Annotated in this window: 53 protein-coding genes, 2 tRNA genes and 3 rRNA genes; 1 reads left to right on the forward strand and 57 read right to left on the reverse strand. The window is 41.8% G+C overall.

Annotated elements, in window-relative coordinates; all coding sequences use genetic code 11:
• The 46 genes from H540_RS0112430 to metG all read right to left on the reverse strand — a co-directional run.
• Window positions 1–270 (reverse strand): 16S ribosomal RNA (locus H540_RS0112430); the annotation flags it as partial.
• Between the two features lie 310 nt (window positions 271–580).
• Complete coding sequence (gene lysS / locus H540_RS0112435) at window positions 581–2,071, reverse strand: lysine--tRNA ligase (protein ID WP_028400943.1); 1,491 nt, start codon at window positions 2,069–2,071, stop codon at window positions 581–583.
• 140 nt (window positions 2,072–2,211) lie between these two features.
• The gene (gene dusB / locus H540_RS0112440; RefSeq protein ID WP_028400944.1) at window positions 2,212–3,210 is read right to left on the reverse strand and encodes a tRNA dihydrouridine synthase DusB; all 999 of its coding nucleotides are present in this window, start codon (window positions 3,208–3,210) and stop codon (window positions 2,212–2,214) included.
• Between the two features lie 16 nt (window positions 3,211–3,226).
• Window positions 3,227–3,436, reverse strand: coding sequence for a helix-turn-helix domain-containing protein (locus tag H540_RS0112445; RefSeq protein ID WP_028400945.1), 210 nt, complete (start codon window positions 3,434–3,436; stop codon window positions 3,227–3,229).
• Complete coding sequence (folK, locus tag H540_RS0112450) at window positions 3,388–3,903, reverse strand: 2-amino-4-hydroxy-6-hydroxymethyldihydropteridine diphosphokinase (protein ID WP_028400946.1); 516 nt, start codon at window positions 3,901–3,903, stop codon at window positions 3,388–3,390. Before folK ends, H540_RS0112445 begins: the two co-directional genes overlap by 49 nt.
• Window positions 3,900–4,262 (reverse strand): dihydroneopterin aldolase, encoded by a 363-nt coding sequence (gene folB / locus H540_RS0112455; RefSeq protein WP_028400947.1) that lies wholly within the window; start codon window positions 4,260–4,262, stop codon window positions 3,900–3,902. The genes folK and folB overlap by 4 nt, the downstream gene beginning before the upstream one ends.
• Complete coding sequence (gene folP, locus H540_RS0112460) at window positions 4,255–5,097, reverse strand: dihydropteroate synthase (protein ID WP_028400948.1); 843 nt, start codon at window positions 5,095–5,097, stop codon at window positions 4,255–4,257. Before folP ends, folB begins: the two co-directional genes overlap by 8 nt.
• Before the next feature lie 5 nt (window positions 5,098–5,102).
• Window positions 5,103–5,972: an aminodeoxychorismate lyase gene (gene pabC / locus H540_RS0112465; protein WP_028400949.1), complete on the reverse strand. Its 870-nt coding sequence runs from the start codon at window positions 5,970–5,972 to the stop codon at window positions 5,103–5,105.
• The gene (pabA, locus tag H540_RS0112470; RefSeq protein WP_028400950.1) at window positions 5,966–6,553 is read right to left on the reverse strand and encodes an aminodeoxychorismate/anthranilate synthase component II; all 588 of its coding nucleotides are present in this window, start codon (window positions 6,551–6,553) and stop codon (window positions 5,966–5,968) included. The genes pabC and pabA overlap by 7 nt, the downstream gene beginning before the upstream one ends.
• Before the next feature lie 5 nt (window positions 6,554–6,558).
• Window positions 6,559–7,956: an anthranilate synthase component I gene (trpE, locus tag H540_RS0112475; protein WP_028400951.1), complete on the reverse strand. Its 1,398-nt coding sequence runs from the start codon at window positions 7,954–7,956 to the stop codon at window positions 6,559–6,561.
• Between the two features lie 430 nt (window positions 7,957–8,386).
• On the reverse strand, window positions 8,387–9,310 hold the full coding sequence (cysK, locus tag H540_RS0112480) for a cysteine synthase A (protein WP_028400952.1): 924 nt from the start codon (window positions 9,308–9,310) through the stop codon (window positions 8,387–8,389).
• A gap of 126 nt (window positions 9,311–9,436) precedes the next feature.
• Window positions 9,437–10,312 carry an Hsp33 family molecular chaperone HslO gene (gene hslO / locus H540_RS0112485; protein ID WP_028400953.1) on the reverse strand — a complete coding sequence of 292 codons (876 nt, stop codon included), beginning with the start codon at window positions 10,310–10,312 and terminating at the stop codon, window positions 9,437–9,439.
• 5 nt (window positions 10,313–10,317) lie between these two features.
• On the reverse strand, window positions 10,318–11,103 hold the full coding sequence (locus H540_RS0112490; RefSeq protein ID WP_028400954.1) for a type III pantothenate kinase: 786 nt from the start codon (window positions 11,101–11,103) through the stop codon (window positions 10,318–10,320).
• A gap of 310 nt (window positions 11,104–11,413) precedes the next feature.
• Window positions 11,414–13,324: an ATP-dependent zinc metalloprotease FtsH gene (ftsH, locus tag H540_RS0112495; protein ID WP_028400955.1), complete on the reverse strand. Its 1,911-nt coding sequence runs from the start codon at window positions 13,322–13,324 to the stop codon at window positions 11,414–11,416.
• Between the two features lie 85 nt (window positions 13,325–13,409).
• Window positions 13,410–13,952, reverse strand: coding sequence for a hypoxanthine phosphoribosyltransferase (hpt, locus tag H540_RS0112500; protein WP_028400956.1), 543 nt, complete (start codon window positions 13,950–13,952; stop codon window positions 13,410–13,412).
• Window positions 13,949–15,379 carry a tRNA lysidine(34) synthetase TilS gene (gene tilS, locus H540_RS0112505; RefSeq protein WP_028400957.1) on the reverse strand — a complete coding sequence of 477 codons (1,431 nt, stop codon included), beginning with the start codon at window positions 15,377–15,379 and terminating at the stop codon, window positions 13,949–13,951. Before tilS ends, hpt begins: the two co-directional genes overlap by 4 nt.
• A gap of 91 nt (window positions 15,380–15,470) precedes the next feature.
• Window positions 15,471–16,415 carry a protein kinase domain-containing protein gene (locus tag H540_RS0112510; RefSeq protein ID WP_028400958.1) on the reverse strand — a complete coding sequence of 315 codons (945 nt, stop codon included), beginning with the start codon at window positions 16,413–16,415 and terminating at the stop codon, window positions 15,471–15,473.
• A complete protein-coding gene (locus tag H540_RS0112515; RefSeq protein ID WP_281172500.1) occupies window positions 16,390–17,184 on the reverse strand; it encodes a vWA domain-containing protein in 795 nt (264 codons plus the stop codon). Before H540_RS0112515 ends, H540_RS0112510 begins: the two co-directional genes overlap by 26 nt.
• Before the next feature lies 1 nt (window position 17,185).
• The gene (gene spoIIE, locus H540_RS0112520; protein WP_425388117.1) at window positions 17,186–19,630 is read right to left on the reverse strand and encodes a stage II sporulation protein E; all 2,445 of its coding nucleotides are present in this window, start codon (window positions 19,628–19,630) and stop codon (window positions 17,186–17,188) included.
• A 351-nt stretch (window positions 19,631–19,981) separates the two neighbouring features.
• A tRNA-Glu gene (locus H540_RS0112525) sits at window positions 19,982–20,053 on the reverse strand.
• Window positions 20,054–20,059: 6 nt separating this feature from the next.
• Window positions 20,060–20,133 (reverse strand) — tRNA-Met (locus H540_RS0112530).
• Window positions 20,134–20,267: 134 nt separating this feature from the next.
• Window positions 20,268–20,744 carry a S1 domain-containing RNA-binding protein gene (locus tag H540_RS0112535; RefSeq protein ID WP_028400961.1) on the reverse strand — a complete coding sequence of 159 codons (477 nt, stop codon included), beginning with the start codon at window positions 20,742–20,744 and terminating at the stop codon, window positions 20,268–20,270.
• Window positions 20,745–20,830: 86 nt separating this feature from the next.
• Window positions 20,831–21,187 (reverse strand): FtsB family cell division protein, encoded by a 357-nt coding sequence (locus H540_RS32080; RefSeq protein ID WP_028400962.1) that lies wholly within the window; start codon window positions 21,185–21,187, stop codon window positions 20,831–20,833.
• Window positions 21,184–21,837, reverse strand: coding sequence for a spore cortex biosynthesis protein YabQ (yabQ, locus tag H540_RS0112545; protein ID WP_028400963.1), 654 nt, complete (start codon window positions 21,835–21,837; stop codon window positions 21,184–21,186). The genes H540_RS32080 and yabQ overlap by 4 nt, the downstream gene beginning before the upstream one ends.
• Window positions 21,834–22,142, reverse strand: a complete 309-nt coding sequence (gene yabP, locus H540_RS0112550; protein WP_028400964.1) for a sporulation protein YabP — start codon at window positions 22,140–22,142, stop codon at window positions 21,834–21,836. The genes yabQ and yabP overlap by 4 nt, the downstream gene beginning before the upstream one ends.
• A 53-nt stretch (window positions 22,143–22,195) precedes the next feature.
• Window positions 22,196–22,468, reverse strand: coding sequence for an RNA-binding S4 domain-containing protein (locus tag H540_RS0112555; RefSeq protein WP_028400965.1), 273 nt, complete (start codon window positions 22,466–22,468; stop codon window positions 22,196–22,198).
• Between the two features lie 11 nt (window positions 22,469–22,479).
• Window positions 22,480–23,943: a bifunctional methyltransferase/pyrophosphohydrolase YabN gene (gene yabN, locus H540_RS0112560; RefSeq protein WP_028400966.1), complete on the reverse strand. Its 1,464-nt coding sequence runs from the start codon at window positions 23,941–23,943 to the stop codon at window positions 22,480–22,482.
• A gap of 231 nt (window positions 23,944–24,174) precedes the next feature.
• Entirely contained in the window at window positions 24,175–25,779 is a 1,605-nt protein-coding gene (locus H540_RS0112565) for a putative polysaccharide biosynthesis protein (RefSeq protein WP_028400967.1), read from the reverse strand.
• 121 nt (window positions 25,780–25,900) lie between these two features.
• A complete protein-coding gene (spoVT, locus tag H540_RS0112570) occupies window positions 25,901–26,437 on the reverse strand; it encodes a stage V sporulation protein T (protein ID WP_028400968.1) in 537 nt (178 codons plus the stop codon).
• Between the two features lie 144 nt (window positions 26,438–26,581).
• Window positions 26,582–30,112, reverse strand: coding sequence for a transcription-repair coupling factor (mfd, locus tag H540_RS0112575; protein ID WP_028400969.1), 3,531 nt, complete (start codon window positions 30,110–30,112; stop codon window positions 26,582–26,584).
• A gap of 96 nt (window positions 30,113–30,208) precedes the next feature.
• A complete protein-coding gene (gene fin, locus H540_RS0112580) occupies window positions 30,209–30,433 on the reverse strand; it encodes an anti-sigma-F factor Fin (protein WP_028400970.1) in 225 nt (74 codons plus the stop codon).
• Window positions 30,434–30,525: 92 nt separating this feature from the next.
• Window positions 30,526–31,086: an aminoacyl-tRNA hydrolase gene (gene pth, locus H540_RS0112585; protein WP_028400971.1), complete on the reverse strand. Its 561-nt coding sequence runs from the start codon at window positions 31,084–31,086 to the stop codon at window positions 30,526–30,528.
• 71 nt (window positions 31,087–31,157) lie between these two features.
• Window positions 31,158–32,111 carry a ribose-phosphate diphosphokinase gene (locus H540_RS0112590; protein WP_028400972.1) on the reverse strand — a complete coding sequence of 318 codons (954 nt, stop codon included), beginning with the start codon at window positions 32,109–32,111 and terminating at the stop codon, window positions 31,158–31,160.
• Window positions 32,112–32,128: 17 nt separating this feature from the next.
• Window positions 32,129–33,508: a bifunctional UDP-N-acetylglucosamine diphosphorylase/glucosamine-1-phosphate N-acetyltransferase GlmU gene (glmU, locus tag H540_RS0112595; protein ID WP_028400973.1), complete on the reverse strand. Its 1,380-nt coding sequence runs from the start codon at window positions 33,506–33,508 to the stop codon at window positions 32,129–32,131.
• A gap of 275 nt (window positions 33,509–33,783) precedes the next feature.
• On the reverse strand, window positions 33,784–34,077 hold the full coding sequence (gene spoVG / locus H540_RS0112600) for a septation regulator SpoVG (protein ID WP_020062152.1): 294 nt from the start codon (window positions 34,075–34,077) through the stop codon (window positions 33,784–33,786).
• A 122-nt stretch (window positions 34,078–34,199) separates the two neighbouring features.
• Window positions 34,200–34,577, reverse strand: coding sequence for a RidA family protein (locus H540_RS0112605; RefSeq protein ID WP_028400974.1), 378 nt, complete (start codon window positions 34,575–34,577; stop codon window positions 34,200–34,202).
• An 85-nt stretch (window positions 34,578–34,662) separates the two neighbouring features.
• Entirely contained in the window at window positions 34,663–35,514 is an 852-nt protein-coding gene (purR, locus tag H540_RS0112610) for a pur operon repressor (RefSeq protein WP_028400975.1), read from the reverse strand.
• A 55-nt stretch (window positions 35,515–35,569) separates the two neighbouring features.
• Window positions 35,570–36,439 carry a 4-(cytidine 5'-diphospho)-2-C-methyl-D-erythritol kinase gene (gene ispE, locus H540_RS0112615; RefSeq protein WP_034670919.1) on the reverse strand — a complete coding sequence of 290 codons (870 nt, stop codon included), beginning with the start codon at window positions 36,437–36,439 and terminating at the stop codon, window positions 35,570–35,572.
• Window positions 36,440–36,586: 147 nt separating this feature from the next.
• Window positions 36,587–36,769 (reverse strand): acid-soluble spore protein SspF, encoded by a 183-nt coding sequence (gene sspF, locus H540_RS0112620; protein ID WP_028400977.1) that lies wholly within the window; start codon window positions 36,767–36,769, stop codon window positions 36,587–36,589.
• A 120-nt stretch (window positions 36,770–36,889) separates the two neighbouring features.
• Window positions 36,890–37,159 (reverse strand): biofilm formation stimulator Veg, encoded by a 270-nt coding sequence (gene veg / locus H540_RS0112625; RefSeq protein ID WP_028400978.1) that lies wholly within the window; start codon window positions 37,157–37,159, stop codon window positions 36,890–36,892.
• 140 nt (window positions 37,160–37,299) lie between these two features.
• The gene (yabG, locus tag H540_RS0112630; protein ID WP_028400979.1) at window positions 37,300–38,175 is read right to left on the reverse strand and encodes a sporulation peptidase YabG; all 876 of its coding nucleotides are present in this window, start codon (window positions 38,173–38,175) and stop codon (window positions 37,300–37,302) included.
• A 106-nt stretch (window positions 38,176–38,281) separates the two neighbouring features.
• Window positions 38,282–39,163, reverse strand: a complete 882-nt coding sequence (gene rsmA / locus H540_RS0112635; protein WP_028400980.1) for a 16S rRNA (adenine(1518)-N(6)/adenine(1519)-N(6))-dimethyltransferase RsmA — start codon at window positions 39,161–39,163, stop codon at window positions 38,282–38,284.
• On the reverse strand, window positions 39,160–39,717 hold the full coding sequence (gene rnmV, locus H540_RS0112640) for a ribonuclease M5 (RefSeq protein WP_028400981.1): 558 nt from the start codon (window positions 39,715–39,717) through the stop codon (window positions 39,160–39,162). The genes rsmA and rnmV overlap by 4 nt, the downstream gene beginning before the upstream one ends.
• A gap of 592 nt (window positions 39,718–40,309) precedes the next feature.
• Window positions 40,310–41,524: a resuscitation-promoting factor gene (locus H540_RS35190; protein ID WP_028400982.1), complete on the reverse strand. Its 1,215-nt coding sequence runs from the start codon at window positions 41,522–41,524 to the stop codon at window positions 40,310–40,312.
• A 163-nt stretch (window positions 41,525–41,687) separates the two neighbouring features.
• Window positions 41,688–42,455 (reverse strand): TatD family hydrolase, encoded by a 768-nt coding sequence (locus H540_RS0112650; RefSeq protein WP_028400983.1) that lies wholly within the window; start codon window positions 42,453–42,455, stop codon window positions 41,688–41,690.
• 198 nt (window positions 42,456–42,653) lie between these two features.
• Complete coding sequence (gene metG, locus H540_RS0112655; protein WP_028400984.1) at window positions 42,654–44,639, reverse strand: methionine--tRNA ligase; 1,986 nt, start codon at window positions 44,637–44,639, stop codon at window positions 42,654–42,656.
• An 825-nt stretch (window positions 44,640–45,464) separates the two neighbouring features.
• Between metG and H540_RS0112660 the strand changes: the two genes are divergently transcribed.
• Window positions 45,465–45,749, forward strand: coding sequence for a transition state genes transcriptional regulator AbrB (locus H540_RS0112660; protein WP_028400985.1), 285 nt, complete (start codon window positions 45,465–45,467; stop codon window positions 45,747–45,749).
• A 49-nt stretch (window positions 45,750–45,798) separates the two neighbouring features.
• Here H540_RS0112660 and rsmI read toward each other — a convergent pair whose 3' ends face one another.
• From rsmI to H540_RS0112715, 11 genes are all read right to left on the reverse strand, one after another.
• Window positions 45,799–46,671 carry a 16S rRNA (cytidine(1402)-2'-O)-methyltransferase gene (gene rsmI / locus H540_RS0112665; protein ID WP_028400986.1) on the reverse strand — a complete coding sequence of 291 codons (873 nt, stop codon included), beginning with the start codon at window positions 46,669–46,671 and terminating at the stop codon, window positions 45,799–45,801.
• 3 nt (window positions 46,672–46,674) lie between these two features.
• Complete coding sequence (locus H540_RS34590; protein ID WP_028400987.1) at window positions 46,675–46,932, reverse strand: GIY-YIG nuclease family protein; 258 nt, start codon at window positions 46,930–46,932, stop codon at window positions 46,675–46,677.
• On the reverse strand, window positions 46,919–47,659 hold the full coding sequence (locus H540_RS0112675) for a tRNA1(Val) (adenine(37)-N6)-methyltransferase (RefSeq protein WP_028400988.1): 741 nt from the start codon (window positions 47,657–47,659) through the stop codon (window positions 46,919–46,921). The genes H540_RS34590 and H540_RS0112675 overlap by 14 nt, the downstream gene beginning before the upstream one ends.
• An 88-nt stretch (window positions 47,660–47,747) precedes the next feature.
• Complete coding sequence (gene yabA / locus H540_RS0112680; protein ID WP_028400989.1) at window positions 47,748–48,095, reverse strand: DNA replication initiation control protein YabA; 348 nt, start codon at window positions 48,093–48,095, stop codon at window positions 47,748–47,750.
• 14 nt (window positions 48,096–48,109) lie between these two features.
• Window positions 48,110–48,937, reverse strand: coding sequence for a PSP1 domain-containing protein (locus H540_RS0112685; protein WP_028400990.1), 828 nt, complete (start codon window positions 48,935–48,937; stop codon window positions 48,110–48,112).
• 4 nt (window positions 48,938–48,941) lie between these two features.
• Window positions 48,942–49,925, reverse strand: a complete 984-nt coding sequence (gene holB / locus H540_RS0112690; RefSeq protein ID WP_028400991.1) for a DNA polymerase III subunit delta' — start codon at window positions 49,923–49,925, stop codon at window positions 48,942–48,944.
• 377 nt (window positions 49,926–50,302) lie between these two features.
• Complete coding sequence (tmk, locus tag H540_RS0112695) at window positions 50,303–50,929, reverse strand: dTMP kinase (RefSeq protein WP_028400992.1); 627 nt, start codon at window positions 50,927–50,929, stop codon at window positions 50,303–50,305.
• Entirely contained in the window at window positions 50,926–52,356 is a 1,431-nt protein-coding gene (locus H540_RS0112700) for an aminotransferase class I/II-fold pyridoxal phosphate-dependent enzyme (protein WP_028400993.1), read from the reverse strand. Before H540_RS0112700 ends, tmk begins: the two co-directional genes overlap by 4 nt.
• A 77-nt stretch (window positions 52,357–52,433) precedes the next feature.
• On the reverse strand, window positions 52,434–52,628 hold the full coding sequence (locus tag H540_RS0112705; RefSeq protein ID WP_028400994.1) for a sigma factor G inhibitor Gin: 195 nt from the start codon (window positions 52,626–52,628) through the stop codon (window positions 52,434–52,436).
• 232 nt (window positions 52,629–52,860) lie between these two features.
• A 5S ribosomal RNA gene (gene rrf / locus H540_RS0112710) occupies window positions 52,861–52,976 on the reverse strand.
• Between the two features lie 50 nt (window positions 52,977–53,026).
• Window positions 53,027–53,174: ribosomal RNA gene (locus H540_RS0112715) — 23S ribosomal RNA — on the reverse strand; the annotation flags it as partial.

Genomic DNA, 53,174 nt, shown 5'->3' on the forward strand with positions numbered 1-53,174 from the left:
CCTTGGTGAGCCGTTACCTCACCAACTAGCTAATGCGACGCGGGTCCATCTGTAAGTGACAGCCGAAGCCGCCTTTCCATTTCGAGTCATGCGACTCAAAAAAGTATCCGGTATTAGCTTCGGTTTCCCGAAGTTATCCCAGTCTTACAGGCAGGTTACCCACGTGTTACTCACCCGTCCGCCGCTAACCTCCGAAGAGGTTCGCTCGACTTGCATGTATTAGGCACGCCGCCAGCGTTCATCCTGAGCCAGGATCAAACTCTCCATAAAAGTGTTTGTCTAGCTTTAAAAATAAAAATTGACGTTTCGCATTTTGTTTAGTTTTCAAAGAACTATTCATCGCTCAAGGCGACTTTTATAATATACCATTTCGTCATCTCTACGTCAACAACTTTTTTCTTTCAAGCTGTTTCGTTCGTGACAACGTTTATAAATATATCAGTTACAAATAAGAAATGCAATAGTTTTTTTAATAAAATTTTTCACAAAGTAAAATAGCTTTAAATAGGCTTTATTACTGCATTTTCTATCCTAACAAAATAATAAAAAGCTTTGGAGATTCTCCAAAGCTTTTTCTACATTAGTCCTGTTTATGTCTCATAAGAGGGAATAACAAAACGTCACGAATAGATGGCGAGTTTGTTAATAACATGACAAGGCGATCGATTCCAATACCCAGCCCGCCTGTAGGAGGCATACCGTATTCAAGGGCTTCGATGTAGTCATCATCCATCATATGCGCTTCATCGTTCCCTTGCTCACGTTCTTTTAACTGTGCTTCAAAGCGTTCTTTTTGATCAATCGGGTCATTCAGCTCTGTAAACGCGTTCGCATGCTCACGCGCTACAATGAATAGCTCGAAACGATCTGTAAAACGAGGGTCTTCGTCGTTTTTCTTCGCAAGAGGCGAAATTTCTACTGGATGACCGTAAATGAATGTAGGCTGAATCAGCTGCTCTTCTACTTTTTGTTCGAAGAATTCATTGATGATATGTCCGACTTCCATGTTCTCGTTCACTTCTACGTTGTGTTCTTTTGCAAGCGCACGTGCTTCTTCTACACTCATAGGGCTCCAGAAATCTGCTCCTGTTTGCTCTTTAATAGCATCTACCATATGAAGTCGTTTCCATTCTGGCTCTAGATCTACTTCATATTCGCCGTATTGCACCTTCGTTGTACCTAATACTTCTTTTGCAATGTGAGCAATCATATTTTCTGTAAGCTTCATAATATCCTTGTAATCTGCATACGCTTCATACAGTTCAATCATTGTAAATTCCGGATTATGACGAGTAGAGATTCCCTCATTGCGGAATACGCGTCCGATTTCATATACTTTTTCTAAACCGCCGACAATTAGACGCTTTAAGTGAAGCTCAATCGCGATACGCATGTAAAGCTGCATATCCAATGCATTATGATGCGTGATAAACGGACGGGCAGAAGCACCTCCGGCAATTGCATGCATCATTGGAGTTTCTACTTCTAAGTAGCCGTTGTCATCCAAATATCTTCTCATAGCTTGGATGATTTTGCTGCGTGCGATAAATGTTTCACGGCTCTCCATGCTTGTGATTAAATCCAAGTAACGCTGACGGTAGCGCTGTTCTACGTCTTTTAAGCCATGATATTTGTCCGGAAGCGGACGAAGGGATTTTGTTAATAAAGTAAAACCTGTTACTTTAATAGATAGTTCTCCGACCTTCGTTTTAAAGATTGTTCCTTCAATTCCTACAAGATCGCCTAAGTCTGCTGTATTGAACATTTCATATTGCTCTTCTCCGACAGCATCTTGCCGAACATAAATTTGAATTTGGTTATGCAAGTCTTGGATATGGGCAAAACCTGCTTTTCCCTTACCGCGCTTCGTCATAATGCGCCCTGCAATAGAAACGGAAACGCCCTTCTCTTCTAGCTCTTCTTTAGAAAGCTCTCCGTATAATTCAAGTAGTTGTTTTGTGGAATGCGTACGCTCAAAACGTTTTCCGAACGGGTCCATTCCTTTTTCCAGCAGCTTGTGCAGCTTTTCTCTGCGCACCTGCAACTGGTCATTTAACTCTTCGTGACTCATGAAATCAACTCCAGCTCTATGAAATTTTGCAATATATACAGTATAACACTTTCTGTCCAACTAGAAAAACTGCCAGCTAAATGCTGGCAGTTCTCATTTCTTTGACGTAATTATAGGCAGTACTGCCTTGAATGTCAACGTTATCCTACTTGAATTGCGCTTTGCTTTTGCTCAATTTCATCTACAAATGTTGTTAATAGCGTTACAAGTTCTGCTCTTGTATTGCATTCATTCACAGCATTTCTTACTCTCGCATTGCCGCGCACGCCTTTTAAATACCAAGCAGCATGCTTTCTCATTTCTTTTACGGCAATATTTTCATTCTTCAAATCGATTAAACGGTCCAAATGAAGAATACATACATCAATCTTTTCACGTACTCCTGGCTCTTCCATCAGCTCGCCTGTTTCTAAGTATTTTACAGTGCGATAAATCATCCATGGGTTGCCAAGTGCTGCACGGCCAATCATAACACCATCTACACCGATTTCATCAAGCATGCGCTTTGCATCCTGCGGCGTCTCTACATCACCGTTTCCGATAACCGGAATGTTTACCGCTTGCTTCACTTGCTTAATGTAATTCCAGTCCGCTTTTCCTTCATACATCTGTGAACGCGTACGTCCATGCACCGCTACAGCCTGACCGCCTGCTCGCTCTACGGCCATTGCGTTTTCCACTACATAAATGTGATCTTCATCCCAGCCAAGGCGCATTTTTACAGTAACAGGCTTTTGTACTGCATCTACAACAGCTGCGACCATCTCATATACTTTATTTGGATCTAAGAGCCATTTTGCCCCTGCGTCGCACTTTGTAATCTTCGGCACAGGGCAGCCCATATTAATATCAATAATGTCTGCTGTTGTATTTTTTTCTACAAATTTTGCAGCTTCCACAAGCGTTTCTTTTTCTCCACCGAAAATCTGCAAGCTGAGCGGCTTCTCGCGCTCATCAATATACAGCATATCCATCGTTTTTTGGTTATTGAACAGAATGGCTTTGTCACTCACCATCTCTGCACATACCAATCCTGCCCCGAATTCTTTAACAGTCAAACGGAACGCCGAGTTACATACGCCTGCCATCGGCGCTAATACAACCGGGTTTTTCATTTCGATGTTTCCTATTTTCAACATCTGAATTCCTCCCTTCTTATTGTTGCTTCGGTTTAAGCTCTTCTATTGAAACATTCAGCGCTTTTGCAGCTTGTGTAAGAAAATCTTCGGAAGGAAGCCGATTGCCTCGTTCGATTTCCCCTAGAATTGACACAGATATTCCTAATTGCTTCGCAAAACTCTCTTGCGTATAGCCTTTTAGCTTTCGAAAAGCACGAATGCGCCTTCCCCATTTCTCTGCTTCCATACCGTAACTCCTTCTAGCCTTTTCATTTCTTCTAGCTGTATATGCGAAATTTGTTCCTCTATCGCTCGATTTATTTCAGACAAAGGCGCTAATACAAACGCTCGTTCGTACATACGAGGATGAGGAATAATAAGGCTCTCTGTTACAATATTTTCGTGATTATACAGCAAAATGTCAAGGTCAATTGTACGCGGCCCCCAGCGAACTTCCCTTTTTCTTCCTAATTCATACTCAATACTTTGCATAATCTGCAAGAGTTCTTCAGGTTGTAAATTGGTAGAAATTTTTACTGCTATATTAAGAAATCGGTCTTGGTCTGTATATCCAACCGGATCTGTTTCATAAATAGAAGATACTTTTTCTACTTTAATCGCCGTTTGCTCATTCAGCAAGGAAACCGCCTGATGTAGATAAGCCGAACGGTCTCCCATATTAGATCCAAGCCCTAGATACGCGATATTTTTCATGCACAATCCCTCTTGATCTCTACAGCCACCTCACGATAATGCCCGCGTATTGGCGGATCAGGCTTAATGACTTTTACCGTGCAGCTTTGAATCAACGGATACTCGTTCAAGATAGCAGAGGCAATTTTCTCCGCCACAGATTCTAGAAGCTTATATGGCTTCCCTTCTACAATACGCTCACATAAGTGATACAGCTCTCCGTAGTTGACGGATTGGTCCAAATCATCTGTTTCCCCAGCTTTGCGCAAATCAAGCTCTACTGTCAAATCCACTTTAAAACGCTGTCCAAGCTTATTTTCCTCTGGAAACACACCGTGATAACCATAGAACTCCATATCATGCACGAAGATTTTATCCAAGACGAACGCCCCCTTTTCCGAGCATCGCATCCATCATTTTTGCCATTCTGGCCGTTTCTAACACATCATGCACACGCACGATATCACAGCCCTTTTGAATACCTAAACAGACTGTGGCTCCTGTTCCCTCCGCTCTTTCATCGACCGGAAGCTCCAAAACATGCCCAATAAAGGATTTGCGGGATGTTCCAAGCAAAATAGGGTAACCAAGAACAGTCAGCTGCTCTAAATGTCTCATCACTTCCAAGTTTTGCTCCTGTGTTTTCGCAAAGCCGATGCCAGGATCTAAAATAATATTCTCATCGCGAACGCCCGCTGCCTTTACGAGCTTTACGCTTTCATATAAGTCTGCAATCATATCCGCCATAAGACTGCGGTAATTACGATTGTCGCGATTATGCATTAAAACAATCGGAACCTCATAATAAGCGGCTACTTCCGCCATTTGCGGATCCGCCTTTGCACCCCAAATATCATTAATAATATGAGCCCCTGCTTCAATAGCTTGACGCGCCACCTCAGCTTTATATGTATCAATAGAAATCGGCGCCTGTACAGCACGAGACACAGCTTGAATTATAGGAACAACGCGTTGTAATTCCTCTTCTTGCGTAACCTTTGCAGCACCGGGACGAGTAGACTCGCCTCCAATATCTATAATATGCGCCCCTTGCTGTACCATCTCCTTAGCACGCGATACCGCTGCTTGCACTTCATCATAATTGCCGCCGTCTGAAAAGGAATCGGGCGTTACATTCAAAATACCCATAATGGCGGTTTCTTCTGCAATATGCAGCTCGTATGGTCCGCATTGAATATTATATTTCATTCCCATACTGCTCAATCTCCTTTTGTAATCTCATTTTTGCTCCACAATATATGTCGATAAATACGATATGCATGGATAAGTTTTGCCGTAACCTCTCCTTCTTTCCCTGGAAATGAAGCGGAACCAACACCATGCATCGGCACGATTTCTTGAATGGAATTTGTTACGAACACTTCATCGCTCTTTAGAAGCTCTTCTTTTGCAAAAAATCCTATGCGCGTCTGAACGCCTATGCTCTTTGCCAACCGTAAAACAAACGCTCTTGTAATGCCGTTTAAAATGCCCGTCTCTACTGAAGGTGTATATAATACACCTTGTTTTACAAAAAAGATATTCGATACAATTCCTTCTGCCACATATCCCTCTTTAGTTAAGAAAATGCCTTCTTTTTTCGGGTCATTCCCGACTTCTCTTTTCCCGAGGATATTGTTTAAGTAATGATGTGATTTTAAACGAAAGGGGCCTTCCGGTGTATTGCGCGGCACTTGTAAAATAATGCCCTTTTTCTCTGGAGTACTGTCGGTAACCGGCAACGGCTTCATAAACATAATAACGGACGGAGCATAATACGGATCTGTTTGCAAGCCAACCTCTGCGGTCCCTGCTGATACATTCAGGCGCACATATGCATCTTCAATACCGTTGCGCTCCAATAATTCGTGTAAAATCTGGAGCAATTCTTTCTTCTCCATATGCCACTCAATATGCAAGAAAGAGAGAGCGGTCAACAGCCGCTCATAATGATCATCAAATAAAAACGGGTGACCGCTATAAACGCGGAATGTTTCAAATACACCTAATCCATACAAAAAGCCATGATCATAAGGAGAAATAACCGCTTCTTTATCGCTTACATATTCTCCGTTCACATAAATCAGCATGTTGCAGCTCTCCGGCTGTAATGCGTAATAAAGTTTTTCAGCAGTTCTTTGCCGTGAGATGTCATAATGGACTCCGGATGGAATTGCACTCCTTCTATCGGAAGCGTTTTATGACGAAGCCCCATAATTTCTCCCTCTTCTGTCCAAGAAGAAATTTCAAGGCAATCCGGCAAAGTTTCCTTTTTCACGATAAGGGAATGATAACGAGTTGCCGTAAACGGATTTGGAATATCCGTGAAAATAGTTTTACCGTCATGATACATTTGTGACGTTTTCCCATGCATCAGACGTTCTGAACGCACTACGTCTCCCCCGAATACTTGCGCGATCGACTGATGTCCAAGGCATACGCCGAAAATTGGGATTTTACCAGCAAAATGCTCAATTACCTTCATGCTGATGCCCGCTTCATTCGGGCTGCAAGGACCGGGTGAAATCATTAAAAACGACGGAGCAAGCTCTTCAATTTCTTCAATGTTTACTTCATCATTTCGTTTTACGAAAAGCTCTTGTCCGAGCTCACCTAAAAATTGTACAAGATTAAACGTGAATGAATCGTAATTATCAATCATCAATATCATATCTCTCACCTAACCGTTTCTTCGCTGCTTTCTTTTGCACGCCATAATGCAATGGCTTTTTTCAGTGATTCTTTATATTCATTTTTTGGATTTGAGTCAATGACTATACCTGCTCCCGCTTGTACATGTGCCTGTCCATTTTTCGCCAGCAATGTACGAATTACGATATTTAATTCCATTTCGCCTGAAAATCCGATCCAGCCGATTGATCCTGTGTATATGCCTCTTCTTACCGGCTCCAACTCTTCAATAATTTCCATTGTCCGAATTTTAGGGGCCCCTGTAATTGTACCGCCTGGGAAGACCGCTTTTACAATATCAAAAGCATCTTTTCCCTCTTCCAACTCCCCCTTTACATTGGAAACGATATGCATCACGTGGGAGTATTTTTCAATTGCCATAAATTCATTCACTTCTACTGTTCCGTAGCGGCACACACGCCCTAAATCGTTGCGTTCCAAATCAACAAGCATAACGTGCTCTGCGCGCTCTTTTTCATTTTCGATCAATTCCTTTGCCAACGCTTCATCCTCAGCCTCATCTTTGCCGCGCGAGCGTGTGCCGGCAATCGGACGCGTACTTACCTCATTTCCCTTTTTCTTGATAAGCAGCTCAGGAGAACCGCTCACGATTTGAAAATCAGACAGCTCCAGGTAGCCCATATAAGGAGATGGATTAATTTCGCGAAGCTTCGTGTAGACCTCAATCGGATGAGAGCGAAGCGGCTGCGATTGACGGACAGACAGGTTCACTTGGAATACGTCGCCCGCCGTGATGTATTCTTGTATACGCTCTACTGCGTCCACAAAGCCTTCCTCTGTAAACGATACACTCGATTCAGCAGAGGAAATATCCTGCGGGGGAACGTAGACCGGCGGCACTTCCTTCATCCAGAGCACCTTCATTTCTTCTAGGCGAGTCATAGCTTTTTCTTCATCACCTTCATGCTGTATGATAAACCAAAGCTCCTTCTCTTCCTGGTCGAATACGAATACTTCATCAAACACCATAAAGAACACATCCGGCAGTTCCAAATCGTCTTTCGATAAAGTATCAAGTTTTTCGATATATCGAATGCAATCATAGCTGAAGTAACCGACAGCGCCGCCTTGGAATGGCGGGTACACATCGTTGTGCTCCGCATGCCGCTCTTCCATATAGTGCTTCATCAAGTCAAGGGGATTCCCTTTCAGCACGAGCTCTTGCTCGTTCTCTTGGATGCGCAGCTCATCCTCTTTCCCGCGCAGAACCGCAGTCGAGTCCAATCCTGCGATGCTGTATCGGCCTCCTCTGCCGCTCTCGAGAATGAAATGATACGGTTTTTGCTGCGACAAAAATTTATATTGAAGAAAAAAATTCTTTTCATATGGCACAGAAACAGCTAATACCTTTCGTTGCTGCATATTCACACCTCACATCGTTTTGTTAGTACGGTTTCATTCTACACGATGTTGTCTGTCTCTTCACTCTTTTTTAAGAAAAGCGAAACCGGCTCGCTCAGGCGCAGAATCAGAGGTTCTCAGCCCTAAAAGGCGTTTTTTTGCCTTTTTGCGGCTGAGGTTCTCTGGTGGCAGCGCCTAGCCGGTGGAGCTGGACACCACAGAAAAGCGAAACCGGCTCGTTCAGGCGCAGAACCTAAGGTTCTTACCCCTCAAAGGCGCTTTTTGCCTTTGTGTGGGTAAGGTTCTTAGGTGGCAGCGCCTAGCCGGTGGAGCTGGACACCACCAAAAGCGAAACCGGCTCGTTCAGGCGCAGAACTAGAGCTCCCCAAAAACATTATACCTTCCCAGCAAACAAAAAAGGGCATCCCTACTATTAGGAATGCCCTGAAACTTAAGATTCAAATTGATAAAGTGGTGTGCTTAAATAGCGTTCGCCGTTACTTGGAATAATTGCCAATACTTTTTTACCTTTGCCCAACTGTTTCGCCACTTCCAATGCCGCGTAAATCGCTGCGCCGGAGGAAATACCAACAAGGATTCCTTCCTCGCGTCCCGCTCTTCTCGCATATTCAAATGCCTGCTCATTTTTCACTTGGATAATTTCATCATAAATTTCTGTATCTAATGTGTCCGGCACAAACCCTGCACCGATACCTTGAATTTTATGAGGTCCTGGCTTTCCGCCTGATAATACAGGGGAATCCGTCGGTTCAACAGCAACAATTTTTACGTTTGGATACTTTTCTTTTAATACTGCACCTGCACCTGAGATTGTACCGCCTGTTCCGATACCTGAAACGAATGCATCCAATTGGTCGCCCATTTGCTCAATAATCTCGGGGCCGGTTGTTAAGCGGTGAATTTCCGGATTCGCTTCGTTTTTAAATTGCTGTGGTAGGAAGTAGCCATACTCTTTCGACAACTCTTCCGCTTTGCGAATCGCTCCACCCATTCCTTCAGGTCCTGGCGTCAATACAAGCTCAGCTCCGTATGCACGCAATAAGTTGCGGCGTTCTATACTCATCGTCTCCGGCATAACAAGGATTGATTTATATCCTTTCGCAGAAGCCACCATTGCTAACCCGATACCTGTGTTTCCACTTGTCGGTTCAATGATTGTATCCCCTTCTTTTAGAAGCCCTTTTTTCTCAGCATCTTCAATCATAGCTAACGCAATACGGTCCTTTACGCTGCTTCCAGGATTCATGAACTCTAATTTCAAGTAAATATCAGCACTGTTTTCATCTGCAATACGATTCAGCTTTACAATCGGTGTTTTTCCAATCAATTCTGAAACAGATTGTGCAACCTTCATCTCCGTCACTCCCATTACCAAGTAATTTTATTGATTTTATAAACATTTTCACAGACAAAGGACTATTTGTCAATTCATATTACTCGATATTGTATATAATTTTTCAATAAATCAAAATTATCTCTTTTATAAGTTTTCTATTAACTTTGTCAGATCTTCTCGCGAAAATATATATCGTTCGTTGCAAAAATGACAATGTACCTCTGTTTCCTCTTCTTCTTCACGCACTGTTTCGAGTTCTGCCTTACCTAAACTCATAAGTACACCCTCAATGCGTTCTCGAGAACATGTACATTGAAATTTTATATCCATTGTTTCAAGAATCTTGAGATTTTCTTTTCCTACAACCTCATACAAAATTTCCTCCGGAGAGAGCCCTTGCTCTACCAGCTTGGAGATAGGAGGGATAGCTTGCAGACGCTTCTCAATAAAAGCAATCGTTTCTTCCTCTGCCCCTGGCATAATTTGCAGGATAAATCCGCCGGCAGCCAAAATGCTGTCATCTCCGTTTACAAGCACACCTACCCCTACAGAAGCCGGTGTTTGCTCAGAAACAGCAAAGTAGTACGTAAAATCCTCTCCAAGCTCTCCGGAAACGAGAGGCACTTGTCCAATAAACGGTTCACGCAAACCAATATCTTTAATGATTGTTAGGAATCCTTCTGTCCCTACTGCTTGATACACACGAAGCTTTCCTTGTTCCGTCGCTTCAAAGTCTACATGCGGATTGGATACATAGCCGCGCACTTCTCCATTTGCGTTCGCATCCACTAAAATATGTCCAAGAGGGCCATTTCCTTCTACTTTGATCGTCAGCTTTTGATCTCCCTTTAACATGGCTCCCATCATTGCACCCGCCGTTAAAGATCTCCCTAACGCAGCAGAAGCTGTTCTCCACGTATCATGACGGCGCTGCGCTTCACGTACTGTTTCGGTCGTAAGCGTACTGTACGCACGCACCTCGCCGTTAAATGCCAATGCTTTCACTAAATAATCTTTCATGCTGTTTATTCACCCTTTTCTTGTTGTAGCGCATTGCGCTCATATAGCATATATAAACCTTTTAATGTTAAAAATGGCTCTACAATATCAATCACATCGGATTCCTCTGCAATTAATTTTGCCAAGCCGCCTGTTGCAATAACAGTCGGCTCTTTTTTCGCTTGCGCTTTCATACGCTTTACAATGCCCTCGACTTGTCCTACATAACCATATAGGATGCCTGATTGCATTGCACTAACTGTATTTTTCCCAACAACTTCATTTGGACGCGTAATTTCAATTCTTGGCAATTTTGCGGCACGGCTGTATAAAGCTTCTGCAGAAATCATAATGCCTGGCGTAATGGCGCCCCCCATATAATGCTTCTCTTCATTGATATAGCAATATGTAGTAGCCGTTCCAAAATCCACTATAATAAGCGGACTGCCGTACAATTGGATTGCTGCTACTGCATTGACGATCCGATCCGCACCGACCTCACGCGGATTTTCATATTTGATATTTAAACCTGTTTTAATGCCCGGCCCTACTACAAGCGGCTTTAGCCTGAAATATTTTTCACACATTCTTTCCAGCGCGAACATAATGGGCGGCACCACAGATGAGATAATAATGCCAGTCACATCACTAAAAGTAATACCTTCATAAGCAAGAAGCTCCTTTACAAGCATCCCGTATTCATCTTCTGTTTTATTGCGGCTCGTTTCAACGCGCCAATGCTGACACAAATGCCCTTTTTCAAATACTCCCAGAACAGTGTTTGTATTCCCCACATCCAATACAAAAATCATACTTTCACTCCTCATGTTTAATACAATTATCATATCATACCGACATATGATTATTCTTTCAGGAGAATTGTTATCAAGGAAAAAACAGCACGGGAGAAACCCGTGCTGAATTCTTTTTTAGATGGGCATAGCGCGCCTGCTGAGTATGGTAACGGTCAAATCCTTTTAGACGCCCTCTTTGACTGAGCATGCAGGTTTGTTCTTTTGTATGGCACATACTGCGCAAGCAGCATGGGCTGCAAACAGAGAAAAGTAATGGAAAGCATTGCCGCGGAATTTTATAATCATTGAAAAAAGGAGTGACTTAAAGTCACTCCTTCGGCTCTTGCTTCGTTTCATCTTTTTTAGCGGATATGTTTATCTTTACATCTTCTGTACTGAACGTATTTTGCTTTCGCTCCGGCAATATGCCGTTTTCGTAAAGACCCTTGATTTGTTCCGCATCCAAAGTTTCCACTTCGAGCAACGTCTTAGCGATAATTTCAAGCTTATCGCGATTCTCAGTCAGAATTTCCTTAGCACGAGCATAACTCTCTTTCATGATGCGCTGCATTTCCATGTCAATGTCATGTGCAATCGCATCACTGTAGTTCTGCTCAGAATGGAAATCTCTTCCTAAGAATACTTGACCCTGCGAACTCCCAAACTGCATTGGACCAAGCTTATCACTCATACCAAACTCAGTTACCATACGTCTTGCGATGCCTGTTGCACGCTGGAAGTCATTATGAGCGCCTGTGCTGACTTCACCGAAGATGATTTCTTCTGCTACGCGTCCGCCAAGCAATCCTGTAATTTTGTCGAGCAACTCCGGCTTTGTCATGAGATAACGGTCTTCTTTCGGAAGCATGACTGCATATCCGCCAGCTTGACCGCGAGGTACGATTGTTACTTTGTGAACCATGTCCGCTTCATCAAGCACCATTCCAATTACTGTATGACCAGCTTCATGATAGGCAACAATGTTGCGTTCTTTTTCAGAAACCACACGGCTCTTCTTCGCAGGACCTGCAATTACGCGGTCGGTTGCCTCATCAATATCAACCATTTCGATTTTCTTTTTGTCTTGACGCGCTGCTACAAGAGCAGCTTCGTTTAATAGGTTCTCTAAATCTGCACCAGAGAACCCTGGTGTACGCATCGCAATCGCTCTTAAGTTAATGCTTTCATCAAGCGGTTTGTTGCGAGCATGTACTTTCAATACTGCTTCACGTCCATTTACATCTGGACGGTCAACCGTAATTTGACGGTCAAAGCGTCCTGGACGCAATAGCGCAGGGTCTAGAATATCTGGGCGGTTTGTTGCTGCAACGATAATGATACCTTCGTTTGCACCGAAGCCGTCCATTTCTACAAGCAATTGGTTCAGCGTTTGCTCGCGCTCGTCATGACCGCCGCCAAGACCTGCGCCGCGCTGACGTCCTACTGCATCGATTTCATCGATAAAGATGATACAAGGCGCGTTCTTTTTCGCATTTTCAAACAAATCGCGGACACGGGAAGCACCGACACCGACGAACATTTCTACGAAATCAGAACCGCTGATAGAGAAGAATGGCACGCCAGCTTCTCCTGCTACCGCTCTTGCAAGCAATGTTTTACCCGTTCCCGGAGGACCTACTAACAGAACCCCTTTCGGAATGCGGGCACCGAGCTCAGCGAACTTGCGAGGGTCTTTTAAGAATTCCACTACCTCCACAAGCTCTTGCTTTTCTTCATCTGCACCTGCTACATCTCGGAAACGAACCTTTTTCTTATCGTCGTTGTAGAGCTTCGCTTTGCTTTTCCCGAAATTCATCACACGGCTTCCGCCGCCCTGTGCCTGATTTAAAAGGAAAAAGAACAGAATGAAAATGATTACAAACGGAATGATGGAAGTGAAGAACGTCACCCAAGCACTTGTTTCTTCTGCCGGCTGATAGTCAACCTTTGTGTTCTTTGCTTTATCATTTACCTTCTTTTGTAATTCTTCAGTATTTGGCGCATAGGTTACAAAGTAATCCTCTTTGCCGGCATTCGTGAATTGCCCCTTCACTTCGAATACGCCATTTTTAGGCTGCAGTGTGACTGAGCTTACCTCTCCCTTATCCAATCGATCAAGGAATGTATCATAGCGAACCGGTTTTGTCTGCTGGGTAGAACCGTTAAAATAGCTGACAACCCCGATTACAACTAAAAATATTAGTAAATAAAAGATGGTATTACGGAAGATGCGATTCATTCCTAACCTCCTCTCACAGCATAAACATTATAGTAAATAGTAACATAGAAAAACTTTCCTATCCAACTGTAAAACCTATGTATTATTAGTTTGAATAAACGCTTGGTTTTAATACCCCTATGTAAGGAAGATTTCGATATTGCTCTTTATAATCCAAGCCATATCCAACAACAAACTCATTCGGTACAGTAAAACCTACATAATCCGCTTGGATGTCTACTTTTCTGCCTGTCGGCTTATCAAGCAATGTAACGATTTTTACGGATTTCGCTTTACGATATTTAAATAAGTCTACCAAGTAGCTTAATGTAAGACCGCTGTCAATAATATCTTCTACAATTAAAATGTCTCGCCCTTCTACAGAAGTGTCCAAATCCTTTAAAATTTTCACTTCTCCTGTAGAAATTGTAGAATGACCATAGCTCGAAACTGCCATGAAGTCCATTTCAATGTACGTATCTGTACGTTTTAGAAGATCCGCCATAAACGGCATAGCGCCCTTTAATACGCCTATCGTTAAAGGAATCGTATCCTTATAATCCTGTGCGATAATCGCACCGAGCTCTCTTACCTTTTCTTGAATTTGTTCTTCTGATACAAGTACTTGTTCAATATCTTGATTCATCATTTGTTTATCCTCCTAGAAGAATCCTTGCTTTTGTAATGAATGAGCAGATAACTATCCTCGCTTTCCTCCGGCACTGAAACAGCTAAAGCAGACTGCTTCAACAATGGAAGCCAAACGATATTTCCTTGTGCATCACAAACAATCGGCCATTCTTCTCTTTGAAGCTTTGGCACTTTTTCTTCAATAAAGATAGCTTTTATCTTTTTCGTGCCGTTCATACCCTTTATCGTCATTCGATCTCCACCTTCACGCGATCGAACAATGAGCGGAACAGAAATGCTTTTGCTTAATCCGATAAATGTAAAAGAATCATGAGAAGAAGGAAATTTCTTGCTCACTTCTGCCGTCAATTCATCTCCATTCGGCAAAACAACCGTTCCCGGAACCGATAGCATATAAGAAAAAGGAAGGGCTTTCTCTTGTTTGAAACTAAAGCTACACTCCTCATACGTCCGTATTACCTTAAGTCCAGCTGGAAAATCAAGCGAACCAGAAGGATGAGAACGTCTTAAAAAAGCCAGTGCTTGCTCAATATGTATAGAAGAAAGTGATGAAGGTAGTTTGTATTCGTAAAGATAGTTTAATATTAGTTGAATCCCTCTCCTTTGTAAAGGCATAGGCAGGGATTCGAAAGCAGGAATTGAAAGAACTATATTATTTTTGTCCTTTTTCTTAACTACTTTATTCATCTTTTCAAAAGCTAATTCCTGCAAATAGGCTTCATCCTCTTGGATAAACTTGCTAAAGAATTGGAAACGCTCATGAACATTTGGATTTTCCTGCTTCAGGTATGGAAGCACATGCTTGCGGAATCTGTTTCGCGTATATGCTTCCTTTTCATTGCTTGGATCGATGCGCGGCTCGATATAATGTTCGCAGCAATACTCTTCAATTTCCGTTTTAGTGACAGCCAAAAGCGGACGAATAATCATCCCGGAAGCAAATGCCCGCTTTGCTGGAATTCCTGCATATCCTTTTGAAGTGCTTCCTCTCACAAGACGCATCAGGATAGTTTCGATTTGGTCATCACCGTGATGGCCAAGCGCTAAATAATCCGCGTTATATGTTTTCATGACAGATTCTAAATAAGCATATCGACACTCTCTTGCTGCTGCCTGCGCTCCAAGCCCATACTGCTCTTGATATTTCTTTACATCGATCCGCGCTGCCTCGCATGCAATTCCAAGTTCCTTACACAAGCTTTCCACATATCGCATATCCTGCTCCGATTCTTCACCGCGAAACATATGGTCTACATGAGCTGCTATAAGACGGAGCCGGTCTTTTTCTTTTCTTTGCAGCAAATAATGAAGCAAGGCAAGGGAATCAGGTCCTCCCGACACACCAACTACCACGATTGCACCAGGATGCAGCAATTGATGCTCTGCTGTAAAGTCATCTATTTTAGAAGCAAATGATTTTTTCAATATCTTATCACCTTTCATACGCTGCTCCATTCTACTTCCTGATACAATCGTACCACTTTTTATCATTTATCTGCAAAAAAAACACCTATAATTATAGTAAGTTTGTGTATATGTACACAAAATATCCAATTAATACGGCAATAAGCAGAAGAATGGTTTCCCATATCCCCTTCTTTTTTTTCTGAGAAGGAGCTCTTTGTCTATGCACCTGCTTTGGCACATTTCTTTTGTCTGATCTCATTCGCAGCTGCACGAGGTCGTTCTTCATTTGCACGGCGTCTGCGTATTTACCTTCAAATGCTTTTAAAAGGATCGGCTTATATTTCATCAGGAGAGACTTTTGCTCAATCATTCGAATTAGCTGGGTATGTCCATCGCCCTTTTTAATAAATCTGTGTGGATAGGCAACATTCATAATCATCATTGCCACGCAAAATAAATCATACGATGGTTCAGCCTTCCTTGACCCCAAGCCCCAATATCCGCGGTCAAAGAACTCGGTATATTCCTTGATTGCTCTTCCTTGCAGTGTTGTTCCTCCAACATCGAGCCAGCGGATTTTCGGGGGAGACGGTATAATAATCACATTATCAGGTTTTAAATCTCCAAATACCCATCCGGTTTCGTGCAGATTCTGCAAATCACCAAGAAGCTGGAGCAAAAATACCTCCAGCCACTCCTCACCGCGCTTGTTGATGAACTGAAATAAATTTTCTCCGTCTAAATATTCCATAGCATAGAAGTGCATGAGCTGACTTGAAGAAGGAGAAAACCAATCATCTACATCCAACAAAGAAGGCCCGAGGATAGAACCTTGGACCTTCCCGAACTTCTTTAAAACATTGACCTCTGAGATAATTGCCGTACTATTATTGCTCATTTTTAAAGCGACGCGTCCCTTTGGACATTCTGCTAAATATACTATACCTGTCGCTCCGCAGCCGAGAGATTTAATGATTCGGTATCGAGAGTGATTCCACTTTCCTTGTACGATTGTTCCTTGCTTTAGATTATAAGCCTGATGAACCGATATCATATCCGTCTCCCAGCTCCTTGCTTCTTTCCTTCCGTTTCTCGCGGAAATATTCCAATGCCTGCTTCAATGCAGGTCCTGTCGGCGTTAAGCCGCCTGTCACAAGCTTTGGAAACACACTTGTTAATTTCTTTAAATTTGGCGTCCAGTCGAGCACTCTGTCAACATTTTCATGATGCCCTGGAAATACGAAAACGCCAAATTCATTATCTCCCATTCTCGCATTCAGGCTTAAAGAAAGATCCAGCAAAGCTTCTTTTACAGTAGGGAGCTTCTTCTCCATGCTTGCGCTCGTATCTATCAAAATTAACACTTGCAGATGAATGGTTTCCCCGAGATCATCCACTACCTCTATAACTTCGCCGCGCTTATCCGGCGGAAGATCCTCAAGCGTTTTCTCTTTTCCGAGAATATGCTGCAATTCTTTATTGATGAGCCCTTGCAGCGTTTGTGTCATCGCTTTTCTTGTTACCATTTGCACCGTCTGCGACAGCTGCTTTGCATATACGATTTGACTCATTCCGCCGCCCGCTGCAGAAATCTCTTGAATTTCCCGCTGCGCATTTTCATCTAAATGATCTTCATCCAAAATTCCGATTACGTTTACTGTTATCCCATACTCTTTTGCTAAAGATGCCATCGCAATGGGATCTTCTCCATGATTCGAATAACCATCCGTCAGCAGTAAGATTTGCCTTAAAGTGCCTTTCACCCTTATCCCTCTTCTCTTCTGTAACGTATTACCATCTTTGACGGGATCAAGGGGTTTTATACTACTGTGCCTGCTTACTTATAATTGGAATAGTGGCCCATTTCGGCATATTTTTTTCTATCTTTGCCACTACAACTGTCATATCGTCCTCAATGAAGCCGCCGCGGGAGCGGATAACCTCTTCAATGAGAATATCTGCAATCTCCTGCGGATCTTCTGTTTGCAGCTCTTTTATTTTTCGTTTCATCCAAGCCTCATGATTTTCTACATGCTTCGGCCCTTCAAAAATACCATCGCTCATCATGATGAGCAGATCTCCGCTCTTGAGCTGTTCACTCACAACATCCACTTCAAAATCTTCAATAATGCCCATCGGCAAATTGCTGCCCTCTACTTTAATAATACGTTCTCCCCGCTTTACAAAACTTGGCGTAGAACCGACTTTTAAAAATTTTGCACTTGCATCGCGCAAATCAATCATTGCTAAATCAAGCGTTGTAAACATTTCTTCTGTTGTCCGCAATGATAGAATCGAATTAATGGCTTTAATAGCAATTGTCTCCTGAATACCGGATTGCAAAATCTTTTGCAGCAGCTTAAGAGTCTCTTTACTTTCCATATGCGCACGCTCGCCATTTCCCATGCCATCACTAATCGCAAGAGCATACTTTCCTATGCTCAACTCCATGGTAGAATACGAATCTCCTGATACAAGGCCGCCGCCCATTGCAGCCGTGGCGATGCCTGTATCTACAGAAAACGTTTTTGCCGACCCGAAGCACACCGTACTCACCCCATGGGGATATGGTGATTTCTCCTCTCGCACCACTAAAATCGTTTCGCTTAAAATATCAGACAACATCGGCGCAATGAGTTTCTCGCACTCCCCCCTTTGATTGCTTGCATTTGGAATTGTCATTTCTATATCAACATTGCCTTGGTCGAGGCAGTAAATATCAACATGTCCAATTTCAACACCAAAGTTGCGGAAGGCTTCTAAAATCTGCTCTTCCTGCACTTGATGATTTTCCTTTTCACGCTGGATTTCCTTCGCGAAATCTTCCATGACCTTAGAAACACCAAGGAGCTGCTCTGCTACAAGTCTGCGATTCTCACGTATTTGCTTTCTTAACTGCTGATTTGCATAGAAATGGAATAGCTCTTGCTCAATGACTTCGGTGACTTTCGTTCCTCTTATACAATATTTGCCCCACTCCTTGAGAAATTTCGTATTGCGTCCAAGCGTACCTTCCTCCGTTTCCGTCATAATCTGCCTCAGATAATCGTACGTCCGCTCCGGATTTACTGCCCAACATTGCTCTCTTTTAAAGCACGATTGACAAGTTTTCCCCGTCACGCCGCCCAAAAATAAATCTGCTTCTTCTTCTTCATCTGCCTCATGCACATAACCATAGACAGAAAAGCTATTAGAAAGAGCTTGGAACACATTGGCAAACTGTGTAATTTTCTGAGATGTGACATCTCGCATTTTCCTTAAATATTGCTGTTGATCTACCGAATTTTCCACCGTACCCGGTATAAATTTAGCTAGCTTTTCTAAAATAAACTTCGGTGTAAGCAGAAATATGAGAATTGCCGCCACAGATTCCAACAAGGTTTTTGAAATATCCGCTTGCTTATCTACGTATAAAGTAATGAGACTTGTCCCAATGAGTAAGCCTAAACCGACACCAATTCGCTTCCCTTCTTTTAATAGTCCGCCGAGCAGGCCTGAGAAAGCAAGAAGGCTAAGCTGATACAAGCTTGCGACATTTGCCAAACTTAAAATTAAACCGGTTACGACTCCGACCGTTGAACCGGTTGCAGCTCCTGCTGTAAGCGCAAATACGAGCACTAAATATCTAGTAAAAATATGCTGCACAGATAAATGGTAGATAAACCAATCTGTTGTACCTGTCAAAACAGAAGCAAGTAAAATGATTAAACATACTATTTCTTCCGTTTCAAGAGACTGCTGTTTTCCTTTGCGTTCCGTAAGCAGCGGTACGCTTTGTAAAAATATCATAGTTAAGACGAAGCTTAAGCCGGCTTCAATCGTACTCATAAATACATCATACATAACAAGGGATTGCTGACTGAAGTATACGACAACCAAATGTGCTGTCAACGCAGAGAGGAATACTTGAAACGGTACAAGACCAACTATTTTGCGAGTGAATCTTGCAAAAAACAAATTATATAGGAAGAATATAAAGATAGAGGCAAAGGTGAAAGCAGTATTTTCAAAAGAGACTGTAGATGCTCCTCCCATCAGCGCTAAGAAGGCCAATGCCATCTTATCTCGCTTCATGACATAGACTGCCGCAAAGAACGGGAGCGCAAACGGTAAAATATTCGTTAAGATGTAGGCTCGTCCCAGAAGAAAGCCCACTAAAGCAATTACAAACCCCCATCGGAAGAAGATATTCTCTATAACTGTCTTTACTTTACTTGTCCAACGTGAAACACCGCGGTCTACTGCCAATACACTAGCACCCGAATCCATCGTACCTTTTTCTGTTCTTGGCATACTTTTCACACCACCCGCATATTTTATTAATTGTAATTATAAAAGGATAGCTAGGGAATTTTTGTCAAAACAACTACCTGAATTGTTATAATTGTTCGACTTTTTATCTGAAATCCCCCTATATGTATACATAAACATGGCTGTTTTTATATATACAGTGCAAGATTTTACAAAGATTCGCTCTGTTTTTGTAGAAGTGTTTTTAGAATACATAGGTATGAACCTCCCCCACTGAATGCGCTAAGTTTTGAAGCAGGGGTCTTACTGCCCGTTAATTCATGATAAAACAAAAAAGCTAAACCATAATTGGTTTAGCTTTTTACATGATGACCCGTACGGGATTCGAACCCGTGTTACCGCCGTGAAAGGGCGGTGTCTTAACCGCTTGACCAACGGGCCGTTATATAGCGGCGGAGGGGATCGAACCCCCGACCTTACGGGTATGAACCGTACGCTCTAGCCAGCTGAGCTACACCGCCATGTCCTGATTTCCTTAACGGACAATTACTATAATACCTGTAATCGCATCTTGTGTCAACAGCTTTTTTATTTTTACACAAACAAAAAGGCACCCGTCTCCGAATGCCCCCTATCTCCAAGGATAAACAGCAAATTATCCGCGTCTAGCGCCGCGGCCTCCGCGTTTGGATTCCGTATTGCGTTTTAAAGAAGATAAGCGATCTTCGCTTTCTTTTAAGAAGCGAACCATCTTTTGTTCGAAATTTTCTTTCGGATTGCGATCGTCACGGTCACGATCACGGCCGCGACCGCGGTCACGGTCACGGTCACCATAAGGGCGGTTGTTGTTGCGTTGCGGACGATTCGGACGCTGTTGCTCAGCTGCTGCACCTTCACGCTCTTTTGCTTTCTTAATAGATAAACCAATTTTACCGTCTTTTTCAACGTTTATTACTTTTACTTCAACTTGATCGCCTACTTTAAGATGATCGTTGATATCCTTTACATAGTTATCCGCTACTTCACTAATGTGAACGAGACCTGTTACTCCATCTGGCAGCTCTACGAAAGCCCCAAAATTAGTAATACCTGTTACTTTTCCTTGTAACTTGCTGCCTACCTCAATTGCCATAAAAAAAATGCTCCTCCTTAGGTTTGAAAAGGTCGATTTTACTTCATTATATATAATCCTAAAATACAGTGTCAACAAAACACCAGCTACTTAGAAATAGGAATAATTACCTCTCCCGGTTTCGAGAAGAAGTAATCTCTTCTGGCAATCTTTGCAATATACTCGTCGTCGTTCAAATTTTGAACTTGGCCGTTCAGTTTTTTCTGCTCCGCACTTAACGTCCCCAGTTCTCTCTTCAGCTCTTGAATTTGCGCTTGCTGCTTCTTAATATTTGCTTTCTGCTTATAGAACGTAATATTTAAACTGATTACAACGGTAAGGGCAAATGTAAGAAACAGAGTCAAACGACGCAGAAGACGCTTTTTGCTTTTATTCTCTGTTGGTAGTGTATGCTGCGGTGACGAAGTTGGATTCTCTCTTACATATTTTTTCAGTTCCCTCATTCACGAGGTCCCCCTAACCTTTTTTTAATGTATTTCCACCATTTTAGGACAATCACTTTCATCTTCTCGATTTTTCGCAAGAATCCTGCACAGTGTCTTATAAAAATTTTAACACGGTTAGGGAGAAGTTTCCATACAAGCGTTCCAATAAATCGAAGCGGGACGTAAACAATTTTCCATATAAACAGCAAAATACGGATGCACAGCCTGTAAATGAATAGAGAAATTGCTTGAATTGTACGAAGCAGAAACAGCAAAATTGCTATTAATAGCTGTATGAACAATATAATAGGCTTAATCACGAGCAGCTTGAACAGAGAAGCTAACAGTTTATACGTTCGAATTGTAAACTGAATGATGGCTTCCAGCATTTTTACATATAGCTTTTTCAGCAGACTTTGATAGGCAGCGAATCCGCACAGCAGTGCAACAAATATATATATACGCAGTTCTGCTTCATTCACAAGCAGCAGGACGTAAAAGATAAGGAGAGCTTGGACAGTCCAAAACAGTAAATCGTGTATGAACACAATCCATCTTTTTCGTTTCGGACGCTGCAAAAAACGGTGATAAGTATCCAGAGCTGCGCCCACCCATGCCCCCATTCCAACCATGGAAAGCATTGTATAAAACTGTACGGTAAGGCTCATTTAAACAACTTGCTAAAGAAGCCTTTAGCCTTCTCCGCATGATGCTCATCTATATACGCCATCTCGAACACTTTTCCCTTGATAGATACAATGCCCTTTTCAACATCCAAGTTTTTCATTTGCAGATTTTGACCGCGAATCGTCAAAAAACCCATAACTGTCTCCAGAAGAAATTCTTCACTATCAAAGCTTTCTACTTGCTTAACGCCTGTGATGTCCAGAAGGCGCCTGCCCCGCATAATAACATCATGCTCAACAGAAGCGTTTGTATTATTAGAAGAAGCTGCTTGGTAGCCCTTGTTCATCATAATCCCCCCATAGCTAGTACTGTTACCAATGTATGAGGAGAGCCGCCTATTTAGAACAAGCCTTCCGCTTCAGCTTTTTCTTCTTTGACGATAGAATACATCTCATTGGCCGCTTCTTTTTTCGTCGTTTCCTTCAATTCATTCACTTTTACAGTTACAATCTTTTGACCAAAACGAACTGTCAACTCATCACCCACTTTTACAGTGGAGCTTGCTTTCGCAGGCTGACCGTTAATCATGATGCGTCCTTGATCGGCTACTTCTTTTGCCAATGTTCTTCTTTTAATTAAACGAGAAACTTTTAAAAATTTATCCAATCTCATCCGAATCTCTCCTACTCAATTCCGTTTTGTTTTGCCTCTTCCCATAAAACATCAAGTTCTTCTAACGTAAGAGAATCTATTTCCTTATTCATCCCGGCAACCCTGTCTTCCATGTATGAAAATCGGTTCAAAAACTTTCGATTTGTTGTATGCAGTGCCTCTTCTGGATTCAGCTTATAAAAACGAGCGATGTTTACAAAAGCAAATAAAATATCTCCAAACTCCTTCAGCATGCGCTCCGGATCCATCTTTTTCACTTCAGTCCGGAACTCTTCCCATTCTTCGCTGACCTTCTCCATCATCGGCTCTGCATCCTGCCAATCGAAACCGACCTTCGCCGCCTTCTTCTGTAATTCATAGGCTTGCAAGAGCTGCGGCAGGCTTTTCGGAATACCGGATAGTACAGATTCTTTCACTGTTCCTTTTTCCTGTTTTTTAATTTCGTTCCAGTTCACTACTACGTCTTCAGCATTGTCAGCCTGGACTTCTCCAAATACATGCGGATGACGGCGCACCATTTTTTCTGACAGGGTGCGAATTACATCGTCAATTGAGAACCACCCTTCATCTTCTCCAATTTGGGCATGGAGCATAACCTGCAGCAAAACATCCCCAAGCTCCTCGATGATGTGGTCGTCATCTTCCTCGTCAATCGCCTCTAACAGTTCATACGCCTCTTCAATTAAGTATTTCTTTAAAGATTGATGCGTTTGCTCTTTATCCCATGGACATCCGTTCGGTCCGCGCAGCTCGGCTATAATGCGGCGCAGCTCATGAAACTCTTGATACAGAAGCTCTTCATCCTTTATAGGAGGAACATATACGCTCGTTAAGTTATTTAATTCTGCTTCATGATCTAATTCATACAACAGCACTTTCTTCACGCTTTCAGATGACGTTCCGGCGGCTGTCACAATATATACTTCATAATCATCAGGCAAGGACTCCATCAATGTCAGCTTTACTTCGGACGCGATAAATGCATCATATACTTGGCAAAAGATAATATGGTGACGAAGCTCCAGCTCATCCTGCCTAAAGGATGTTGCATCCACTAGCTGGAATCCTTCAACCGGATCAATTTTCACGCTTGCAAACAACGGATCCAGAAAGCTTTGACCTCCCTTAATTTCCACTCCAATGCCGCGCGCTTCTCCTTGCTCCAGCAAAAGCTGTACCGTACGTTCCGCTACTAAAGGATGCCCTGGTACCGCGTACACAATATCCTGCTCTGCGGCCCGCTCCAGAAGGATAGACGTAATAGATTCATATACTTGTTCAAACTCGTCGTACGCTTCATATACAGCATCAAAAGAAGTGTACGTCAGCCCTTCTGCTTCAAGCTGGGCGATTACCGGATGCTCTTTCGTGCGTACGTATAGATGAGACGTTTCCTTCAGCAAACGATATACACCCATCGTAAGCTGATCCAGCTCACCGGCGCCAAGACCGATAATTGTAATTGTGTGTTTCATAAGCCTTCACTCCTTTTTCATCTCGTATGAACAGAACAAAACGGAACTTCATCTGCAGACGCTCTCCCTGCAGATGTTAGCTGAGCCAATCAGGCTGCGTCCGTTCTTCTTTCTGCCTACAACATCTTGTTACGGACGGTTTGAGCGCGGTAAGGCGAAACTCATCTGTAGATGTTAGCTGAGCCAATCGGGCTCTTAGCGTCCGTTCTTCTTCCTGCCTGCAGCATCTTGTTACGGACGGTTTGAGCGCGGCAGTAACGGAACCTTCCCGCCCTTCCAAACAATCCCAATTTCCTCTTCTGTAAATATCTGCAATTTAAAGATAAGGAATATATACATTACTCCCCCAGACGCAGCAGCGGTTAAAGCTTCTAATGATGCAGCTCCGCGATGGCCTGAATGCACGCCTGTCAATAGATGCTCGAATAGATATGTGTATATGGTGACGCATAAAATCATTCCTATACAAGAAAAGATAACATTTCCGATGTTGCGCCAGTTAAACAGCGGCTGATGCATCTTTCGTCTCAGCGCCGCAATGTTTAAGAAAGCGATACAAAAAAGCGCCAATACGGTTGCCGCGGCGGCTCCTAAAGCACCTATGTCCGGGATAAGAATGCGATTTCCAATATATTTCACAATAGCTCCTATAAGCACAAAAAAGGCAGGTAATGTTGTGTTTCCCAGCCCTTGCAGCACGGTGGACGTCGTAATAGAAAAGGCACTAAATATAATAGAAATTGCCAATACCGCTAATAAATCAGAGCCGTCACTATTTTGAAACAGCATAATATTAACCGGGCGGATAATACATACCAGTCCCCCTGTTGCAGCTAGTCCAATTACTAATGTAAGCTTCATCGCAAACTGTATTTTTTTCTGAATAAAAACATAGTCACCGCGCACGCGCGCGCCTGAAATAAGCGGTACAAGCGGTAAGGCAAAGGAAGTGGCAGCCACTGTTCCAAGCTGTATAAGCGGAATTCCCCGATCATACACTCCTTTTATAATTTTCGCTTTTGTCCCCGTTTCTCCTGTTGCAACCAATAGGCTGTATAAAGATATAGAGTCCACTAACTGTATTAAGATCAACACAAGATTGCTTACACAAATCATGATGCCTTGCCAAAACACCAGCTTAATAATCAAGCTTTTATCCGGAATTGCAGACCATGTTTGCGCAAAAATTTCTTTGATTTTGTTTCGTAAGAAATACAGTAAAATCATAACGCTGATTGCACCGCCAACAACAGAACCTGACATGGCGCCCGCACCGACCGTATAGCTGTCAAAGCCCGCTGCTACCAACAGCAGTGACAGCAGTACGATAACAGCAACTCGGATAGTTTGCTCTATGACTTGGGACACAGCAGTAGGTGTCATATTTCCGAAGCCTTGAAAATATCCTCTCGCTACAGATAAAAACGGCATAAGCAAAAACGAAAAAGAAACAACCTTCAGCAGTTTGTCCAGCTTTTCGTCCCCCATAAACACAGCAATGGCGTGTGAGCCGAAGAAAAAAACAAAAAATAGACCGGAGCCTATCATCATTAAAAACCAGAATGAAATAAAAATAATGCCGTTTGCTTCCTGCTCATTCCCCTTCTCCAATCGGGAAGCCACAAGCTTTGAAATTACAACCGGAAATCCATAGGTCGCCAGCACCAGACAAATACCATAGACAGGATATACCTGCTGATAAATATAAAAACCAATATCCCCTGCGATATTTTGGTAAGGAATACGGTAAAAAGCGCTCAGCACTTTCATAATGAGACTGGCAAGCGTAAGAATGATCGCACCTTGCCAAAACGCTTGATACTTCTTCGTTTCCATGCAAAAGCTCCTTCTTTCATATACTCATGCCACGTATTATATCATACTCCACCATGTACACCGCTTAAAATTTCTTATTGCCCGCAACATGAAAAAAGGTAGCTTTACGCTACCTCAAAAATTACTGTTCCATTTGCTTTGCCAAGAAGCTTGCCGCTGTCTCAACAGCTTTATGCTCTACATCTCCAATAACTTTTTCTTTTGAGAAGATGATAACAGCGCCAATCGGATCTCCGTTTGCAATGATAGGCCCGATTGTGTAAGAAGATACTTTTTCTTGCAGACCGTCAATAATCGAAATTTCGCTTTCATCCGTCATTACAATAGAATTGCGGTCTTCCATCACCTTTTCAACTAAGTCACCAATATTTTTATTTAAGAATTCTTTTTTAGAAACACCTGCTACGGCAATAATGTGATCACGGTCGCAAATGAGTACGTTGTGTCCTAAGCTGTCATAGAGCGCATCAGCATATTCTTTTGCAAAATCACTTAATTCGCTGATCGGTGAGTATTTTTTTAAGATGACTTCTCCATCTCGATCCACAAAAATTTCTAACGGGTCCCCTTCACGAATGCGAAGGGTTCTGCGAATTTCTTTTGGAATAACGACTCTGCCTAAATCATCAATTCGACGTACTATTCCAGTTGCTTTCATTCTAATGCTGCCTCGCTTTCTACAGATGGTAAAAGTGGTGATTTTCCTTATCTTCTCCTTATATTGTAAAAATCACCAACTGTTAAGCATAGTATTGTACACATTAGAGGTTCTATGCACGCCGAATATCATTTTCTTGTCAAACTAGGCATTTACTGCTTCTTTTTTTACGTCCTTCAATCCTTTTAACAGGTTTTCTGCAATCGTCAGCCATTTAGATGGCTCCATGCCTTTAATATCAATTACAATCTTCAGTTTAGAGCCTTCCATGCCTAAGCGTATCATCCGTCCAAAACTGTTGCTTAATACAAACAGCTTTCCACCGTCGATATTTTGACTTGCTTTTTCAGAAAACAGAAAAATCACATCTTGCTTAACCTGCTTAATAGACTCGATTTTCTCTTGCATTGCTAATACTTTTAAGATGGCGATTTGCAGCAAGTAACCTACCTCCTGCGGATAGTCGCCAAAGCGGTCTGTCATTTCTTCCTGCAACTCTTCAATATCCTCAATCGCAGAAACGCTCCTGAAGTGTTTGTACATTACAATCTTTTGTTTGCTGTCTGAAATATACTCATCCGGCAAATATGCATCTACCTCTAAGTCGATTTCTACATCAAAGCGCGCTTCTGCCTCAGAAGTGCCTTTACGCTGTTCAATAGCTTCCTTAAGCATTTGCGAGTACAAATCGAATCCGACAGAATCGATAAAACCATGCTGCTCTGCACCTAATAAGTTGCCGGCTCCGCGGATGGATAAATCCCGCATAGCAATCTTAAACCCAGAGCCAAGCTCAGTAAACTCCTTAATCGCTTGCAAGCGCTTTTCAGCTACTTCAGAAAGAACCTTATCTTTTTTATACGTAAAGTATGAATACGCTACCCTGTTGGAACGCCCTACTCGTCCGCGAAGCTGATAGAGCTGTGATAATCCCATGCGATCCGCATCATATACGATGAGCGTATTGACATTTGGAATATCTACACCTGTTTCAATAATAGTTGTACTTACGAGAACATCATATTGTCCGTCCAAGAAGGAAATCATAACAGATTCGAGTTCGCCTTCATTCATTTTTCCGTGCGCAAAAGTAACGCGCGCATCCGGGACAAGCATCGAAATCTCTTCAGCTTTTCTCTCGATATCCTCAACACGGTTATATAAAAAATAGATTTGACCGCCGCGTGCCAGCTCACGTTCAATAGCTTCACGAATCAGCCCGGGGTTATATTCAACCACGTATGTTTGAACCGGGAAGCGGTTTTCAGGCGGTGTTTCAATAACAGACAAATCGCGGACGCCAAGCATAGACATATGCAAGGTACGCGGAATTGGTGTTGCCGTTAACGTAAGTACATCGATATGCGCTTTCATTTGCTTAATTTTTTCTTTATGTGTTACACCAAAGCGCTGCTCTTCATCAATGATAAGCAAGCCTAGGTCTTTAAATGTAATATCCTTAGACAGTACACGATGTGTTCCAATTACAATATCAATGGTGCCATCTTTTAAGCCTTTGATCGTTTCATTCTGCTGCTTTCTTGTACGAAAGCGGCTTAATAAACCGATTTGAATCGGATAATCTTGAAAACGCTCTCGAATCGTCTCATAATGCTGCTGCGCTAAAATTGTGGTAGGAACTAAGATAGCTACCTGCTTTCCGTCCATAATAGCTTTAAATGCTGCCCGGATAGCTACTTCTGTCTTTCCGTAGCCTACATCCCCGCAGAGCAAACGATCCATTGGACGCTCCCGTTCCATATCTTTCTTAATTTCTACAATAGAGCGAAGCTGATCTTCTGTTTCTTGATATGGAAATGATGTTTCAAATTCTCTTTGCTCTGCCGTATCAGGCGTGAAAGCGTATCCTTTTGATGCTTCGCGTTCGGCATACAGCTTGATTAAGTCATCTGCAATATTTTGAACGGACTTCTCTACCTTATTTTTAACGCGCTTCCAGTCGGTTCCGCCTAACTTATACACTTTTGGCTCTTTTCCTTCAGAGCCTACATATTTCTGGACTTGATCAATTTGCTCAACCGGCACATACAACTTGTCGTTTCCTTGATATTTAATGTGCAAATAATCTTTGTGAACGCCATTAATTTCCAGTGTTTCAATACCGAGAAACTTCCCGATTCCGTGGTTGACATGGACAACGTAATCACCCACTTTTAACTCGGAATAACTTTTAATCCGCTCTGCATTGGACAGCTTTTGTCTCCGCTGCGGCTTTTTCACTTTTTTATTAAATAATTCTTTTTCCGTAATAACTGCCAGCTTTTGCATCGGCATTTCAAAACCTGCATGCAAATCTCCGGTTACAATTTGAATGCGTCCCGGCGACAGCAAGTCGGCACCCGATACAATACTGGCTTCCACATCATAGTCGCTTAAGATATGCTCCAGTTTCTTTACTCGTTCTTCGTTTGCGCCTAAAAGCACAACAGTAAACTTTCCTTTTTGCCAGCGTTCCAGTTCACTTTTAAAAAGCTGCATTTGCCCATGAAAATCTTGCATCGTCTTACAAGTCATATTTACAATATTTTGCGGATGCGTATGCGGAATATGACGCAAGAACAGAGTTAAGTATAGATAACTTCGTTTTTTCTGCTGCAAAAGCTTAGCGAAATCATGAGAGAAGGACAAATCTTGCACAATAGCGCCTTCCTCAAGCAAAGATATATACCAGTCTGCTTCTTCTTTTTCTAAGTGCTCTGCTGTTTCTTGAATGCGCGATACCTCATCTAATACAACAACACCGTTTTTAGGCAAATAGTCTACTAGACTAAAAGGATGCTCATAGTAGAGGGAAAGATATTTGAACATCTGTTCAATAGATTGCCCGCTTTTTAACTGATCAAGTTCGCGGCCGATTGTTTCTACAAGCAGCTCTTTCAGTTTTTCATCCTTAACCTTCTTTAACGTTGCTGCCAAACTCTCTTCAAGCTTAGCTGTCCCTTTTGTCATCTCTTCCGGAGTAAAGATAAATTCAGCAGCCGGTCCAAATGAAACAAAAGCAACCTTATCTTGCGAGCGTTGGTCTTCTATGCTGAACATGCGAATAGAATCAATCTCTGTATCAAAAAATTCCACGCGAATCGGCATTTCTTCTGTTAAAGGATAAATATCAAAAATACCCCCGCGAATACTAAAATCACCCGGAGCCTCTACCATAGACTTACGCTCGTAGCCCATATCTATTAATGTACGTGCCAATTGATCTAAGTCTACATCATCGCCTACCTTCAGCTCCATCTGATGCCGGGCCCAAAGCTCTTTAGAAGGCAGGAAGCGGCGCAGCCCTGCAATCGGCGCTACAATGACTGCAGAGTCATGATGCACAAGGTGGTTCATGACTTCAATGCGCTGTGCCTTAAGCTCAGGACTTGCCACCCCGATTTCAGATGCAATCAGCTCATTAACCGGATAGAGAAATACGTCTTTATCCCCCAATAGTGAAACTAAGTCTTCATAGACCTTTTGTGCTTGAAATAAATTATGCGTCACTACAAGCTGCGGACGCCTTGTCTTTTTATAAAGAGCCGCAAGCAGCAAAGTGCGAGATGAATTAGACATCCCGGAAATGAGCTGCTCCTTCAGCCCTTCTTCAACTCCATTCATAATGGATAAGATTTCTTTATTATCATAAAAACGTTCCAGTAACCCTAGCATTTTTAAAACTCCTCTCAACAAAAGAGCAAGTCAGTATATTTTTATGCGAAATTTTCAGAAAAATGGAACGGAAAAATGCTTTGGACAAGCCAAAGCTTACTGAATAAACGATTCATACTCATGATAATGAGGATGGTTCTCTAATGTATGCTGACAATCCTCACAAATCGCTTTTACATATATGTTTCCATTTTCGTCATAATGAAGCATGTCCTGCTTCTCCTGCTCTGTTAAATGCCCTAAAACTACATTATAAATTTCCTCACGTTCAATAGAACCTATATGATTTCCGCAGTGGCGGCAGTAATAATGCGTGTTCATACTTTCCTCCTGAAACTTCGCGATTATTACTAGTATGGGTGAAAGTGAAGAAATTTATTCCTTTATGTCCGTATGCATCTATTATACAACAACTATGCGTTAAAAGTATTCATAACCTGAAAGAATGGTACAGTGAGCCACTTTTCGCAAGCATCTGCACTTTTATTGATAGAATGCTGTACCTCTGGCATTTCTTCGCTTGTAAATCGTCCTAATACGTAATCTACTACCTTCATGCCATTTCTAGGACGGTCAATACCAATACGGATTCGATTGAATTCTTGCGTACCTAAATGCGCAATGGTTGATTTTATGCCGTTATGTCCCCCGGCACTTCCCTTCATGCGCAAGCGCAGCTTGCCAACTGGAAGATCTAAATCGTCATACATTACCACAAAATCTTCCACATCCAGCTTATAAAAATCCATTAGGGGACGGATGCTTTCGCCGGATAAGTTCATATATGTAAGCGGTTTAAGCAATACAACCTTCTCTCCTCCTACTACCCCGGAACCGTAAATCCCTTTAAATTTCTGCTGGTTAAGCGGAATGTTCCATCTCTTTGACAGTTCGTCAATGACCATGAATCCAATATTATGCCTTGTTGTTTCATATTCCCTGCCCGGATTTCCAAGTCCTACAATCAGCTTCATAAATGTGTTTATCCTCCTCATCATTATGTACGAAAAGACGTAACCGTGAACCGGTTACGTCTTTGCAGCTATTAATCAAATAAAGTACTTACAGATTGCTCTTCGTAAATGCGGATGATTGCTTCTCCAATCAGAGGAGCAACTGAGAGTTCTCTAATTTTGTCGATTTTCTTGTCTTCCGGCAATGCAATGGAGTTTGTTACAACCAACTCTTTAATTTTAGAGTTCTGAATACGCTCAATTGCAGGACCAGAAAGAACCGGATGTGTACAGCAAGCATATACATCGGAAGCGCCGTTTTCAACAAGTGCATTCGCTGCTAATGTGATTGTGCCGGCTGTATCGATAATATCGTCAATTAAGATTGCTGTTTTGCCTTCTACATTACCAATAATGTTCATAACTTCTGAAACGTTTGGTCTTGGACGGCGCTTGTCGATGATTGCAATCGGAGCTTTCAAACGATCTGCCATTTTTCTTGCGCGCGTTACACCGCCGTGGTCAGGAGATACGATTACAATATCTTTCAAGTTTTTCTGTTCGAAGTACTCAGAAAGAATAGGTACACCCATTAGGTGATCGATTGGAACATCAAAGAATCCTTGAATTTGTGGCGCATGTAAATCTAGCGTAAGGACGCGAGTCGCGCCTGCAGTTTCAAGCAAATTCGCTACCAGCTTCGCTGTGATAGGCTCACGGGAACGAGCTTTACGGTCTTGACGCGCATAACCGTAATAAGGCATTACGATGTTGATTGTTTTCGCAGATGCACGCTTTAACGCGTCGATCATGATTAAAAGTTCCATGATGTGTTCGTTTACCGGATTGCTTGTAGATTGAATGATGAATACATCTCCGCCGCGGATGCTTTCTTCAATGTTAATTTGAATCTCTCCGTCACTAAAGCGCGTTACGGAACATTTTCCAAGCTCTACACCGATATGTTTTGCGATTTCTTCTGCTACACTTTTATTGGAATTTAAAGAGAATACTTTTAATTTGGAATTCAAATATTGAGTTGGCACTGGATTAAACCTCCACATTACGAATTTTTCTTATTATTCAGCTGCCCTACATACTGTTCTTTATTTGTTTGACGCGCACGCGCGATGGACAAAGCATTTTCTGGCACATCTTCTGTAATGGTAGAACCTGCCGCTACATAAGCATTCTTTCCGACCGTTACAGGAGCGACGAGGTTAGAGTTACAGCCGACAAAAGCTCCATCTTCAATTACAGTTTTAAATTTGTTTTTCCCATCATAGTTTACCGTAATGGATCCGCAGCCTAAATTCACGTTAGAACCTACTTCAGCGTCACCAATGTAACTTAAATGAGAAGCCTTGCTGCCTGTTCCGAAAACAGACTTCTTAATTTCCACGAAGTTGCCCACGCGTACTTCATCCCCAATCACAGAAGCAGGACGAATATGAGCGAAAGGGCCAATTGCTACATCATTGCCAATCTTGCTGTCATGCACAACAGATTGACGAATAGTCGTATTATTGCCTACTTCGCTGTCTTTCATTGTCGTATGAGGACCGATTACACAATCGGAGCCGATTACAGTTTTTCCCTCAATTACCGTTCCCGGGTACAGCACTGTATCGTTTCCAATCACTGCATCTGCAGAAATATATGTGCTTTCAGGGTCAATGATGGTAACACCATTCACCATATGTTTACGGTTAATACGTCTTTTCATAAGCTGCTCTGCTTGAGATAAGGCAACTCGGTCGTTTACACCTAATGTTTCCTCGAAACTTTTTGTTTGATAGGCAGATACAATATACCCTTCATTCTTCAAAATTTCAATTACATCCGGAAGGTAAAATTCTCCTTGCGCATTCTCATTAGAAACTTTAGAGAGCGCATCGAATAGCATTTTATTGTCGAAGCAGTACGTACCCGTATTGATTTCTTGAATACGAAGCTCTTCTTCACTTGCATCTTTATGCTCAACGATTTTTTCGACATGGCCCTCACTATTTCGGACAACTCGCCCATACCCGGCAGGCTCATCTATGTAAGCAGTCAGGACAGTCACTTTTGCCTCTATTTGTTCATGGTGCTTTAATAGCGCTTCTATCGTTTCTGCTGTAATAAGCGGTGTATCGCCGCAAATGACAAGTGTAGTTCCTTCTTCCGCAAATAATAGGTCTTTTGCCTGCAAAACTGCATGCGCCGTACCAAGCTGTTCTGCTTGAAGTGCAAACTCACTCTGCTCTCCTAACTGATTTTTCACTTTCTCCGCGCCGTGGCCTACAATTGTAACAACCTTTTGCAGCCCAAGCTGAGACACATTGTCTACTACATGCTGCACCATTGGTTTCCCACAAACAGGATGAAGTACTTTATACAGTTTAGATTTCATGCGAGTGCCTTGTCCTGCCGCTAAAATAACTACAAATCGATTCGACATATAAACCCTCCATCGTAACCTATTTATCCACTAAAGATATTATCTTAAAACGTTTATCATTTCAAGAAACAACGCATAACTACTAAATTGTACCACAATTTATCATATACGTTTTATAAAATTATCTTTCCTGTTTTTGGTCCTGCAGGCAAAGTATTTGCATACAAGAAGAAAAGAGACGAAAATAAAAGTACAAAATAAAATAAACTCCTGCTTGTACAGGAGTTTATCGCCAGTTAAAGAGCTGATACCATCAGTTCTTCGTTATCCTATTTTTATGAAGCGCCAGCTTCTTCAAATTCCACCTCTTCTAATTCGCCAAGACGATGATACTCAGCTAAAACTGCATCTTGAATTTTAGAACGAGTACCGGAATTAATCGGATGCGCAATGTCGCGGAACTCTCCATCTGGAGTGCGCTTGCTTGGCATTGCTACGAACAATCCGTTATTGCCGTCAATTACACGAATGTCATGAACTACGAATTCATGATCCAAAGTGATGGATGCAATCGCTCTCATGCGGCCCTCTGTGTTCACGCGGCGTAATCTTACGTCAGTCACTTCCATCTTATGTTCACCACCCTTTTCCTAAATAAGCGATATAATGTTATAAATTCCACAATATTTTGTAATTTCCTTCTAATTTTAAAAAAATTTTTAATATAAAAACTTTACGGAAAATGCGGTGTTTAACTGTTTACAAGGGCGATTACTTCAATCTCTACTGCCACATCTTTTGGGAGCTTTGCCGCCTGTACGCAAGAACGCGCTGGTTTGTGTACTGAAAAATATTGAGCATACACGTCATTAAACGCTTCAAAATCATTCATATCCTTTAAAAACACGGTTGTTTTTACAACACTTTCTAATGAAGCGTTTGCTGCTTCTAAGACTGCTTTCAAGTTTTGAAACACTTGATGCGTCTGCTCCTTTACATCTCCAGTTACTAGAGTTCCGTCTGCCCGTAATGGAATTTGACCGGAGCTGTAAAACATATTATTTACGATGATTCCTTGCGAGTATGGTCCAATCGCTTGTGGTGCTGCATTCGTATGTACATTTTTCATGAAATATCAAACCTTTCTGATTTTTTAATTTAAAAGAAAAGCTCCTGTCTCTTATCTTTGCCAAATAAGGGCGGGAGCTTACGTATCACTCTTCCGTTACCAGTTCTTCTTTTTGCAATGCGGGAAGCGAATAGTTCCCCTTTTCTAAATCAATCACTTTTTCTCTTGTATCAACTGCAGATAAACGCACAAGAGATACATAATTCTCTACAAGGCGTTCTTCGATGTCGACAGCTTCTACTAACACACCAATCCCGATAACGTTTGCTTTAAACTCCTCAAGCATGCTGATCATGCCTTGGATTGTACCTCCAGCTTTCATGAAGTCGTCTACAATTAATACGTTTGCGCCTTCCTTAAGGCTTCTTTTGGCTAAAGTCATCGTTTGGATACGCTTGGAGGACCCTGAAACGTAGTTAATGCTTACTGTGGGACCTTCTGTTACCTTGTTGTCTTTACGCGCAATGACAACTGGCACGTTCAGATAGTTAGCCACTGCATACGCCAACGGAATACCTTTCGTCGCTACTGTCATAACGACATCGATTTCTTGTTGGGCACATAACGAAGCAAATAACCGTCCTGCTCCGTTAATGTAACGCGGATTGCTCAAAAGATCTGTCATGTACAAATAGCCGCCTGGAAGAATCCGATTTGAATCAGACAGCTGTTCACAAAGCTCTGTAATCAATTCGTTTGCTTCCTCATGATCCATATAAGGAATATACTTCACTCCTCCTGCTGCGCCTGGTATCGTTTGTAAAGTACCGACCCCTTGTTGCTCAAACGTTTGCTTAATAATAACTAAATCTTCACTGATGGAAGATTTAGCAGACTGATACCGCTCAGCAAAGAAAGTGAGAGACACTAAACGTCGAGGGTTTTGCAGCAAATAGTAGGTCATATCAACCAATCGGGTACTGCGCCTAATTTTCATACTCTCACCTCAAATCACGAATATTCTAAACAATATCATAACCCATCATACGTCTTTATTCAAGTTTTTCTCGCTCACCTAACATACGAACCGCATATACTTGTTCACAGAAGCCTTTTAAGCCGTTATAAATGCGATGCATACGGGAGTCGTGACGCACGATCCCGAACACAGTAGGTCCGCTGCCACTCATTAATACGGCATCTGCCCCAAAGCGTTTCATTTGCTCTTTAATGTGCTCAACCTCTGGATGCATACTAAAGGTAACTTCTTCTAACACATTGCCGACAGAACTGCAAATCCCTTCGTAATCACCTTGCTCAATGCTTTGGATCATTTTGTCTACATCCGGATGAGCTACATGGTCTGCTTTTAAATTACGATACACATCAGCTGTAGAGACACCGATTTGCGGTTTAGCCAAAATAACCCAGCAGGGCGGCGGTGCTGGAATGTGCTCGATTTGTTCTCCGCGTCCTGTCGCAATCGCTGTTCCCCCATATACGCAAAACGAAACATCAGAACCGATTTCCGCACCAATTTTTGCAAGTTCCTCTGCACTTAGTCCCAGCTTCCAAAGCTTATTTAGTCCGCGCAAAGTAGCTGCTGCATCGCTGCTTCCTCCTGCCAATCCAGCAGCAACAGGAATCGTCTTTTCAATTACAATAGAAACGCCCTTTTGCACGCCATATCGTTCTTTTATGAGCTTTGCCGCTTGATAAGCTAAATTTCGCTGATCATCCGGCACATACCGATTATGCGAAACAATTTCAATTCGATTTTCTGCGAGCTCTGTCAGCTCCAGACGGTCTGCCAAATCAATAGTCGTCATAATCATTCGAACATCATGATACCCGTCTTCTCGTTTTCTCAATACATCTAGCGATAAATTAATTTTCGCCGGTGCTTTCACTAGTAGTTTCAATCTTTTCACCCACTCTATGTACTCAATCTTTGTCGTCTATTTTACCACATTCAAGCATATGTAAGCCTAATTATACCTGAAAACTTACACAAAGAAAAAAGCCGGGGCAAAGTTCCCCGGCTGCCGCAGCTTAAAAGAATTCATCTGCTATTGATGTTGTTGATTCGTCAGCTTTTGTTCAGCAATTTCGATAGCGCGCTTTACCATATTTCCTGCATCTTTGGCGCGAATGCCGCCCCAGCCTTCTTTTTGCACGACATCGTAAAATCCAAGCTCTTTTGCAAGCTCTTCTTTAAACTGTTCTGACATAATGCCTCGTCTTCTGCTCAATGCAAAACCCTCCTTTTTTTTACACTACGGCAATGTTAGTATCGGAAAAATGAGAGTTTTTCAATTGCGGTAAAATATGTAAATGAAAGTGTTTATATAAAAAAGCAGTAAACTTTTTGTTTACTGCCCGCTCCAAGCTGCTTCACCGCTTTGTTCATCAAAAAATGTAAGCTCTACTGTCTCCGTTAATACATCGGCATAGCTGTAGGATACACGCTGAAATGCATTTTCCTCTTGATCAAGCTGTACTACAAAAACCGAGGGATAGGTTTCTGCCAGAAAACCGGAGCGTTCAATCGTTTTTCTTCTCCCGCTATTCGCTTTCAGCATAAGCCGTTTTCCAAGCTGACCGTCCAAAGAACTTTTGATTTCCGTCAGTCGTTTTGCCATTTATAATGCACCTCACTGCCTGTATATTTGTAATAAATCCCCTAATCCTCACTAACCATGCTTCACACCTATAGTTTGTACTGTTTTTTATTTTTTATGTATGAATAGAAATAAGCAAGGCACATCGCCTTGCTTGTTCTTCATTCTTCATAGTATTGAAACGGAAGCCCCGTTCGTAAAATCCCCTTCGTCTCTACGCCACCAAGACCTCTTTCTCCCGTAATGGTATTGCGTACTATGTCCCATACATTCACTCGCTCCACAAATGATGTGAAGCTGATTTTTGCGACTACATATACAGGATCTAAGGCATGAATATTAATGCGGGAAGGAGAGCTGGCAAAGTTCGCCCCAGCCCGAATCAGCGCTTCAAAGTGCGATTGACATGCGCCTGCAAAAATGACGAGGTGATCTAAAGAAGGGTATTTTTTTCGCGCCTCCCGCACGGCCTGTACGAAATGCCGCGAATTCCGGTAAGCCTGCAAATCATTCATTTTTCCTTTCGTTTTTGCATAAGAATCATGACCCGTAATGACAAGAATATCAGGCTGAAACTGATTCAGCAGCTCACCGACACGCTCAGGCATGTCAGCTTCCTTACAATGAACGCCTTGTACCGGAACACCAATCTTCTCATATAAGTCCAAACATTTTCGTAAATATAAAGGATCTCCGTCCAAATGAAGCACTTTTCCCGGCATTTGAAAATAATTGATGTCTGTTGCATATCCGCCTGTAGAATAATATTCATTCCGCTGCCGCACTAAACGGTAATCCTGCTGAAATAAGCGATACGTGCGATCTAATTTATCTTTTTCTTCCTTGGCTCTCTGTTTATACTCACGCTGATTAACAGTGACTAAATCTTCAATAGGCGCATCTGCTACAAGCCGAAATTCTTCCCCGAACAGAATTGCAATTTTTCCTGTATGCTCTTCCCTCAACTCTGTCACCCGAAAAAGAAGGTCGCGTTTATAAGACACTCTTTCCACTAAATCTCCAACCTGTACCTCCATCTCTTCCTACCTCCAAGCTTCGGCGCAATGACTTTCCATTATCTACATTTCTGTATCTAGCCTATGAAAAAAATGAAAAAGAGTGACAAAAAAACGGCGGTTCTTGTTAAACCGCCGTTTTCTGTGCATAGAGCGCATCACTAAGACGCGCAAATTCTTCAATTGTTAAGGTTTCTCCTCTGCGCTTCGGATCAATACCGATTTCAAGAAGAATTTTCTCAAGCATCGCTTTATCCTTTGGAATACCTGCCAGGTTGTTAGAAAGATTATTCATGAGCGTTTTACGACGCTGTGCAAAGCTCGCTCTTACGACCGCAAAGAAGAATTCTTCATCCTTGACCTCAACTAATGGCTTCGGACGTTTCATTAAACGAATGACGGCTGAATCTACATTCGGCTGTGGTACGAATACTGTACGAGGCACTGTCATTACGGTTTCCGCTTCTGTATAGTATTGAATTGCAATAGAAAGCGAACCATAATCCTTTGTGCCGGGACCTGCTGCAATTCGATCTGCTACTTCTTTCTGCATCATCACAACAACACCGCGAATCGGCAGGTCTTCCTCCAGCAGCTTAAACAAAATTGGTGTTGTTACATAGTACGGAAGATTTGCAACAACCATTACATCTTGCCCCTCTGCAAACTCCTCGTTCATCACCTGCTTTACATTCGCTTTTAGCACATCGCTATGAATAATTTTCACATGCTCGTATGGCGCCAAAGTTTCACCCAGAATCGGCAGTAAGCGTTGATCAATTTCAAACGCTACAACCTTGCTTGCACGCTTAGCCAGCTGCTCTGTTAATGCTCCGATCCCCGGCCCGATTTCGATCGCTCCTGAATCAGAACCAAGCTCCGCAAAATCTACAATCCGATTTAAAACATTTGTATCAATTAAAAAGTTCTGTCCTAAGCTCTTCTTGAAAGAAAAGCCGTGCTTCTCCAAAATCATTTTCGTGCGATTGGGCGTCGCAATATCTTTCATTCTGTATCCTCCTGTAACACTTGAGTCACTGCTTCTTCAAATGCTGCCTTTGATATTTGGAACATTTGAAGACGTTTAAACAGCTGCTTTCCATTTGTATGTCCGATTTTCAGCAATTTTCCTAAGCGCTCCCGGCGGCCGCTTGCTTTTTCTCCGCCAACTAAGCCGGCTTCCAATAAATCATCCCACGTAATATCGCTTATGTATTCTTGCATCTCTTCCTTTACATTTTGCAAGGCACGTTGAATTGATTCTAAAGAAGCATGCTCGACTCCTAATCCTCTTTTACGCTTCGCAATTGCTTCTTCTTTAGGCAAGAAGGCATGCTTACAGCCGGGCACCTTTTCGGCAACAATTTTACGAATGCGTTCTCCCGGATAATCCGGGTCAGTCAAAATAATCACACCCCGAGTTTGCTGCGCGAGACGAATCCGGTCAATAACCTCATCTCCAATTGCAGATCCGTTCGTTTCAATAGTATCGGCATCGACTGCCCGTTTTACTGCAACAGTATCATCTTTTCCTTCTACTACTATGATTTCTTTAATTTTCATTGTTTCCTCCACATGCAAAGCATCTCTACTATTAAACAAAAAAAACAAAGACTTTTCCATTATTATTTTCCGTATTGCCCAAAATTAAAAAGCAGGAGAGTGAAATTCTCCTGCTTATATCATGTCTATATATGAGTGAATGATAATTTCGACATTTCCATGTGCAACCAAAAGGGAGTATGGTATGCTTCTTCTCTCTGGTTTACCCTTGCATGAACCACTACAAAGGTTTGACCGCTTCTGCACGTTGCCGGATGATCTCTCCCCACTATAAAAAGACGTTTTTTTTATTCACTTGTATATAGCTGAGCCTCCTGGATGCTCAAACAGTCGGCTACGCTTTTCTATTTTGTCTAGCTTCACCGGCTAGCCCCTCCTGTCAGAGAACCTCCAACCATAAGATGAAACTTCATCCGTGGAGGTGATTTTTCCTCCATGGATGTTAGTTGAATCAATCGGGCTCTTAGCGTCCGTTTGTTCATCTTTTCTAAGCAGCCCTGTTACGGACGCTTAGAGCGGGATAAAGGCAAAAAGCGCCTTTTTGGGGAGAGAACCTCTGCCTTCCGGAGCTGAACGAGCCGGTTCCGCTTTTCTATTTTAAAATGCGGATTTTTACGTGTTTACGTCCCCATGCTTGTGCTTGCCCTTCAGTCGGCACCAATACATCAATGCGATTTCCTTTAATTGCGCCGCCTGTATCGCTTGCAGTTGCATAACCGTATCCTTCTACCCATACTTTGCTTCCAAGCGGAATAATTCGTGGGTCTACTGCTATAATTCTAGCATTAGGATTTGCCGTCAAATCATATCCTGTTGCAGTAAGAACTCGACCTCCGTATGTTCCGTTATCTTCTGAATGTGGAGTATAGGCAGTTGCTTCTACATAAAATTCATCAGCTACCGCGCTGTTGTCATTGCCGCGCGAAGGCGTGCCTGCAGCCTCTGTTTGCTTTGTTCCAACTGTGATAATCTTATCTTTGCTATCTTTTAATTTTGTTTCTTGCACTACATTTCGAGACACTTCTATACCGTTCTCTTTGATGACTTCAAAGGTTTTTTGAACCTTTCCCTCTTCACCCTCTTGCACGATATTTTCCGTTCCTGCTGCTAAGGAGTCGTCCTGCTTCTTCACTGTAGTGAACGGAACCGCCTCTTCCACCACATCGGTGACTTTTTCTACCCGCGTAACTTTTACTACTGTATTTGCTTGAACCATTTGATCTTTGGAAGGTTCTACTTTATCTAATTCATTCAACGTTACGTTTTGCTTCTTTAAAAAGTCAGCGACAGTAATCGAAGTAGACCATGCTTGTGTCTCTTGACCTCCAACGTTTAACACAATCGGAAATGCGTGTTCCACAGTGATAATATCATTGTCTTTAATTATTTCATTCTTGCCTGGTTTTACTTGGTCGTGCTCATCCAGCTTAATATTTTGCTCTTTCAACAAATCTCCTACAGTCTCAGCAGCAGACCAAATCTTCTCCTGCTTTCCATTTACGGTTAAAGTGAGTGGATTTGCTTTTTCTACTGTAATTTTCATATCGTTCTTCAGTTTTGCAGAAAGGGCTGGATACACCTCATCTTTACTGCTCAACTTAATATTCTCATTTTTTAATAGTTCGCCTACAGTCCCGGCATGCGTGTAAACCACTTGCTTCTTTCCTTCAACTTCAATTGTTACACTGTCTTTTGTTGCTGCATAAGCAACTGTTCCTACTGAGCCGGATATTACTAGAACACTTGTCAGTTGTAATGCTAGCTTTTTACTTGTCCCTAACCTTGATAATAGGTTCCTCGTGTTCATTATCACGATAAGAACGCCTCCTTTATGTTTGAGATCAAATGGACTAGCTTCCTCCTATCAAACTAGTAAATCCGGGTCGGTAGGATATGTAGGAGAAGTAAGAAGGATAGAAACGTTTTAGATAAGGGAGACTTGCAGAGCTGATGCAGCCCCCCTATTTCTATTATCCGATGCCAAACAGACGCTTTGCATTTTCTGTTGTAATCTTAGCTACTTCCTCGTAAGAAAGCTCTTTAAGCCTTGCGATTTCTTCTGCTACGAGAGAGACATAGCTTGGCTCGTTGCGCTTTCCGCGGTACGGATGAGGAGCTAAGTATGGGCAGTCCGTTTCTATCAGCAGCTTTTCCATTGGGATTTCCGCTGCTACTTCTTTTGGTTTTTTTGCGTTTTTAAATGTTACAGGTCCGCCTAAAGAAATAAGGAAGTTCATTTCAATGCATTGCATTGCCGTTTCTACACTGCCGCTGAAGCAATGCATAATACCTCCGACTTCGAAAGCGTCTTCCTCTCTTAGGATATCCACGATGTCTTGTGTAGCCTCTCGATTATGAATAATGATAGGCAGTCGAACCTTTTTAGCTAGTCGTATTTGTTTGCGAAACACCTCTTGCTGTATGTCTTTCGGAGATTTATCCCAATAATAATCCAGACCCATTTCTCCAAGAGCTACAACCTTCGGATGAGCGGCTAATTCTTCCAGCCATTGTAAATGTTCATCTGTCATGTCAATTGCATCGACAGGATGCCATCCGACAGCCGCATAGATGAAGTCATATGCTTCAGCCAACTCAATCGCTTTTGGTATCGTCACGCCGTCAAAACCTACTACGACGATGTAAGAAACTTCTGCTTCTTTTGCACGTTCAATGACTTGTTCTATGTCCTCATCAAATTGTTCTGCATTTAAATGTGCATGTGTATCAAAAAGCATAACGATATCCCCTTTACTTTGTTTAAGTCTAACATAACAAAAAATTACTTTCCTAACAGCAAATTAACAAGTATATTACAATTTTGATACATGACAATGTGTTTTTATAAGATATTCGACAAAAAACTTCGGAGATAGGCAATAAAAAAAGAGATGTTTCTCTATGTTACACGTGAAACATCTCTATTTTTGTCGATTTTACTTAATCTTAGTCCCGTTCGGTAAAGTTTGATCTACAGTCGCAAGAGACAGCTTTCCGTTTTCTTCTCCTGCTAGAATCATTCCTTGTGATAATTCGCCTCGTAATTTCACGGGCTTCAAGTTCGTAACGCAAATTACTTTTCTTCCTTTTAACTCTTCCGGTGAATAGGATTTGGCGATTCCAGACACCACTTGTCGCTTTTCCGTACCTAAATCCAGCTGCAGCTTTAATAGCTTATCAGCTTTCTTTACAGGCTCAGCTTCGATGACTTCCGCTACACGTAAATCTACTTTAAAGAATTCATCAATAGAGATCTCTTCAGCCTGCTCTGTTTTTTCTTCCTTCTTCTCTTCCTGCTTTGGTGCAGAGCCCTTCATTTGTTCCTTAATATACTCCACTTCCGGCTCTGCTTCCAAACGAGGGAAAATCGGCTGTGCTTTCGCTACCTTTGTTCCTTCTGCGATAGCGCCAAATGAAGCTAAGCTATCCCATGTTTTCAGCTTTTCATCTGTAATGCCGAGTTGCCCCAACATTTTTTCAGGTGTTTCCGTCAAGAATGGCATAAGCATAATTGCAGATTGACGAAGCACTTCAGCTAAGTGAACCATAACAGCCTGCAGCTTTTCACGGTTTTCCTCGCTCTTCGCAAGCGCCCAAGGCTGTGTTTCGTCAATATATTTATTTGTACGGCTGATAAGCTGCCAGATCGTGCTGAGCGCAACGGAGAACTCCATGTTTTCCATTGCGTCTTCCACTTTTTGAATTGTATTCTTCGCAAAAGCCGCTAAATCAGCATCAAATTCTGTTACGTTTCCTTTATAAGCAGGAATTTCACCGTCGAAATATTTATCGATCATAGCAATCGTACGGTTCAACAAGTTTCCTAAGTCGTTCGCCAAATCGTAATTCAATCTTTCAATGAATCCTTCCGGTGTAAATACACCATCTGAGCCGAACGGTACTTCACGAAGCAAGTAGTAGCGAAGCGCATCTAAACCATAGCGCTCAATTAATGTAACAGGATCTACTACATTCCCTTTAGATTTGCTCATTTTGCCGTCTTTCATTAAAATCCAGCCATGCGCAAATACTTTTTTCGGAAGCGGCAAGTCTAAAGCCATAAGAATAATCGGCCAATAAATTGTATGGAAACGAACAATTTCTTTTCCTACAAGGTGTACATCGGCAGGCCAGTACTTTTGATAATTCTCATCATGGTCAGTGCCGTAGCCAAGTGCTGTGATATAGTTAGACAAGGCATCTACCCATACATAAATTACGTGCTTGGGATTGCCCGGTACCTTAACTCCCCAGTCAAAGGAAGTACGCGATACCGCTAAGTCCTCTAACCCAGGCTTAATAAAATTATTGATCATTTCGTTCTTGCGAGATTCCGGCTGAATAAATTGCGGATTATCTTCGTAAAACTTTAATAAACGATCTGCATATTTTCCCATTCTGAAGAAATAGGACTCTTCGCGTACCAGCTCTACTGCATGACCACTGTCCGGGCTTTTTCCTCCCACTATTTTTCCATTCTCCATAATAGGATCTACAAGTTGGTGTTCTGTGTAGAATGTCTCATCTTGTACAGAATACCATCCCTCATACTCATCGAGATAAATATCTCCTTGATCAAGCAGCTGTTTAAAAATCTTTTCGACAACATCTTTGTGACGCTCTTCTGTCGTACGAATAAAATCGTTATAGGAAATATCCATCTTGCCCCAAAGATCTTTAATGCCGGATACAATTCCATCTACATAAGCTTGCGGTGTTACGTTAAGCTCTTCCGCTTTCTTTTGAATCTTTTGACCATGCTCATCTGTTCCTGTTAAATAGTAAACGTCAAAGCCCTTTAATCGCTTATAACGTGCCATCGCATCGCCTGCCACTGTCGTATAAGCATGTCCGATATGGAGCTTGCCGCTTGGATAGTAGATAGGTGTTGTGATATAAAAGGTCTTCTTTTCTTCTGCCATCGTTTAACCTCCCAAAATGACCTATATGTATTTATCTCGCTCATATCCGTAAATATCCTCTAGAAAATACTTACCGGATACTAAGAGCCCGATTTGCTCAACCGTCATCATTAGGGAACATCGCCTGCTGATGAAGCTTCACTTTATAAATAGTATAACAAAAACTCTCTCCTAAAGACGAGAGTGTGTTCTTCGCCATTCATCATATTATCATGTATTTCTACTGCAACCATAAAATATACCTAAAAAGACGAGAAATTGCTATAAAATTGTTAAATACATATACAGAAATCAGTATAAACTGTACGTTTTTTTTATTATATTTAATAGTTAAATAGTATATTTTTACATCTATATACGAGTGAATAAAAAACCGTCTTTTGATAGTGGGGAGAGATCATCCGGCGACGTGCAGAAGCGGTCAAACCTTTAGTTCATGCAAGGGGAAACCAGAGAGAAGAAGCATACAATCCTCCCTTTTGGTTGCACATAGCACATGGACATGTCGAAATTATAATTCACTCATAGGTATATATTCTAAATGAATTTTCGACATGAAGTTGGATTTTGTCCATGTCGAACTTATAAATTGTATTTATGTATAAATTTTTAAGGAATTCTAAAATTTAATAATTGACGGTAATGTAAATGATTGGTATGATAAAACGATAAAGTTGTCGAAAAATGACGAATTAAGATATTTAGAATTTAATAATTGACGGAAATGTAAATGATTGGTATGATAAAGCGGTAAAGTATTTTGTCGAAAAATGACGAATTAAGATATATAATAATTAATGTATACAGATTAGGGAGGAGAAAAAAATGAAATCTACTGGTATTGTTCGTAAGGTTGATGAGTTAGGACGCGTGGTAATTCCAATCGAATTACGCCGTACATTAGGTATTGCAGAGAAAGATGCTCTTGAAATTTACGTTGATGATGAAAAAATCATCTTAAAGAAATATAAGCCAAATATGACTTGCCAAGTAACAGGTGAAGTATCTGATGACAATCTTTCTTTAGCTGGCGGCAAAATCGTATTAAGTCCAGAAGGTGCAGAAGCTATTCTGCAAGAGCTTCAACAATATCTTACAGCTGCAAAATAATATAATATAAAAGGGCTTCTCTTCCTTTAAGGAAGAGAAGCCTTTTTTATTATTCTTCTACGTGATACGCTTGATATATGTCCCGTTTCGACATATTCCGATCTTTTGCTGCTGCCTTAATGGCATCTTTAGAAGAAAACTGTTGTTCATCTATGTAGTATTGAACATGTGCAACAAGCGATAAGCTCTCCCACCATGCCTCTGCTGCTGGTTCTTCTTCTTTTGAGCCTTCCACGAGAATACAAAACTCTCCGCGCACCTCGCTTGTTTTGGACCATTCGATAACTTCATCTAAAGAGCCGCGAATAAACTCTTCAAACTTTTTTGTCAGCTCACGGCATACCGCAATTTGACGATTCCCAAAAGCATCCAAAATAGCTGTCAAGCTTTCAGAAAGACGATGGGGTGCTTCATAAAAAATAATTGTATCCTTGATATAACGAAGCTGCTCCAGCTCTTGCTTCCGTTCCTTTTTTTGCCTCTGTAAAAATCCATAGAAATAGAAATGCTGTGTAGGAAGCCCTGATGCAACAAGCGCTGTCAATGCAGCATTCGGACCGGGCAACGGAACGACTGTACATTGCCTGCGAACCGCTTCTTCCACAAGCTCATAGCCTGGATCTGATATACACGGCATACCAGCATCACTCACAAGTGCTACTGTTTTGCCTTCCTGCAGCAGATCCAATATTTTATGACCGCTCGTTTCCTTATTATGCTCATGATAGCTGATAACAGGTGTTTCTATTTCAAAGTAATTGCATAGCTTTTTCGTTTGTCTCGTATCTTCTGCCGCAATGAGATCCGCTTCCTTCAGTGTGCGAAGTGCCCGAAATGTCATATCTTCTAAATTGCCAATCGGTGTCGGAACAAGAAACAAGGTTCCTTCTTCAGCCGATTGAAAGCTTTTTTGCTGCCACATCATTTATTCTTCCTTTCGAATATACTCTTCTTTTTTTTTGCGGTTCAGCTGTTTAAACCGATACTCCGCTTGTAATGCCTCTGATTTTGATGAAAATTTCTCATGGTAGAGGAGCTGTACAGGTAGGCGTCCCCGCGTATACTTCGCTCCTTTTCCTTCATTATGTACAGCGATTCTCCGTTTTAAATCATTCGTGTAGCCTGCGTAATAGCTGCCGTCCCCGCACTCTAGAACATAGAAGTAATAGTTATTCTTCTCCATATAAAATCTGACGCATTTCCTTCGTATATTCATCATTGTCTTCATATACAACAAGCGGCGGCAGGATTTTTAAATCTGGATTTCCATCTTTAATTCCTTCAATCAATAGCATGTTTGCTTCTTTCCCAGCCTTCGGATACACAAGCTGCAAACGCTTAGGCTCTACTTTATAAGCTCTCATTAATGTCACGATATCAAGCAAACGCCCCGGCCGGTGCACAAATGCAATCTTTCCGCCTTGCTTCACAAGCTGACTGCTCACACGAACCACATCTTCCAATGTACATAAAATCTCATGGCGGGCAATTGCTAAATGTTCATTGGGATTTCTCTCAGATGGTTTTGGTGTTTGAAAATACGGAGGGTTACAGGTTACTACGTCGAATTTGTTATACCCCAATATCTTTGGCATATCTTTTAAATCCCCATGGATAAGACGAATCTGCTCTTCCAGTTCATTATATTGAACACTGCGTACACCCATATCATAGATCCGTTCTTGAATTTCTACTCCTGTAATTGTTCCTTTTGTACGTGTACTCATAAGAAGCGGAACAACCGCGTTGCCGGTACACAAATCCAAAATATTTCCCTTTTGAATCGGAAGCCATGCAAAACGTGCCAGCAGAACAGCATCAAGCGAAAAATTGAATACAGACGGACTTTGAATAATTTTCATTTCTTCAGCCAACAAATAATCCAGTCGTTCATCACCATATAATTGCATACGTTTATTCCTTTCTCTTATGCCTTCTTATTACTATCTCTTTTATGAATACAAAAAATTACCTTTCCAATCTCTTGGAAAGGTAATTTTATTTTTTATTGAGGAAAGATAGACAAAATAAGCAATCTCCTTCTTTCCGTACACTTCCGTAATGTAAATTACAAATATGGAAGCCTTCCTGATAGAGACGCGCCAGATTATCGTAGCCTTCCCCGATATCTGCTGCCAGCTTCTTCTCCCTCTCCTTGAAACGCTGCTGCTTTTTTTGTGCGGCTTCCTCAAAACGACGGCGTAAATTTTCATTTTCCATTTTAATGTGTTGATTTTCTTCGAGCAATTCAGCAAGATGCTGCTTTAGCTCCCCGAGCTGTTTATATAAATGTCCGATCTGCTCTTCCATGCTCGAAACAGATTCAAAAATATCTTTTTTCTCCACAAGCACCCACCTCATCAATCTGTGGTTTGACTAGAAACAACGCCTCCATTAATTAGTTCGTCCAGTGTATATTCTATAATGCGATCTTTACCGATGAGTTCAACTTGAATCAATCGTTCTAATATATTCAATCCTACCACACGGCCCGTACCGCTCGGTGTTTGTATTTTTTGATCTAAATCCGGGAGCTGTTCCTTTGCTGCTTCATACTCATCGTTTTCGTACTTCAAGCAGCACATCAAACGGCCGCATAAACCTGAAATCTTAGCAGGATTTAACGATAAGTTTTGGTCCTTCGCCATTTTAATGGAAACAGGCTCAAAATCACCTAAAAACGTCGAACAGCAAAGCATACGGCCGCATGGGCCAATGCCTCCCAGCATTTTTGCCTCATCTCGCACCCCAATTTGTCTGAGCTCAATACGCGTCCGGAAAATAGCAGCCAAATCCTTTACAAGCTCGCGAAAATCAATGCGCCCATCTGCTGTAAAGTAAAAAATTACCTTATTTCGGTCGAATGTGTACTCTACATCTACAAGCTTCATATCAAGTTCATGAACAATTACTTTTTCCAGACAGACACGATAAGCTTCTTTTGCAGCTGTTTTGTTTTCTTCTACGATATTCCGGTCGTTTTCATCAGCGATACGAATGACCTTCTTCAGCGGCAACACGACGTCATTTTCATGCACTTGCTTCTTATTCATGACTACTTTACCGTATTCGATTCCCCGCACAGTCTCTACAATGACACATTCGTTTTCAGGAATGTCCAGATTGTTCGGGTCGAAGTAATAGATTTTGCCTGCTTTTTTAAACCGTACCCCTACTACATCATACAAGCGTTTATCCCTCCTGCAGGCGCAACACCAGCTGCTCAAATACAAGCTGTACATTCGCATTGGCATTAAGCCTATTTTTTGCTTCTAATATATTGGAAAGTGCCGATACAATTCGTTTTTGAGAATAGGAGAGAGACTCAAATAAAGATTGTTGATCCAAGAATGTAACGTTTTCATTCTCTCCGAGCTGTACATATAATAAATCCTTGTAAATAAGGAGTAACATATCTAACCCTATTTGCAGCTGTTCTTTATCCGCAAAATGCTTGCCCCATTTTTCTTGTACAAAAAAAAGAGACGAGGTATCCTTTCCTAGGACTTCACATAATTTTATCACTAAAGTTCGAGCTTGTGCAAACCATTCATCATTACAGAAATTTTGCGCTTCTTCTATATTGTTTGTAAGTTGCGCGGCTGTTGCTGCAAAAGCATGAGATATCCCTTGCAATTGCAACTGCTGAATCAATAACTCTTTAGAAAGCGGCCGAAATGTAAGTGTTTGGCAGCGCGATAAAATTGTATTCAGCATTTGATGACTATTTTCTGTCAGCAGCATTGCTGTTGTTTTACTGCTCGGCTCTTCTAAAAACTTGAGTAATGTATTTGCAGCGTTGATTGTCATGCGGTCTGCATGCTCTATGATATATACTTTCTTATTAGATTCTAAACCGGTTTTAGAAAACTCTTCCTGCAGCGCATGGATTTGCTGCTTTTTAATAGAAAGTCCATCAGGCTTTAAGACATATATGTTCGGATGGTTTCCGGACTCGATGCGGCGGCAGTTGCTGCAAGCATGACAAGGCTCAAAGCCGGACAGCTCTGAACAAAAAATGCTCTTTGCCATTTGCATCGCAGTTTCCAGCTTTCCGGTTCCTTTAGGTCCTTCCAATAAGTAGGCGTGGGATATCCGCTCTTTTAAAATACTGTTCGTCAACATCTTAACGGCAATGGGCTGCATCAACGTCAGCTGCTCCCACGTCTTAGTCATCATTCATCACTCACTTATTTTGTATTTCATTCCCCACTAACTATCCGTAATTGTATAGCTATGCTCCAGCCATATACAAGTGAATAAAAACCCGTCTTTTTATAGTGGGGAGAGATCATCCAGCGACGTGCAGAAGCGCTCAAACCTTTGTAGTGGTTCATGCAAGGGTAAACCAGAAGCATACCATACTCCCTTTTGGTTGCACATAGCACATGGAGATGTCGGAATTATAATTCACTCATATATAGAATGGACAGTAAAAGCCCGATTGGCTCAGCTAACATCCGTGGGGGTAATGCTCCCACGGATGAAGTTTCGCTTTATCCCTATTATATCAACTTTTTTTGTTTCTGAGAGCATAAACGTTATACTTCCAATTATTGCAGATGTTTTTCAATCACTTTTTCTGCATCTTTTAACACTTCTTCCGGCAATTGAGCTCCGTTGATTCGCACTATACGATTTGAAAATCTTTCTAGCAGCTGCAAGTACCCTTCCCTTACCTTCTCATGAAATGCCAATCCTTCTAAATCAAGACGATTGATTTCCCTTCCTGCATCCTTATGAATTCGTGCTAACCCTTCGCTTGGTTCAATGTCTACATACAGAGTAAGAGCGGGCATGCAATCTTCCGTTGCGAAGCGATTAATCTCCAATACTTGATCTACGCCAAGACCTCTTGCATAACCTTGATAAGCAAGCGAGCTGTCTATAAAACGGTCGCACATTACAATTTTTCCTGCGTCTAGTGCCGGTATTACTTTTTCTACTAAATGTTGTCTGCGCGCAGCAGCATACAGCAGTGCCTCTGTACGAGAATCCATCATCGTGTACGCCGGATCATGGATAATCGTTCGGATTTTTTCGGAAATCTCAATACCTCCGGGCTCGCGCGTAACTAAAATATTATGTCCCTTAGCTTGGAGCAGCGGAACTAATTTTGAAATTAAAGTTGATTTACCAGAACCCTCTGGTCCCTCTATTGTAATAAAGAATCCTTTCATTCTGCATTCACCTTTCCTTTTCTATCGTATACAGCCAGCTCTTGAAGAGAAGCGGTCCCTTGGAAGCGGGCTCCAGCTTTGATAAGAAGCTGCAGCTGTTTAATGTGGTCATTTGTAATCATTTCTCCAGGCATGATAAAAGGAATGCCCGGCGGATAAGGAATCACCGTTTCCGCTGCAACGTATCCTTCTGTTTCTATTAGAGGTACGCGTGTTACAGGATACTGTTCCAGCTCTTTATAATCCATTGGCGCAGAGAAAGGTGCATCCTCTACGCGTACAGGAAGACTTTTTCCTGTTACTGAATAGAGTTTTAATGCATCTCTCATAGCAGATACTGCTTGTACATATTGTTCATGTATGTAAAGCGGCAAAACTAAAAGGACATTATACGGATCCGCCATTTCTGTATAAATACCTTTTTTCTCAAATACCGCTTGCAGTTCATAACCAGACAGAGCGCATCTTGTTTGAATGGTTACTTTTAAAGGATCTTGCATATCATGCTGCAAAACAGCAACTTGCGGGATCGAGGACAGCTCTTGCCGAATATGCTGCAGAAAACGAACCAGCTTTTCTGTACCTTGTGCTTTCAGCTGAGCCAGCTCATAACGTGCTAAATCTAAAGAAGCCATGATGGGATACGACGGACTGCTCGACTGAAGCATACTCAAGTAATGGAAAACCTTATCTGTCTTTATTATATTACTATTTATATGCAAGTAAGAACCCATTGTCATGGCGGGGAGTGTTTTATGAGCAGAGTGAATCACAACATCTGCCCCATATGCCAAAGCTGAACTTGGAAACGGCGCTCCTAAACAAAAATGTGCACCGTGTGCTTCGTCCACAAGAACCGGTATCCCTTTCTCATGCGCCAAAGAAATAATTTTATGTAAATCTTGTGCCATGCCATAATAATTTGGATGCGTTAAAACAACAGCTTTTGCCTGCGGATACTGTTGTAAAGCTGCTTCTGCAGTTTCAAATGCAATCCCCATAGGAACTTGCGCATGTTCATCAACAGCGGTTCTCAAAAAGACCGGCCGTGCTCCTGCCAATTGGATGCCGTTCATTACAGATTTATGGCAATTCCGCTGTACGAGCACTATATCCCCTTCCTTACAAGCAGCTAAAATCATGGCTAAGTTTCCCACAGTAGAACCATTGATAAGAAAGTAGCTTTGCGATGCTCCATATAAATCAGCTAAAAGTGTTTCCGCCTCTTTAATACATCCTGAAGGATTATGTAAATCATCGAGTCCCGTCAATTCTGTTACATCAATTTCTAGCAAACTATGAAAATGAGAAAATGCTCTTTTGGCAAAATGCATACCATTCTTGTGTCCAGGCACATGAAATGAAATAGGACGTTTCTCAGAAAAATGTGATATGGCATTATATAAAGGTGTTTGTGTTTGTTTCATTTTATTTCTTCCTTATATAAAAGTTATATATTCCATTATAATCAATTTCAGTGCAAAAAAATAATAGGCATTTCAGCCTATTGCTCAGGTAAACAAACTTTCCTTAGCTGTTTTAAATAAAAGGCATACTTGGGATCATCCGTTTCTGTGTGAATAATATCCTTTTCGCATGTTTCACATATAAAACCATTGTACAAATGGATCCCTTTTTCTTTTTTCTCTTCGCATACAATGCAGCACTTCAGTTGAGTTACTCTCACAGCAATACTCATTATCTCCACCTCCATACTAATAGCTTTTACATTTTTTGTTTATATATACAAACTTTTCTAAATTTTCCTTTTATCATATTTAAAAAGTAAGCCTCCTCTTAAAAGTAGCGTAAGCGAGTTAAGTAAAGGTTCTTTTATAAATGTATGTATAATCCTGGGCTCTGTGTCTGTCAGCCTTGTATTTTCTTCAAAAACAAAAAGGACCAGTCAAATGACTGATCCTTTTTTCAGTGCCTAGCGACGTCCTACTCTCACAGGGACAAGGTCCCAACTACCATCGGCGCTGAAGAGCTTAACTTCCGTGTTCGGTATGGGAACGGGTGTGACCTCTTCGCCATCATCACTAGACATATGAAGGATATTCCTTCAAAACTAGATAACATAAGATAAAGTGTATATTGGTTAAGCCCTCGATCGATTAGTATTCGTCAGCTCCACGTGTCACCACGCTTCCACCTCGAACCTATCAACCTGATCATCTTTCAGGGATCTTACTAGCTTGACGCTATGGGAAATCTCATCTTGAGGGGGGCTTCATGCTTAGAT

It is taken from the genome of Ectobacillus panaciterrae DSM 19096, assembly GCF_000430785.1.
Classification (GTDB): Bacteria; Bacillota; Bacilli; order Bacillales; family Bacillaceae_G; genus Ectobacillus; species Ectobacillus panaciterrae.

Bases quoted from the DNA above. Each gene is read 5' to 3' on its own strand.
- fin (WP_028400970.1), bottom strand. From the start codon at position 30,433: ATGAACACGCATTATTACTGCCGCCACTGCGGAAATCATATAGGTTCT.
- metG (WP_028400984.1), bottom strand. From the start codon at position 44,639: ATGGCAGAAGAAAAGAAGACCTTTTATATCACAACACCTATCTACTAT.
- pabA (WP_028400950.1), bottom strand. From the start codon at position 6,553: ATGATATTGATGATTGATAATTACGATTCATTCACGTTTAATCTTGTA.
- folK (WP_028400946.1), bottom strand. From the start codon at position 3,903: ATGAAAAATATCGCGTATCTAGGGCTTGGATCTAATATGGGAGACCGT.
- H540_RS0112650 (WP_028400983.1), bottom strand. From the start codon at position 42,455: ATGCTTTTTGATACACATGCACATTTAAATGCAGAACAATTTGATGAG.
- H540_RS0112555 (WP_028400965.1), bottom strand. From the start codon at position 22,468: ATGAGATTGGATAAATTTTTAAAAGTTTCTCGTTTAATTAAAAGAAGA.
- H540_RS0112700 (WP_028400993.1), bottom strand. From the start codon at position 52,356: ATGAAACAAACACAAACACCTTTATATAATGCCATATCACATTTTTCT.
- H540_RS0112605 (WP_028400974.1), bottom strand. From the start codon at position 34,577: ATGAAAAATGTACATACGAATGCAGCACCACAAGCGATTGGACCATAC.
- ftsH (WP_028400955.1), bottom strand. From the start codon at position 13,324: ATGAATCGCATCTTCCGTAATACCATCTTTTATTTACTAATATTTTTA.
- trpE (WP_028400951.1), bottom strand. From the start codon at position 7,956: ATGCAGCAACGAAAGGTATTAGCTGTTTCTGTGCCATATGAAAAGAAT.
- H540_RS0112490 (WP_028400954.1), bottom strand. From the start codon at position 11,103: ATGATTTTTGTATTGGATGTGGGGAATACAAACACTGTTCTGGGAGTA.
- tmk (WP_028400992.1), bottom strand. From the start codon at position 50,929: ATGAAAGGATTCTTTATTACAATAGAGGGACCAGAGGGTTCTGGTAAA.
- spoVG (WP_020062152.1), bottom strand. From the start codon at position 34,077: ATGGAAGTGACTGACGTAAGATTACGCCGCGTGAACACAGAGGGCCGC.
- H540_RS35190 (WP_028400982.1), bottom strand. From the start codon at position 41,524: ATGAACACGAGGAACCTATTATCAAGGTTAGGGACAAGTAAAAAGCTA.
- pth (WP_028400971.1), bottom strand. From the start codon at position 31,086: ATGAAGCTGATTGTAGGACTTGGAAATCCGGGCAGGGAATATGAAACA.
- yabP (WP_028400964.1), bottom strand. From the start codon at position 22,142: ATGAACAAGGGCTACCAAGCAGCTTCTTCTAATAATACAAACGCTTCT.
- spoIIE (WP_425388117.1), bottom strand. From the start codon at position 19,630: ATGGATTCGGGTGCTAGTGTATTGGCAGTAGACCGCGGTGTTTCACGT.
- rnmV (WP_028400981.1), bottom strand. From the start codon at position 39,717: ATGAAAATTAAAGAAATCATAGTAGTAGAAGGAAAAGATGATACTGTT.
- folP (WP_028400948.1), bottom strand. From the start codon at position 5,097: ATGGGAATGAAATATAATATTCAATGCGGACCATACGAGCTGCATATT.
- glmU (WP_028400973.1), bottom strand. From the start codon at position 33,508: ATGTCGAATCGATTTGTAGTTATTTTAGCGGCAGGACAAGGCACTCGC.
- hslO (WP_028400953.1), bottom strand. From the start codon at position 10,312: ATGAAAGATTATTTAGTGAAAGCATTGGCATTTAACGGCGAGGTGCGT.
- spoVT (WP_028400968.1), bottom strand. From the start codon at position 26,437: ATGAAAGCAACTGGAATAGTACGTCGAATTGATGATTTAGGCAGAGTC.
- hpt (WP_028400956.1), bottom strand. From the start codon at position 13,952: ATGATGAATCAAGATATTGAACAAGTACTTGTATCAGAAGAACAAATT.
- holB (WP_028400991.1), bottom strand. From the start codon at position 49,925: ATGACTAAGACGTGGGAGCAGCTGACGTTGATGCAGCCCATTGCCGTT.
- lysS (WP_028400943.1), bottom strand. From the start codon at position 2,071: ATGAGTCACGAAGAGTTAAATGACCAGTTGCAGGTGCGCAGAGAAAAG.
- H540_RS0112565 (WP_028400967.1), bottom strand. From the start codon at position 25,779: ATGGAAACGAAGAAGTATCAAGCGTTTTGGCAAGGTGCGATCATTCTT.
- rsmI (WP_028400986.1), bottom strand. From the start codon at position 46,671: ATGTGGCAGCAAAAAAGCTTTCAATCGGCTGAAGAAGGAACCTTGTTT.
- H540_RS0112660 (WP_028400985.1), top strand. From the start codon at position 45,465: ATGAAATCTACTGGTATTGTTCGTAAGGTTGATGAGTTAGGACGCGTG.
- rsmA (WP_028400980.1), bottom strand. From the start codon at position 39,163: ATGAAAGATATTGCGACGCCCAATCGCACGAAAATGATTTTGGAGAAG.
- yabQ (WP_028400963.1), bottom strand. From the start codon at position 21,837: ATGAGCCTTACCGTACAGTTTTATACAATGCTTTCCATGGTTGGAATG.
- mfd (WP_028400969.1), bottom strand. From the start codon at position 30,112: ATGCTAGGGTTACTGGAACGTTTTTATGATAATAAAGAAATCTTATCC.
- H540_RS0112445 (WP_028400945.1), bottom strand. From the start codon at position 3,436: ATGGAAGCAGAGAAATGGGGAAGGCGCATTCGTGCTTTTCGAAAGCTA.
- veg (WP_028400978.1), bottom strand. From the start codon at position 37,159: ATGGCAAAACGACTGACGGAAATCAAAAGTTCTTTGGACGGTCAGCTT.
- yabN (WP_028400966.1), bottom strand. From the start codon at position 23,943: ATGAAACACACAATTACAATTATCGGTCTTGGCGCCGGTGAGCTGGAT.
- H540_RS0112535 (WP_028400961.1), bottom strand. From the start codon at position 20,744: ATGGCAATTGAGGTAGGCAGCAAGTTACAAGGAAAAGTAACAGGTATT.
- dusB (WP_028400944.1), bottom strand. From the start codon at position 3,210: ATGTTGAAAATAGGAAACATCGAAATGAAAAACCCGGTTGTATTAGCG.
- H540_RS32080 (WP_028400962.1), bottom strand. From the start codon at position 21,187: ATGAGGGAACTGAAAAAATATGTAAGAGAGAATCCAACTTCGTCACCG.
- cysK (WP_028400952.1), bottom strand. From the start codon at position 9,310: ATGAAGGTTGCACAATCTGTTTCAGAATTGATTGGAAAAACACCGATT.
- purR (WP_028400975.1), bottom strand. From the start codon at position 35,514: ATGAAAATTAGGCGCAGTACCCGATTGGTTGATATGACCTACTATTTG.
- yabG (WP_028400979.1), bottom strand. From the start codon at position 38,175: ATGGAGGTACAGGTTGGAGATTTAGTGGAAAGAGTGTCTTATAAACGC.
- H540_RS34590 (WP_028400987.1), bottom strand. From the start codon at position 46,932: ATGGAGAAGAATAACTATTACTTCTATGTTCTAGAGTGCGGGGACGGC.
- H540_RS0112705 (WP_028400994.1), bottom strand. From the start codon at position 52,628: ATGAGTATTGCTGTGAGAGTAACTCAACTGAAGTGCTGCATTGTATGC.
- H540_RS0112675 (WP_028400988.1), bottom strand. From the start codon at position 47,659: ATGCAATTATATGGTGATGAACGACTGGATTATTTGTTGGCTGAAGAA.
- H540_RS0112510 (WP_028400958.1), bottom strand. From the start codon at position 16,415: ATGATATCGGTTCATCAGGCTTATAATCTAAAGCAAGGAACAATCGTA.
- pabC (WP_028400949.1), bottom strand. From the start codon at position 5,972: ATGCTGATTTATGTGAACGGAGAATATGTAAGCGATAAAGAAGCGGTT.